The following is a 57,330-nucleotide window of genomic DNA, read 5'->3' as shown; positions in this document are numbered from 1 at the left end:
GATTACCCGGACGTCGAACTGAGCCACATGTACGTCGACAACGCCGCCATGCAACTGGTGCGTGCACCGAAGCAGTTCGACGTGATCGTCACCGACAACATGTTCGGCGACATCCTGTCCGACGAAGCGTCGATGCTCACCGGCTCTATCGGCATGCTGCCGTCGGCCTCGCTGGACGCCAACAACAAGGGCATGTACGAGCCTTGCCACGGTTCCGCGCCAGACATCGCGGGCAAAGGCATCGCCAACCCGCTGGCGACCATTCTGTCGGTGTCGATGATGCTGCGTTACAGCTTCAATCTGCACGAAGCGGCGGATGCCATCGAAAAAGCGGTCAGCGTAGTGCTGGATCAAGGCCTGCGCACCGGCGACATCTTTTCGACCGGTTGCACTAAAGTCGGTACGCAGGAAATGGGTGACGCAGTAGTCGCCGCGCTGCGGAATCTGTAATCTCTCGGGCCCGCTGCGAAATTCAATACAAAGCAGCGGCCCACTTTTCAAGAAGGTGTAGTTGCGATGAAACGTGTAGGTCTGATCGGTTGGCGCGGCATGGTCGGTTCCGTGCTCATGCAGCGGATGCTGGAAGAGCAGGATTTCGATCTTATCGAGCCGGTGTTTTTCACCACTTCCAATGTCGGTGGCCAAGGCCCGTCCGTGGGCAAGGACATTGCTCCGCTCAAGGACGCTTACAGCATTGAAGAGCTGAAGACCCTCGACGTGATCCTGACCTGCCAGGGCGGCGACTACACCAGCGAAGTGTTCCCGAAGCTGCGCGAAGCCGGCTGGCAGGGTTACTGGATCGACGCGGCCTCGAGCCTGCGGATGAACGACGACGCCGTCATCATCCTCGATCCGGTCAACCGCAAGGTCATCGACCAGCAGCTTGACGCGGGCACCAAGAACTACATCGGCGGCAACTGCACCGTCAGCCTGATGCTGATGGGCCTGGGCGGTCTGTTCGAAGCCGGTCTGGTCGAGTGGATGAGCGCCATGACCTATCAGGCGGCGTCCGGTGCCGGCGCGCAGAACATGCGTGAACTGATCAAGCAGATGGGCGCGACCCACGCCGCTGTCGCCGATCAACTGGCCGATCCTGCCAGCGCGATCCTCGACATCGATCGTCGTGTGGCCGAAGCCATGCGCAGCGACGCGTACCCGACCGAAAACTTCGGCGTACCGCTGGCCGGCAGCCTGATCCCGTGGATCGACAAGGAACTGCCGAATGGCCAGAGCCGCGAAGAGTGGAAGGCCCAGGCCGAGACCAACAAGATCCTCGGTCGCTTCAAGAGCCCGATCCCGGTCGACGGTATCTGCGTGCGCATCGGCGCCATGCGTTGCCACAGCCAGGCGCTGACCATCAAGCTGAACAAAGACGTGCCGATCGCCGACATCGAAGGGCTGATCAGTCAGCACAACCCTTGGGTCAAGCTGGTGCCGAACAATCGCGATATCAGTATGCAGGAGCTGAGTCCGACGAAAGTTACCGGCACCCTGAACGTACCGGTCGGTCGTCTGCGCAAGCTGAACATGGGGTCGCAGTTCGTCGGTGCCTTCACCGTCGGCGACCAACTGCTGTGGGGCGCGGCCGAACCGCTGCGTCGCATGCTGCGGATCCTGCTTGAGCGTTGATCGCTTGAAGCTGTGAAAAAAACCGTGCCTTGTGAGAGGTACGGTTTTTTTATGCCTGACTGTGCTCGGGTGCCTGGTCTGGCCCCATCGCTGACAAGCCAGCTCCCACAGTGTTTGGTGTCGGCCCCGGTTTTTATTGCACCATAGAAACCTGTGGGAGCTGGCTTGCCAGCGATGAGGTCGGTACAGGTGGCGCTAATCCCCGGCAGAAATTGCCTGTGCGCCAGTCTGCCGGTAAAGTGCCGCTCCCCCGTTTCGCCAGAGGTAGCAACATGACCCAGACCCTTGATATTGCCGTGATCGGCGCCACCGGTACTGTCGGCGAAACCCTCGTGCAGATTCTCGAGGAGCGCGACTTCCCGGTCGGCACCTTGCACCTGTTGGCCAGCAGCGAATCGGCCGGCAGCTCGGTGCTGTTTCGCAACAAGAACGTGCGCGTGCGTGAAGTCGACGAGTTCGATTTCAGCAAGGTCAAGCTGGCGTTCTTCGCCGCCGGCCCTGCCATCACCCTGAGTTACGCCGCCCGCGCTCACGCGGCGGGTTGCTCGCTGGTTGATCTGTCCGGCGCCTTGCCGGCGGATCAGGCGCCGCAAGTGGTGCCGGAAGCCAATGCCGAGGTGCTGGCCGGTTTGAAAGCACCGTTCCAGGTCAGCAGCCCGAGCCCGTCGGCCACCACATTGGCCGTGGTGCTGGCGCCGCTGCTCGATCTGATCGAGCTGCAATATGTGCACGTCACCGCCAATCTGGCGGTTTCCGCCCAGGGCCGCGAAGCCGTGACCGAACTGGCGCGCCAGACCGCCGAGCTGCTGAACATGCGTCCGCTGGAGCCGACATTCTTCGACCGGCAGATGGCTTTCAACCTGCTGGCCCAGGTCGGAACGCCCGACGCGCAAGGTCACACGCTGCTGGAAAAACGTCTGGTGCGCGAGCTGCGTCAGGTGCTGGCCAAGCCTTTATTAAAGATTTCCGCAACTTGCGTTCAAGCCCCGGTGTTTTTTGGCGATAGCTTTAGCGTGACCTTGCAGTCAGCGAGCGCGGTCGACCTGGAAAAGGTCAACGCCGCGCTTGAAGAGGCCGAGGGTATCGAGCTGGTCGAGGCCGGCGATTATCCGACCGCCGTCGGTGACGCGGTCGGGCAGGACGTGGTCTACGTCGGGCGGGTGCGCGCCGGTGTCGACGAGCCGTCGGAACTTAATCTGTGGCTGACGTCAGATAACGTACGCAAAGGTGCGGCCCTCAACGCCGTGCAGGTCGCCGAGTTGTTGATAAAAGACCTGCTGTAAAAGATACTTGGCAACAATTTGTCGACTGATTCTAGCCGGGCGCTATGCTTGGCCAGATCGCTTGATGACGCGACACCCTCCGGGACTTTCCGGGGCATCAAAGAAATGATCGCGCGCGGCATGCTGTCGTCGTCGCGCGCAATGCCTTACGGCAGCGACTATCAACATCTTCTCGCTGGCCGAGGAACGTTCAAACAAAGGAAGAGGCTATGGTTCAAGTTCGCAAACTGGTGTTAGCAATAGCGGCCGCCTCGGCGCTGTCCTCCGGTATGGCGCATGCCCTCGGGCTCGGGGAGCTGACCCTGAAGTCGACCCTGAACCAGCCGCTGGTGGCGGAAATCGAGCTGCTCGATGTCAAGGATCTGACCGCTGCCGAAGTGGTGCCGAGCCTGGCCTCGCCGGAAGATTTCGCCAAGGCTGGCGTCGATCGCCAGGCCTTCCTCAATGATCTGACCTTCACCCCGGTGCTCAACGCCAGCGGCAAAAGCGTGCTGCGTGTAACGTCGAGCAAGCCGCTGTCGGAACCGATGGTGAAATTCCTCGTGCAGGTGATGTGGCCCAACGGCCGTCTGCTGCGTGATTACAGCGTGCTGCTGGATCCATCGAAGTTCTCGCCGCAGACCGCTGATGCCGCCGCCCAGCCTGCGCCGGCGCAAACCATCACCGCTCCGACCACCGGCGCCACGCATTCAACCCACACCACCACGCCGCGCGACACCCTGTGGGAAATCGCCGCCAAGGCGCGCACCGGCGGTTCGGTGCAGCAGACCATGCTGGCGATCCAGGCCTTGAACCCGGACGCGTTCATCGGCGGCAACATCAACCGCCTGAAAACCGGTCAGGTGCTGCGTCTGCCGGATCAGGTGCAAAGCACCGCACTGCCGCAGTCCAAAGCGATTGCCGAAGTGGCGGCGCAGAACGAAGCCTGGCGGCAGGGTCGTCGTTATGTGGCCAAGCCGGGCACCGGTCAGCAGCAGCTCGATGCGACCAATCGTGGTCGCGCCAATACCGGTGCTGCGCAAAACGCCAAGGACAACCTGAGCCTGGTGTCAGCCGAAAGCGCCAAGGCGCGTGGCAAGGGTCCGGCCGGCGATGCCAAGGCCCTGAGCAACAAACTGGCGGTCACTCAGGAAAGTCTCGACACCACCCGTCGTGACAACGAAGAGCTGAAAAGCCGCATGGCCGATCTGCAAAGCCAGCTGGACAAGCTGCAACGCCTGATCGAGCTGAAGAACAATCAACTGGCGAAGATGCAGGCCGAAGGTTCGGGCTCGGCTCCGGCCACAACGGCCCCTGTTGTTCCTGCGATCACTGCGGAGCTGGCAACCACGCCACCGGCGACTCCAGCAGAGGTTGCGCCAGTCGCACCTGCGCCTGAGGCTGCTGCTCCGGCCCCGGTCGAGCCGGTTGTCGAGCCTGTGGTTGAAACCACGCCCGCCGTCAATGACGAGAAAACCTTCAACGAACTGCTGACCAATCCAATCCTGTTGGGTCTGGTCGGTGGCGGTGCAGTGGTCCTGCTGCTCCTGTTGTTGCTGCTGGCCCGTCGCCGCAAGGCGCAACAGGAAGCCGAAAAACACCTGCGTATGGCACGTGCGCTGGAGGAGCAGTCCTTCTCCCAGGATCTCGATCTGCCGGAAAGCAGCTTCGAAGGTCTGGAGGTGCCAGCCGCCAGCGTCAAGCTGACCCCGGCTCCAGCTCCAGCAGCGGCGCCTGCCGCCGCTGCTGTAGTTGCGCCCGTCGTGATGGCCGAGCCGATCGCCGCGCCGTTGGTGGCGCCGGCCGCCGAGCGTTCCGACGACGTGCTGGACAAGGCGCAGTCGCACATCGACGGCGGTCGTTTGAATCAAGCCGCCGCGTTGCTGGAGGAGGGCGTGAGCCTGGAGCCGCAGCGCAGCGATCTGCGTCTGAAGCTGATGGAGGTTTACGGTCGCCAGGGTGATCGCGATGCCTTCGTCGGTCAGGAGCGTCAACTGGTTGCCAATGGCGACAACTTCGCCAAGGTCGAAGAGCTGAAAAGCCGCTTCCCGGCCATGGCGGTCGTCGCGGCCAGCGGTCTGGCGGCAGCGGCGATTGCCGCCGAACTGGACGCGGAATACGTCAAGGAGCTGCTGCTCGACGAGCCTGAAGCGCCGGCTGCTTCTGCTGCGGCAGATGACGATCTGGACAGCGCTTTCGACCTGAGCCTCGACGATCTCGACAACATCACGCCAGTTGAACCTGTGGCGGCTGTCGAGCCGGAAACGCCGGTCGAGCTGGACGCATTCCCGACTGACGACGACCTGAGCTTCGAGTCGGTGCTGCAACAGCAGACCGACATCAAGGAAAACCTCGACGACCTGTCGGACTTCGACCTGGATCTGGACCTCGGTGCCGATCCTGCGCCTGCGCCGGTCGAGTTGGCAGACGATGACTTCCTGCTGGATCTGGACGAAGGCGTGAAGGATCTGCCGCTGGTCGAAACCCCGGCCGTGACCGACGTGCCGCAGGACGATCTGGAACTGCCAGCCGATTTCGACCTGTCCCTGGCTGACGAAATGGACGCTGCACCAGCCGAGCCGGACGCGTTCGCCGCCGAGCTGGACGACGTCAACGCTGAGCTGGATCGTCTGTCGAGCAGCATCAACGAGCCAAGCTTCACCGAAGCTGATGCTGCGTTGGGTGATGATCTGGGTGAGGATGACTTCGACTTCCTGTCCGGCACCGACGAAGCCGCGACCAAGCTCGATCTGGCGCAGGCCTACATCGACATGGGCGACAACGACGGTGCGCGCGACATCCTCAATGAAGTCATCAGCGAGGGCAACGACAAGCAGAAGAGCGAAGCGAGCGAAATGCTTTCGCATCTGGCCTGAGTCGGCATTCAGCGCTAAGCAAAACGGCAGCCCATGAGGCTGCCGTTTTTGTTTGGGTCTGGTTTCCCCGTCCCGCCGCCTTATAATGCCCGCCTTTGTAGATCAGCAGGCTGTACCGACTTGGCAAACATAGATAACCCGGCCGCCGAAATGGCACCCGAAGGCTTTTTCCGCGTCGCGCTGGGCGTTGAATACAAGGGCTCGCGCTACAGCGGCTGGCAGCGTCAGTCCACCGGTGTGCTCACCGTGCAGGAAACCCTGGAAAAAGCCCTGTCGAAGGTCGCCGACTCGCCGATCTCGCTGCAATGCGCGGGGCGCACCGACGCCGGTGTGCATGCGTGCGGGCAAGTGGTGCATTTCGATACCCAGGTCGACCGCTCGCTGAAAGCCTGGGTCATGGGCGCCAACATCAATCTGCCCCACGACATCAGCGTCAGTTGGGCGAAGGTCATGCCGGCGCATTTCCATGCGCGATTCAAGGCGATTGCCCGGCGCTATCGCTATGTGATCTACAACGATCAGATCCGCCCGGCGCATCTCAACGAAGAAATCACCTGGAATCACCGTCCGCTGGACGTCGAGCGCATGGCCGAGGCCGCGCAGTACCTGATCGGTACCCATGATTTCAGTGCCTTCCGTGCCGGCCAGTGCCAGGCCAAGTCGCCGATCAAGCAGATGCATCACCTGCGCGTGACCCGTCACGGCAAAATGATCGTTCTGGACATCCGCGCCAACGCGTTCCTGCACCACATGGTGCGCAACATCGCCGGCGTGCTGATGACCATCGGTGCCGGCGAGCGGCCGGTGGAGTGGATGAAAGAAGTGCTGGAGAGCCGTGAGCGGCGTTCCGGCGGGGTCACGGCGCATCCGTTCGGCCTGTATCTGGTGCAGGTCGAGTATCACGACGAGTTCCCGTTGCCCGAGCGTTTCATCGGGCCACATTTCCTTACGGGTTTCGCGGATCTTGACGGCTGACGCCCTCGAACGCATTTGTTACCATCCGGGACTTTCTCGGATTTGCCTTGGGGTTTTTATCGACATGTCAGCCGTTCGCAGCAAGATTTGCGGGATTACCCGCATGGAAGATGCGTTGGCAGCCGTCGAGGCCGGGGCCGATGCCATCGGTTTTGTGTTCTACGCTAAAAGTCCCCGGGCCGTGACCGTGCAGCAGGCGCGGGCGATCATCGCCGCATTGCCGCCGTTCGTGACCACGGTCGGGCTGTTCGTCAATGCCAGCCGCTGCGAGCTCGGGGAAATCCTCGATGCCGTGCCGCTGGATCTGTTGCAGTTCCACGGCGACGAAACCGCCGCCGAGTGTGAAGGCTGGCACCGGCCGTACATCAAGGCTTTGCGGGTCAAGGCGGGCGATGACATTGCCGCTGCCTGCGATGCCTACCCAAGTGCCAGCGGCGTGCTGCTCGACACTTATGTCGAAGGCGTGCCCGGCGGAACCGGCGAGGCGTTCGACTGGTCATTGATTCCGCAAGGCTTGAGCAAACCGTTGATTCTGGCCGGCGGCCTGACGCCGGAGAACGTCGCCGATGCGATCGCCCAAGTGCGGCCGTATGCCGTGGATGTCAGCGGCGGGGTAGAGGCGAGCAAGGGCATCAAGGATCACGCAAAGATTCGTGCATTCATCAACGCCGTACGCTGATGTGACGGCTGGCAGACTGCCGCCGTCCACAGCTCTGTAGAAAAGAGGCTGAGGGTCTTTTCGGGGTGTACGCAGGTCAGTTCCGCTGACCCGGCAGCCCGGCCGATCATCGCCACACATGAATTTAGCTGAAGGGCATACGCGGGGCCGCGAACCAGAGCGTTCGGGCCGCCGGTACTGGAGAAAGAAAGCATGAGCAACTGGTTGGTAGACAAGCTGATCCCTTCGATCATGCGTTCCGAGGTCAAAAAGAGCTCGGTCCCTGAAGGTCTGTGGCACAAATGCCCGTCCTGCGAGGCTGTGCTGTATCGTCCGGAGCTGGAAAAGACCCTGGACGTTTGCCCTAAGTGCAACCACCACATGCGCATCGGCGCACGTGCGCGCATCGACATCTTCCTGGACGCCGAAGGCCGTGCCGAACTGGGCGCCGATCTGGAGCCGGTTGACCGTCTGAAATTCCGTGACGGCAAGAAGTACAAGGACCGTCTGGTCGCTGCCCAGAAACAGACCGGCGAGAAAGACGCACTGGTGTCCATGAGCGGCACCCTGCTGGGCATGCCGGTCGTGGTTTCGGCGTTCGAATTCAGCTTCATGGGCGGTTCCATGGGCGCCATCGTTGGTGAGCGCTTCGTGCGCGCCGCCAACTACGCGCTGGAAAACCGTTGCCCGATGGTCTGCTTCTCCGCTTCCGGTGGCGCGCGGATGCAGGAAGCGCTGATCTCGCTGATGCAGATGGCCAAGACCTCGGCCGTGCTGGCGCGTTTGCGTGAAGAAGGCATTCCGTTCATCTCCGTGCTGACCGACCCGGTCTACGGCGGCGTTTCCGCCAGTCTGGCGATGCTGGGCGACGTGATCGTCGGCGAGCCTAAAGCCCTGATCGGCTTCGCCGGTCCGCGCGTGATCGAGCAGACCGTGCGTGAAAAACTGCCGGAAGGCTTCCAGCGCAGCGAGTTCCTGCTGGAGCACGGTGCAATCGACCTGATCATCGACCGTCGCGAACTGCGTCCGCGTCTGGGTAACCTGCTGGCGCAACTGACCGGCAAACCGACGCCTAAATTCGTTGCTGCGCCGATCGAGCCGATCGTCGTTCCGCCGGTGCCTGCCAACGTATGACCGAGCGCACCCTTGGCGAGTGGCTCGCCTACCTTGAACAGTTGCATCCATCGGCCATCGACATGGGGCTGGAGCGTTCGCAACAGGTAGCGTCCCGCATGGGACTGGGCCAGCCGGCGCCACGGGTGATTACGGTCACCGGCACCAACGGCAAGGGGTCGACCTGCGCTTTCGTGGCTTCATTGCTGCGGGCGCAGGGCCTGAGCGTTGGTGTCTACAATTCTCCGCACCTGCTGCGTTACAACGAGCGGGTGCAGCTCAATGGCGTCGAAGCCACTGACGCGCAGCTGTGCGAAGCCTTCGCGGCGGTCGAAGCGGGGCGCGGCGACACTTCCCTGACTTACTTCGAAATGGGCACCCTCGCGGCGTTCTGGCTGTTTCAACAGGCCGGGCTCGACGCGGTGGTGCTGGAAGTCGGGCTGGGCGGGCGTCTGGACACGGTCAACGTGGTCGATGCCGATATCGCGCTGGTCACCAGCATTGGTGTCGATCATGCCGATTACCTGGGCAATACCCGCGAATCCGTGGCCTTTGAAAAGGCCGGGATTTTCCGTCAGGGCAAACCTGCGCTGTGCGGCGATCTGAATCCTCCACAACCCCTGCTGGACAAGGCGCGCGAGCTGGCTTGTCCGTTCTTCCTGCGCGGGCGCGATTTCGATCTCGGCATCACTGATCAATTCTGGCAGTGGCGCGGTACCGATACTGACGGTCAGATTGTCGAGCTGCGCGATTTGCCGCTGCTTGATCTGCCGATGGAAAACGCTGCGCTGGCGTTGCAGGCTTATCTGCTGCTCGGTTTGCCGTGGGATGCCGGGCAGATTGCTGCGGCGTTGCAGGCGACTCGCGTGGTCGGTCGTCTTGATCGTCGTTCGTTCGAATGGAACGGCAAACGTCTGAACCTGCTGCTGGATGTTGGCCATAACCCGCATGCGGCGGAGTACCTGGCGCGGCGTCTGGCGGCTCGTCCACCGGTCGGCAAGCGTCTGGCGGTGTTCGGCCTGTTGGCGGACAAGGATCTGGACGGTGTCATCGGTGAGTTGAATGCCAGCGTCCAGCACTGGGCGGTGGCGCCGCTGGATTCGCCGCGTTCGCGTCCGGTGGATGAATTGAAACAGGCATTGCAGAACCTTGGCGCCTCGGTCACGTCTTATGACAGCGTGGCGGCCGCCCTGGAAGGGCAGTGTGCAGTGGCCACCAGCGACGACGAGATCTTGCTGTTCGGATCATTTTATTGTGTCGCCGAGGCCCTTGAATGGCTGTCTCGGCGCTCCACGGAGGAAGCGGCAAATGGCTTTGCTGGATAAAGCGTACAAGCAGCGCATGGTCGGTGCCCTGGTGCTGGTGGCGCTGGCGGTGATTTTCCTGCCGATGCTGTTTTCCCGTCAGGATGAACAGCGTCAGGTGACCGTCGAGGCGCCGGCTGCGCCGCAGGCGCCCGCCGTGGCGCAGATCCAGATGGAAACCGTTGCGGTGCCGGAGCCTCAGGTTCTGCCGCAAGAGCCAGTGCCGAGCGATGACGAAGTCGCCGAGCAGGCTGTGCCAACGGCGCCGATTGCTTCCGCCGCGCCAGCCCCGGCTCCGGCGCCGGTGGCCAAACCGGTTGCGCCGGCGCCTGCTCCGGCTCCAGCGGCCAAGCCAACCACGGCCCCGGCCCAGCCGATCGCTGCATTGTCTACCAAGCCGGATACCACCCAGAGCCGCATCGATGCCAATGGCCTGTCGGTGAGCTGGTCGGTGCAATTGGCCAGTCTGTCGAGCCGCGCCAGCGCCGAAAGTCTGCAGAAAACCCTGCGCAGCCAGGGTTACAACGCTTATATCCGTTCGGCCGATGGCAAGAACCGGGTATTTGTCGGCCCGCTGATCGAGCGCGCCGAAGCCGATCGTCTGCGCGATCTGTTGAGCCGCCAGCAGAACCTCAAGGGGTTTGTGGTGCGCTTCCAGCCCGAGCGCGGCTGATATCTATCACTTCGATAGAAATGCACTGAAAATCGCAGCTTACCGACAGCCATGCGCTCTGCTAAAATGCGCCGCCTTATCCGTCTGTAGGCTGCACTGTGCCATTTACCTGGGTTGACTGGGCGATCGTTGCAATCATCGCCATATCCGCTTTGATCAGTTTGAGCCGCGGCTTCGTCAAAGAAGCATTGTCGCTGGTGACCTGGATCATCGCAGGAGCCGTTGCCTGGATGTTCGGTGGTTCACTGTCCGAGTACCTCGCCGGATACATTCAAACACCGTCGGCTCGTGTGATCACGGGCTGTGCCATCATGTTTGTCGCCACACTGATCGTGGGCGCAATGATCAATTATCTTATCGGCGAGTTGGTTCGCGTCACCGGGTTGTCCGGGACCGATCGATTCCTCGGCATGGCCTTCGGCGCTGCGCGTGGCGTGTTGCTGGTGGTCGTGGCAGTCGGGCTGTTGAGCCTGGGGCCGGTACAGCAGGACGGGTGGTGGAAAGAATCACAGCTCGTGCCAAAGTTTCTATTGGTCGCAGACTGGTCCAAGAACCTGATTCTCGGGTGGAGCAGTCAGTGGCTTGCCAGCGGAATCAGCGTACCCGCTGATATTCCGTTCAAGGAGCAACTCTTGCCGTCGGCCAAAACGCCTCAGTGAGTGTTGTTCAGTTCAGATCCATTAAGTAGGGGTTGCGTCGCATGTGTGGCATCGTCGGTATCGTCGGTAAGTCGAACGTCAATCAGGCGCTGTATGACGCGCTAACCGTGCTCCAGCACCGCGGCCAGGACGCTGCCGGTATCGTGACCAGCCATGATGGCCGGTTGTTCTTGCGCAAGGACAATGGCCTGGTGCGTGACGTGTTTCAGCAGCGTCACATGCAGCGCCTGGTCGGCCACATGGGTATCGGCCACGTCCGTTACCCGACTGCCGGCAGCTCGACCTCGGCCGAGGCCCAGCCGTTCTACGTCAACTCGCCGTACGGCATCACCCTGGCGCATAACGGTAACCTGACCAACGTTGAACAGTTGGCCAAAGAGATCTACGAATCCGATCTGCGTCACGTCAACACCAGCTCCGACTCGGAAGTGTTGCTCAACGTGTTCGCCCACGAGCTGGCCCAGCGCGGCAAGCTGCAACCGACCGAAGAAGACGTGTTTGCCGCCGTGACCGACGTGCACAACCGTTGCGTCGGTGGTTACGCGGTCGTGGCAATGGTGACCGGTTACGGCATCGTCGGTTTCCGTGACCCCCACGGCATCCGCCCGATCGTGTTCGGCCAGCGTCACACTGACGAAGGCGTCGAGTACATGATCGCCTCCGAAAGCGTTTCGCTGGACGTACTCGGCTTCACCCTGATCCGCGACCTGGCACCGGGCGAAGCGGTCTATATCACTGAAGATGGCAAACTGCACACCCGTCAGTGCGCAACCAACCCGTCCCTGACTCCGTGCATCTTCGAACACGTCTATCTGGCGCGTCCGGACTCGATCATCGACGGCGTGTCGGTCTACAAGGCCCGTCTGCGCATGGGTGAGAAGCTGGCCGAGAAGATTCTGCGCGAGCGTCCAGAGCACGATATCGACGTGGTCATCCCGATTCCGGACACCAGCCGCACTGCCGCGCTGGAGCTGGCCAACCATCTGGGCGTGAAATTCCGCGAAGGCTTCGTCAAGAACCGCTACATCGGTCGTACCTTCATCATGCCCGGCCAGGCCGCACGCAAGAAATCGGTACGCCAGAAGCTCAACGCCATCGAGCTGGAATTCCGCGGCAAGAACGTGATGCTTGTCGACGACTCGATCGTTCGCGGCACCACCTGCAAGCAGATCATCCAGATGGCCCGCGAAGCTGGCGCGAAAAACGTCTACTTCTGCTCGGCGGCTCCGGCTGTTCGCTTCCCGAACGTGTACGGTATCGACATGCCGAGCGCTCACGAGCTGATCGCGCACAATCGTTCGACTCAGGATGTCGCTGATCTGATCGGCGCTGACTGGCTGATCTATCAGGACCTGCCTGACTTGATCGAAGCGGTCGGTGGCGGCAAGATCAAGATCGAAAACTTCGATTGCGCAGTATTTGACGGCAAGTACGTCACCGGCGATGTCGACGAGGCTTACCTGAACAAGATCGAACAGGCACGCAACGATGCCTCGAAGGTCAAGACCCAGGCGGTCAGTGCGATCATCGATCTGTACAACAACTGAGTTTCAACCGGCCCTTAGGGGCCGGTTTTGTATCTGGCAAAAGACTTTTATTTATCGAGAACAGGGCAAGGAGTGACAGCATGAGTCAGGAATGGGATGCCGGTCGGCTGGACAGCGACCTCGAAGGCGTAGCGTTCGACACCCTGGCCGTACGTGCCGGTCAGCACCGTACGCCGGAAGGCGAGCACGGTGATCCGATGTTCTTCACTTCCAGCTACGTGTTCCGTACCGCTGCTGACGCCGCCGCACGGTTTGCCGGGGAAGTGCCGGGCAACGTCTACTCGCGCTACACCAACCCGACCGTGCGCGCGTTCGAAGAGCGCATTGCCGCGCTGGAAAGCGCCGAGCAGGCGGTGGCCACGGCCACCGGCATGGCCGCGATCATGGCGGTGGTGATGAGCCTGTGCAGCGCCGGCGATCATGTGCTGGTGTCGCGCAGCGTGTTCGGTTCGACCATCAGCCTGTTCGAGAAGTATTTCAAGCGTTTTGGCGTGGAAGTCGATTACGTGCCGCTGGCCGATCTGTCGGCGTGGGACGCAGCGATCAAGTCCAACACCAAATTGCTGTTCGTCGAGTCGCCGTCCAATCCGTTGGCTGAACTGGTGGATATCACCGCGCTGGCGGAAATCGCGCACGCCAAGGGTGCGATGCTGGTAGTCGACAACTGCTTCTGCACGCCTGCCTTGCAGCAGCCGCTGAAGTTGGGCGCAGACATCGTTGTGCATTCGGCCACCAAGTTCATCGATGGCCAGGGCCGTTGCATGGGCGGCGTGGTTGCCGGTCGCAGTGAGCAGATGAAGGAAATCGTAGGCTTCCTGCGTACAGCCGGGCCGACCCTCAGCCCGTTCAATGCCTGGATCTTCCTCAAAGGCCTGGAAACCCTGAATCTGCGGATGAAGGCGCACTGCGCCAATGCTCAACAACTGGCTGAGTGGCTGGAGCAGCAGGACGGTATCGAGAAGGTGCATTACGCCGGTCTCAAGAGCCATCCGCAGCACGAACTGGCTCAGCGTCAGCAGAAGGGCTTCGGCGCGGTGGTGAGCTTTGAGGTCAAGGGCGGCAAAGAGGCTGCCTGGCGCTTTATCGATGCGACCCGTTTGATCTCGATCACCGCCAACCTGGGTGACAGCAAAACCACCATCACTCACCCGAGCACCACATCCCACGGCCGTCTGGCGCCGCAGGAGCGTGAAGCTGCCGGCATTCGTGACAGCCTGATCCGCATCGCGGTCGGTCTGGAAGACGTGGCTGACCTGCAAGCCGACCTGTCGCGCGGTCTGGCGGCGTTGTGATCGAGTTGTCTACGCCAAAGATCGGCACCCATGGCCGCGTTGCATTGGTCACGGGTGCCGCGCGCGGGATCGGCTTGGGCATCGCGGCATGGCTGATCAGCGAAGGCTGGCAGGTGGTGTTGACGGATCTGGATCGAGCGCGAGGTTCGAAAGTGGCGAAGGTGCTCGGCGAAAACGCCTGGTTCATCGCCATGGACGTCGCGGACGAAAGCCAGGTGGCGCTCGGTGTCGCTGAGGTGCTGGGGCGGTTTGGCCGCCTGGATGCGCTGGTGTGCAACGCTGCCGTGGCCGATCCGCACAACATCACACTGGAAAGCCTCGACCTGGCTTATTGGAATCGGGTGCTGGCGGTGAACCTAGGTGGGCCGATGTTGCTGGCCAAGCACTGCGCGCCGTATCTGCGTGCGCACAACGGGGCCATCGTCAATCTGGCCTCGACCCGTGCGGCGCAGTCGGAACCTGATACGGAAGCCTATGCGGCGAGCAAGGGTGGTTTACTGGCGCTGACCCACGCGCTGGCGATCAGTCTCGGGCCGGAGATTCGCGTCAATGCGGTCAGCCCGGGCTGGATCGATGCGCGGGATCCATCCGTGCGGCGCGCGGAACCGCTGACCGATACCGATCATGCCCAGCATCCGGCGGGCAGGGTAGGGACGGTCGAGGATGTGGCGGCGATGGTGGCTTGGTTGCTTTCGAAGAATGCAGGGTTTGTGACGGGGCAGGAATTCGTGGTCGATGGCGGCATGACCAAGAAGATGATTTATACGGAATGAAGCAATTTCGTCTTTTTTAGAAAAACTTCAATCCTGCTATTGACTTAGGTTCGCTACCTGCGTAAATTTCGCGGCCTCGGAGATGCAAACGGGTGATTAGCTCAGCTGGGAGAGCGTCTGCCTTACAAGCAGAATGTCGGCGGTTCGATCCCGTCATCACCCACCACTCCCGAGATACTTGCGTAAGCAAGAGCGTAGGCTGAAAGTGCCTGCACCGACGCGCAGCGGTAGTTCAGTCGGTTAGAATACCGGCCTGTCACGCCGGGGGTCGCGGGTTCGAGTCCCGTCCGCTGCGCCATATTTAACGAGTCAGACACTGTCTGGCTCGCGATTGAAAAGCACCGAAGCTTTCAGTCAAACGAGTTACTTGAGCGCAAGCTCAAAGCGATACGCAGCGGTAGTTCAGTCGGTTAGAATACCGGCCTGTCACGCCGGGGGTCGCGGGTTCGAGTCCCGTCCGCTGCGCCATATCTGTTTCAAGGACCACTGAACGCCTTGAAGCACCGAAAGCGACCTCTGGTTGATTCGGCATCGATAGCAAAGACCCTGGTCGAAAGACCGGGGTTTTTTGTGTCTGAAATTTGACCTTTCCCAAATTCCTCCCTTAAAGCCGGCGACGAACTTTAGCCGTGGCTCGTTCGATGCTGCCGGGCAATCTACCTGCGTCTCTGAGTCGCTGCGATGCAATGCCGCATTGATTTTTTGATTCTTTGGTCAAATTTTTGTAACTGGTTGTTTGCTGCGAGCTCAGAAACCTATAAAGTTAACCTTTCGGTCAGCTTTGCACTGTCATCACGCCCTTTGCTTCGTCAAAAAGGGCTTCTGCAAGACTCGAGATTCCCAGTAGATAACCAGAAGGGCGGATCCATAACCGCCCAGAGGATGATCCATGTCCAACCGTGAAATATCCCGGCGCTCGTTCCTCCAGGGCGGGCTGGTGGCGGGTGTGAGTGTCACGCTCACGCCGCTCAGCAGTCAGGCGCTGGCTGCCTTGATGGAAAACAGCGTGACTGTGCCGTCCGAGCAATGGCTCGGCAGCAACGGCAAGGCACGCCAGCGTAACGATGCCTTGTCCAAGGTCTGCGGCAGCAAAGTGTTTGCCCGCGACATCCGTTCCAAGGACATGCCGGGTTGGCCCCAGCAGCAAGGCCACGCCATGTTGCTGAAAACCATCAAGGCTGACCGCATCTACGACGGCTATGACCTGTCGTGGCTCGGCGCTGATCTGCAGCCTGATCGCATCGTCACCGCCGCCGACCTGGACAAGGACGGCATTGTGTTCCCTGAAGAGCACGCGCCGGATCCGCTGCTGCCGGAAGGCAAAGTGCCGATGTTCATCGGCCACCCGGTTGCGATCCTGATCTGGAACGACTTCGAGCGGTTCCGTCAGGCCAAGAACAAACTCAAATTCAATGACAAAGCGATTCGTTACGGTGCGCAAGTACCGTTCTACGAAGGCGATCCCTATGGCAGTTTCCGCTACGTGCGGGTCGGTGGCTCGACGTCGGCAGACGAAGACGAATTCGCCAGCCTCAAGGACTCGATCCTGTTCCCGATGCTGAAAAACCGTCGTCCGGTGTGGAATTCCCAGCCGAACCTGCACGGCAACCTGACCGAGCGCGGCCTGTTCTACGCCGACCGCATGAAGAAAGAGATCGATACCCCGCCGGACAACTGGCTGGTGTTCGACGAGCGCTACAAAACCCCGTCGATCGAACCGGCCGCGATGGAGCCGGACAACGGCAACGGCTGGTACGATCCGGCGACCAAGACCCTGCATTTCGTCGTCGCCACTCAATGCCCGCTGGAAACCGCCACCGAGACCGCGAAGATGATCGGGCCGTCGCGTTTCGGCCTGGCGAACCTGAACATGCACCCGGGCTACACCGTCGGTTACGGTTCCAAGGACCACAACATTTTCGTCTACTACGCAGCCCTGGCGGCGTTGTACGGTGCGGGTGTACCGATTCGCCTGGCCAACGACCGCTACGAGCAGTTCCAGAGCGGCATCAAGCGCCACCCGTTCGACATCCGCTACCAGTTGGCAGTGGACAAGACCGATCACAGCTTCAAGATTTTCCGTGCCGAGATGAGCGTCGACGGTGGCGGTCGGATCAACTACAGCCCGTCGGTGGCCGCCGTTGGCGCTACGGCGGCGCAGTCGATCTACTACATGCCGCAGAACGACCTGCAGGTCACCGCTTACCATTCCCGCGCCGTTGAAGCAGGTTCGATGCGCGGTTACGGCACCCTGCAGAGCATGGCTTCCACCGAGATGATGGTCGACGAAATCGCCGATCGCCTTGGTGTCGATGCCATTGATCTGCGCCGCAAGAACGCGCTGCGCTCGGGAATGAAAAACACTCAGGGCGCGATCCCGGCCGGTGCGTTGCGCCTGCACGAGATTCTCGACAAGGCTTCGCTGCACGAAGTCTGGAAAAACCGCGACGCGATCAAGAAACAGCGTGAAGCAGCGGATCCGGACAACTGGTATGGCGTGGGTTTCGCCATTTGCCAGAAAGACTTCGGCACCGGTTCCGAAGCGCCGATGGCCAGCATCGAGTTCACCGCTGACGGGCGCATTTCCCTGCGTCACATCGGCATCGAGATCGGCACCGGCATGTCCACCTCGCAAGCATTGGTGGTGGCTGATTTCCTCGGCAGCGCGGCTCACGACGTGAAGACTGGCGAAACCGAGTGGGATGAGATGCAACTGGTGACCGCCGGCAACCCTTACATCATGAGCCAGGCCGAGCAGGACAACTTCCTGCGTAACCCGCGCTGGGTCGGCAAACTGGCGTCGGCCTCGTCCGCGACCAACTCCGCCTATTACTTCAGTCACGCCACCCGTGAAGCGGCGCGCGTGCTGTTCAACCACGGTCTGTGGCCGGCAGCGCTGGAGATCTGGCGTCAGGGCCCGTACGGCGGTCAGGCCAACCCTTACGTGGTGCGTCGCGAAGATGCGCATTGGGTCGACGGCAAACTGACTGCCAACGGCATGCAGCCACTGACTTTCGAAGAGCTGGCCAAGCGTGCCCACGAGCGCGGTCTGGTCACTGGCGCCACGGTTCACGGTTTCAACCGCTGGAGCTGGGCTGAAGCCGAATACAGCATCGATGGCGTGCGCGAGCGTTTGCCGCTCGACGGTCTGGCGGTGAAGTACGGCGACGGCGCCCCGAAAGCGAAAAAGGCACAGATGACCAGTGCCGGTTTCCACCTGTTGGATCGGCAGAATGTTGCCTATCCGGTGGTTCAACTGAACAACGCCGCTGTGACCTACTACAGCCCGGTCGCAACGCTGGTGGAGTTGAAGGTCAACAAAGGTTCGGCAGAAGTCGAAGTGCTCAACCATCACTCGTGGCTGGAATGCGGTCGGGTGCTGGTCGAAGAACTGGTTCGTGGCCAGCTCGAAGGCGGGATCGCCATGGGCATCGGTCACGCCTTGATGGAAGAGATGCCGCTGTACGAAGGCGGGCCGGGGGAGGGTGACTGGAACTTCAACCGCTATCGCCTGCCGATGGCACGGCATGTGGCGGTGTGGAAGCAGACTTCGGAAATCCTGCCGCCGCTGTCCCCAAGCGACCCGTCCAAAGGCATTGCCGAAGTGGTGATGATCCCGGTGGTCGGTGCCATCGGTAACGCCGTGGCCCACGCCATCGGTAAACGTGTTCGCGATTTGCCAATCACTGCTGCGCGCATCAAGGAGGCCCTCAATGGCTAACCGTCCGCTTCAACTGACCCTCAACGGTCAATCCGTCGGCCCGGTGGACATCCCTGATGACCTGCCGATGATCGATTACCTGCACGAATACGAGAACCTCACCGGTTCGCGCCTGGGCTGCGGCCAGGGCATCTGCCACGCCTGCGTGGTGATCGTCGACAACCCGGACGGCACCAGCGAGGAAGTGCGCACCTGCATCACCGGCGCGCATTACTTCGAGGGCAAGAAAGTCCGCACCATCGAAGGCCACGCCAAGCGTGACGAGCAAGGCCAGGTGACCGAGCTGAACCCGATCCAGCAGCGCTTCGTCGACGAATTCGCCTTCCAGTGCAGCTACTGCGCACCGGGCTTCGTCAACGCCGCGACCGTGCTGGTGGAAAAGCTGCAACGCCAGCCGATCGTCAAAAGCAAACTGGAACAAGTCATCGAGGACAGCCTCGGCCATCACGTCTGCCGTTGCACTGGGTACGTGCGTTACTACAACGCCACCCGCAACGTGTTGACCGATCTCGGCCTGGTCAAGGAGGGTTAAGCATGAAGCAACTACTGACCCGCCTGGCCCTGGCGGTCGGGCTGGCTGCGCCTGTGTTGGCGGTGCACGCGGATGATCAGGTCAAGCGCGGCGAGTACCTTGCCCGCGCGGCCGACTGCATGGCCTGCCACACCGCACCGGGTGGCGCGCCATTTGCCGGCGGGCTGCCGATCGTGTCGCCGTTCGGCACGATCTACGGCACCAACATCACTCCAAGCAAAGAGCACGGCATCGGTCTCTACACCGATGACGAGTTCTTCGCTGCGCTCACCGAAGGCAAGCGTCGTGACGGCGCCAATCTGTACCCGGCGATGCCGTACACCTCGTATCACTTGATGCCGCGTGCGGATTCGGATGCGATTCACGCGTATCTGAAAACCATTGAGCCAATCGAGCGTGCCGCACCGGTGACCAGCCTGAGCTTCCCGTTCAACGTGCGTCCGGGCTTGATCGGCTGGAACATGATGTACGGCAAAGCCTTGAAGCTGGAGCTCGCCGAAGGCAAAAGCGACGCTTGGAAACGCGGCCAGTACATGGTCGAAGTGCTTGGCCACTGCGGTGAATGCCATACGCCACGCGGCCTGCCGGGCGCGATGCAGTTGGACAAGCGCCTGACCGGCGGCATCCTCAACGGGTATCTGGCACCGAGCCTGCTGGCCACTGATCTGGCGGCGCGCGGCTGGAATCATCAAGACCTGAGTACGTTCCTCAAGCACGGCATGAGCGCCCAGGGCACGATGTTCAACGAGATGTTTCCGGTGTTCCACAACAGCACTCAGGGCCTGAGTGATCCTGATCTGGCGGCGATGGCGACTTTCCTGCTGGGCGATCAGCCTCCGGCAGCGAAAGAACTGACCGACGTGCCGGTGGAAAAACTCAGTGCCAGCGCTCAACGCGGCCGTCAGGAATACTTGAACGTCTGCGCCGGCTGTCACGCGGCCGGTGGCGAGGGCAAGCCGCACATCGCGGTGGCCATGCGAGGCAACACCACGCTGCGTCTGGAAGACCCACGCAACCTGTTGCGCGTGATCGAGGATGGCATCGGCGAACAGAAATTCGCCGGGTTCGAACACATGCAGCCGATGCCGGGTTTTGCCGACAAGCTCAGTGCCGAACAACTGACCGATCTGCTGAACTACCTGCGTCAGGGCTGGGGTGGTCAGTCGGCCGAGTTGGCGGTCGGCGATGTGCAGAAGCTCCAGGCTGACGCTCCGTCCATCGAGCACAAGGCGCACTGATCATGCAGCATCTCGATCTGCAGGTTGTGCGTCGGGCGCTGGAGTGGTCGACGGCGGGGCAGCGCATCTGGCTCTGCACCGTGCTGACCACCTATGGTTCGGCGCCCCGCGCGCCGGGTTCACTGCTGGCGGTGAACGACGGCGGGCAGTGGATCGGGTCGTTGTCCGGTGGTTGCGTCGAGGAAGACTTTCTCGAGCGCGTCGCCGAAGGTGCGTTTCTCGATTCGATCAATGTCGTGCGTTATGGCGAAGGTGACGATCCGCGTTCGCGGGTCAGCCTGCCGTGCGGCGGCATTCTCGATGTGCTGGTAGAGAAATTTGACGCCGGCTGCGATGTGCAGGCGCACCTGCGTGAACTCGAATCGGCGTTGCTGGGGCAGCGCCGGTTGATTCGCGAGGTCGATCTGACCACCGGAGCGCGCAGCCTGTTTGCCGATCGCGAGCAGGGCGCGCGGATCGAGCGTGAAATCGACCGGGTACGGATCCGCATCGGGGCCGCCCAGCGTTTGCTGCTGGCCGGCTATTCCAGCGTGGCGCAGGCCTGTGCGGAGTTCGCGGTCGGTCTCGGCTTCGAAGTGATTCTCTGCGACCCGCGTGATGAAGTGCTGGAAGGCGTGGTGCTCAATGGCGTGGAGATTCGCCGACAATTGCCGTCGGTGTTCATCGCCGATGGCGGTTGCCACCGTGATACAGCGGTGGTGGCGTTGACCCACGATCCGCGCATCGACGATCTGGCGATGATGGAGGCCGTGCGCACCGAAGCGTTCTACATCGGCGTGATGGGCTCGCAGCAGACGTCGCAGAAGCGCTTCGAGCGTTTGCGGCGGATTGGCGGTCTGGGGGAGGGCGAGCTGGCGCGGATTCATGCGCCGATCGGTCTTAACCTTGGCAGCAAGACGCCGGCGGAAATTGCTTTGGCGGTGCTCGCAGATATCCTGCGGATTCGCAGCGGGATTGCACGGGATCAGTTGTGATTGATGCGCGAAAAAAAGGGCCGCTTTTCAGCGGCCCTTTTTTTCGCGCATCAGAAACCGAGCTTGTCGCGCAGTCCGTAGTACCACGCGCCCAGTGCGGCAAACGGTGTGCGCAGCAGTTGCCCGCCGGGGAACGGGTAGTGCGGCAGGTCGGCAAACGCATCGAAACGCTCGGCTTGTCCGCGCAGAGCCTCGGCCAGTACCTTGCCGGCCAGGTGTGTATAGGTCACGCCGTGGCCACTGCAGCCTTGAGAATAATAGATGTTGTCGCCCAGACGTCCGACCTGAGGCAGGCGCGACAGGGTCAGCAGGAAATTGCCGGTCCAGGCGTAGTCGATTTTCACGTCCTTGAGCTGCGGGAAGGCCTTGAGCATTTTCGGGCGGATGATCGCTTCGATGTTTGCCGGATCCCGCGCGCCATATACAACGCCGCCGCCGAAGATCAGGCGTTTGTCGCCGCTCAGGCGGTAGTAGTCGAGCAGGTAGTTGCAGTCTTCGACGCAGTAGTCCTGCGGCAGCAAGGATTTCGCCAGCTCATCGCCCAGAGGCTCGGTGGTGATGACCTGAGTGCCGCATGGCATCGATTTGGCCGCCAGCTCCGGCACCAGATTGCCGAGGTAGGCGTTGCCGGCCACGATGATGAATTTGGCCCTGACTCTGCCCTGCGGTGTGTGCACGACCGGGTTGGCGCCGCGTTCGATGCGCACGGCCGGCGACTGCTCATGGATGGTGCCGCCCAGGGACTCCACAGCGGCTGCTTCGCCCAGCGCCAGGTTAAGCGGGTGGATGTGGCCGCCGCTCATGTCGAGCATGCCACCGACATATTGATCACAAGCCACCACTTCGCGGATGCGGCGTTGATCGAGCAGTTCCAGTTGGGTATGGCCGAAGCGTTCCCACAAGCGCTTCTGCGATTCGAGGTGGTCCATTTGCTTGGCGGTGAGGGCGGCGAATACGCCACCGTCCTTCAAGTCGCACTGAATGTTGTACTTGCTGACGCGCTCACGAATGATCCGGCCGCCTTCGAACGCCATCTGCCCGAGCAGTTGCGCCTGCTTCGGGCCGACGCTGCGTTCGATCACATCAATGTCACGGCTGTAGCTGTTGACGATTTGCCCGCCATTACGCCCCGAAGCGCCGAAACCGACCTTGGCGGCTTCCAGCACGGTCACGCGAAAACCGTTCTCAAGCAGGAACAGGGCCGAGGAAAGTCCCGTATAGCCAGCGCCGATCACACAGACATCCGTCTCCACGTCATCCTGCAGAGCAGGGCGTGGTGGTACGGCGTTGGCCGACGCAGCGTAATAAGACTCTGGGTAAGGGGTGTTCGCCATCCTGCAGCCTCTGTTTAATATATTTTACGAGTGCAGCGATCCTACCCCAGTTGAAAAACCTCCGCCAGCTACGGGGAAATCTTCTTGCGCCGGGTCGAAATTAAATATTTTGCATATTCATAGGGTTAGGTGAAAAAAAGGTGTTGACACCCCTCCGGAATTCCGTAGAATGCCGCCTCACAGCAGGCACGTAGCTCAGTTGGTTAGAGCACCACCTTGACATGGTGGGGGTCGTTGGTTCGAGTCCAATCGCGCCTACCAAACAAAATCCGCTCTGCTGGGCGGTCTAAAGGGGTCACCGGAAACGGTGACCCCTTTTTGCATTTTGCGATTTGCAAAACCTTTGCAAAATCCGGCTTGGTCGACCGCAGCTACACTTCGCGCATTTGCAGGGATGTATTCATGAGTCGCCAGCTCAGGCGCGCCGGCCCGGGTGGTATCGAAAGTACTGATCGCAATGGATTTTGATCCATTCGTCCGCTGAATGTCATGGGCGACCTTTTAAATAGTGTGGATATTTAAGGGGTTACAGATTTTATTAACCATCCGGTTATCAAAAAATCGTTGTTACGAGGCAAATAAATCAGTAATATCCGCCCCGCGTTCACCACCACGGTTTATGCATTTTTAAATCCCAAGCTTCCATCAGCTGCTTGGGATTTTTTTTGCCCGCGATTTGCCTTCCCTGCACCTCTGTCCAGTCTCTCGCTTCGCCCGCTTCTGTTTTTCCGGGAGGAGTGACAAGCAGGCTCACAATTTTTCAACTACTACTGTCAGGCTGATTTCAACTCTGCCGGACGGAAGTTCATCGATGCTGGTTCATTGGTTTCTTGCAGCGATTCATTTACTGGCGTTTGCCATAGGTTTCTGGGCGGTGTTGACGCGTGGGGCCGCCTTCAGTCGTCTGGCGTCCGGCGCGGGTGAGGTCGGGCGCGTGTTGCTTGCCGACAATCTGTGGGGGCTTTCGGCGCTGGTGTTGCTTATCACCGGTGGCATGCGCGCTTTTGCCGGTTATGAGAAGGGAACCGACTACTACCTGCATCAGCCGCTGTTCCATCTGAAGATGACGCTGTTTGTGCTGATTCTGCTTTTGGAGCTGGTGCCGATGATCACCCTGATCAAATGGCGTTTGGCCAAGGCGCGCGGCGTTGTCCCTGATACAGGGCGTGCGAAGGTGTTCGCACGGATCAGTCATGCCGAAGCGCTGCTGTTGATATTGATGGTCGTGGCAGCCACCGGGATGGCCCGTGGCATTACATTCGGCTAGGCGGGCGAGATTCCCAACCGCTATTCGGAAATGTCCGACAGCCAGTCCATGGAATGACGGTTAGTATCGGTTGCGAGAAGGGTTGAGGCAGGAAGGGGCGTAGCACGCGCCGTCACCAAAGAGGTGGGGGAATGGCAATACGGCGCTTGAATCTTTAGCCAGTCATTGCGCGCAGGCAAACGAACTGGCTACTGACTGCGATAGGGCTCAGGGCGTTTGTGGCTTGTCCGGGGCGGTCAGGCCAGCCTGGATGCGCTGGTAGATTTCTTCCCGATGCACTGCAACGTTCTTCGGAGCATTGATGCCGATTCGAACTTGCTGGCCGCTGACGCCTAGAATGGTGATCGTGATGTCATCACCGATATTTATGCTTTCACCGACTTTGCGGGTGAGTATCAGCATGGTCTTCTCCTTGATTGCTTTGTAGGGCACCTGATTCAGACAGTGCAGAGGTCGGTGGTACGTATAGATTAGTGCGAAGTTTTACAGTTTGGGTGCCTCTTTCTGACGCGCAGCAGCGGCATTAATTCCCAGCGCGTAACTATACAGGGGCTGCCAGCATCAATCTCGTCCTTTTGTGCCCATTTTGCGGGGCTGCGAAAGTATTCTCGAATGTTAAGATCGCCGCTTTGAAAATTCAGAGGGAAGCGTTGTGCGCAAATTGGTCTGGGTAGTCGCGGCACTGGCATTGGCAGGATGTGGCGAAGGCAAGAGTGTGGATGCACAACAGCCGAAACCTGCTGTGGTAACAGCGCCTGCTGCGGTGGGTCCTCAATGGGATCTGGAAGTGCGCGGTGAAACCCCTCAAGCCGTGAGCGATCTCAGTGGTTGGCTGATCGAGCATGCTTTTGTGGCCAGTGTTGTCAAGGATGCCAGCGGCAAGACTCGGATTCTCCTCGGTCCTTTCAATTCGAAGGCTGACGCCGAGGCGCGTCAGGCGGATGTGAATGCAGCGCTGATCAAGGCGAAGAAGCAGAACATCGAGACGCTGGTGATCGAGCGCACGTCGGCGCAATAAGCGATCCATTCGGCGGAGCTGACTAAAGGGTGTCCCCCGTGATTCGTTTTTAAAGCAATCACCGAAGATACCCAGAAGGAGCTCCGCATGGCCTCCGCCAATCCTTACAAGTTGTTCGACGTTGTTTTGCGTCACAAGCAACATCTGAGCCCGCATCTGATGCGGATCACCCTCGCAAGCCCGGCGGTCACCGAGATGGCTACCTGGGCGCCGGATCAGCGAGTGAAGCTGTTTTTCCCGGCAGCAGACGGCTCACCCGCCAGGCTTTCTCAGGCGGAAGGATGGTACGCCCGTTTTCGCTCGATGCTGGTTGATCGTCGCCCGACGATGCGCACCTACACCATCCGCCACTTGCGTGCCGAAGTGGGCGAAGTGGATATCGATTTCGTCCTGCACGGCGAAACCGGCCCAGCCTCCCGATGGGCGTTGCGATCCCAGCCTGGCGAGTCGATGCAGATTCTGGCACCTGACAGCCAATTCTCGGCACAAGAGGCCGGGGGATTTGAATGGAAGCCACCGCAAACGCTCAAGCAACTTCTGCTGGTCGCCGATGCGACTGCCTTGCCGGCCGCCATGGGTATTCTGGAAGAGCTGGCGACTCTGGCTGAGCCGCCGCAGACCCAGGCGTTTTTTGAGGTCGACAGTCGTGAAGACAGGTTGGCCGTTCCTGAATGGCCCGGACTTTCGGTGCAATGGCTGATCCGCGATCATGCAGTTGCTGGCAGGTTGATGGTGGACGCCGTGCGGCAGGCAAAGCTGCCTGTGGATGCATCGCCTGTTGGGCAAGCGGTCGAACTGGCGGATGTCGACATCGAAGAGGAGATTCTCTGGGAGATCGCCGATACGGCTACCGAGGGATTCTATGGCTGGATCGCCGGAGAATCTGCAGCGGTCATGAGCCTGCGCAAATACCTGATCAAGGAGCGCGGCATCCCTCGAGAGTCACTCAATCTGATGGGCTACTGGCGTTACAACAAGTCCGGAGGTTGAGTACAAAAAAAAGGCCTTGAGTTTATCGCTCAAGGCCTTTTCTTTTGATCAAACAATCAACCGCAGGCTTTCAGGTTCACCGGGCCGACAAACTCGTTGCCGCGTCCCATCACGCATGCCACGCTCTGGTTGCGCTGACGCTCCCAGTCTTGCACCGGATAAGTCTTGTCCCAGGCTTCGTACAGCTGCCGATCCTGCTTCGACAGGCGCAAGCCGTACTGTTTGCTCATGTAAAAGTAGGTGCGGGCGATCATGCCGCGAATCGAAGGGCGGGGCATGACCTTCTTCGCCTTGAAGTCGACCTGAGTCAGGCATGAGCCGTACTGACCCTTTTCGACCGGCAGCCAACCATAGCTGAAGTTGCTGCGGTCGCCATTCACCTCGCCAATGCTCGGCACCAGGTTGTGCAGGTCGGCTTCGGCTTTCTGATAGCCAGGGTCGTAGCGGGTGCAATTCTTGCGACCGCCTTCCTGCCAGCATTGACGTTGATGGCCGAACTGCCATGCGGGAACGATGTGTTCCCATTCGATGCGGGAGGCCCGTTTGGCGTTCTTGCGTGGGACGTAGCCGCAGGCGGCCAGATCAACCTTGTTACCGGTGTATTTGCACCCGCAATAAAACTCGGTCGATTGTGGAGCGTACAGCTTCCAGGCGACCTTCTTGGCCTCGGTGAACGTACGCGGTGCGCCAGCTTGCGCACCCAGGGAAATGAACAGCAACAGCACAGCAGCAAAACGCAGAATCATTGAATCAATCTTCCTTCGGCACAACCCAGAAAATCTGTACGCCACCGTCGTCGCGGTAGGCGAGGGTGACGTTGTCGTTCTCGTCGATCTCTTCCAGTAAGCGCTCCCACTCGTCCGCCGGTTCGTCCGGAAGGCGGAAGATCAGTGCGGCTTTGGCTTTTTGTGCGGTGGGGGAGTTGATGATTTTTTGAACGCGCATGCCCATACGTTCGTAAGCGTCAGGAGCATCAGGGGAAGTGGCCACGAGGTTATCCTTATTAAGCTGTACGTGCATACAGTATTTAACTGTAGGCATTTTCGCAACTGCTTAAAATTCAAGAAAATCCTCTGACACCGGTTTTCCGGTTTTGGTGTCGCGCAGGTGTAATTTTTCTTTGGCGGATGTGGGAGCTCCACCCTCCGTCAAGTTGACGAAGGGTGAAGTCAGTGACCGATCAGGAAGGATCAGACGAAGACGAATCAGTATTCCCAGAACATCCGTTGCAGCTCTTTGCTGTCGTTGGTCTTGGTCAGCGCAACCATGGCCAGGATGCGGGCTTTCTGTGGGTTCAAGTCGTGAGCGACCACCCAGTCGTATTTGTCGTCAGGCTGTTCGGCGTTGCGCAGAACGAAACCGCCGGCATTGACGTGAGACGAGCGAATGATCTGCACGCCGTCCTTGCGCAGAGCCTGCAAGGCCGGAACCACGCGGGAGGAAACCGAGCCGTTGCCGGTGCCGGCATGGATGATCGCCTTGGCGCCGGACTGGGCGAAAGCCTTGTAGGCTGTATCGCTGACATTGCCGTAGGAATAGGCGATTTCTACATCAGGAAGGCTCTTGATGTTTTTGATGTCGAATTCCGAATCCATGGTGTGGCGCTTGGCTGGCAGGCGGAACCAGTAGGATTTGCCTTCGACTACCATGCCGAGCGGGCCCCAGGCGCTTTTGAACGCTTCGGTCTTGATGTTGATCATCTTGCTGACATCGCGACCCGACTGGATTTCATCGTTCAGGGTCACCAGTACGCCTTTGCCGCGCGCTTCTTTGCTGCTGGCGACGGCCACGGCGTTGTACAGGTTCAGCATTCCGTCCGCCGACATGGCGGTGCCCGGGCGCATGGAGCCGACGACGATGATCGGCTTGTCGGTTTTTTCCACCAGGTTCAGGAAGTACGCGGTCTCTTCCAGGGTGTCGGTGCCGTGGGTGATGACGATGCCATCGACGTCTTTGCTCTCGGCCAGTTCGGAAACACGACGACCCAGTTGCAGGAGGTTTTCGTTGGTGATGCTTTCCGAGGCGATTTGCATGACCTGTTCGCCACGCACATTGGCCAGCGTGCTCAGCTCGGGAATGCCGGCGATCAACTGTTCGATGCCCACTTTCGCAGCCTGATAGGTCGCACTGTTGGCTGCGCTGGCGCCGGCACCGGCAATAGTGCCGCCGGTGGCCAGTACCACCACGTTGGCCAGTTTGGCCTGGGTTTCAGCTTCTTTTGCCTGGAGGGCGGTTGGCAGGAGCAGGAGAAGGGCCAAAGCGCCCGGAACGAAACTCTTCAAAGCAGATGTCATTATTTTTCTCTCTAGTAGTGAGACGGTGCTGATGCAGGTTCATCTAGATGCGCCCCGGGCCGATCTGAATGCCAGGGGTGCAGGGAGGGAGCAGGATCTGTACCAGTCGCACTTTGCTTTGGCGAAGTATTTAACTTTTTGATTTATATCAGTATTTATCGGGTTGACGATTTTTTGCAGCAATCGTTTATCCGGTATTCCGAACAATGGAAGCTTTCATGTTCGGCTCTCCGAAAAGTACCACTGCATCTGTCGACGCAATCAGGTTGCCGGTTTCGAGTTTTCTGCTAAAGAAACCGTCAATCAGGCCGATGCGTGCTAAAGGACACTGAAACTTAGGGAGTTCACATGTCACTGACGATCGGTTTTTCAAATCCCGCTTCGGTCACGATCGGCGGCAAAACTGCAGCGACGATCAATGCAATGAGTGAAGCTGAGGCCGATGCGTCCGCCGAGGCGCTGGGTACGGAAAAGGTTGAAACCAATCAGGTCAGAACCGGTGGTCCTGCCCAGGAAGCAAGCGCAAGCGAGGCTGAAGGCGGTGACAATCTGAGCGTCACTATCAAGACGCTGCTCAAACGCATGCAGGAATTGCAGAAGCAGCTTCAGGAGCAGCAACAGCAACTGGCCGCCGCGCAGGCTGCGAGTTATCCAACCCCCGAAGCCAAGTCGCAAGCGGTGATGTCCATCCAGGGGCAGATCGCTCAAACCAGCGGTGCGCTGCTGGAAGTCTCGGCTGCGCTGGTCAAGGAAATGTCGAAGGGGTCTTCCGCCGGTAATGTGGTCAACACCACGGCTTGAGCACCCAATGGGCGGATCGATGGATTCGCCCTGTAACGCAATACCGATTTCTGATTGTTGACAAATGTCGGCCTGATTCGCATAGTTCGGTCTACGCAAACGTTTGCGCGGCCTTCGCGATGGATTGAATTGTCGTGGGGTGCAGCGAGCTTACGCCAGCGCAAGCGTTGCTCACAATAATCATAAGATCGGAGTGAACCCATGAAGCTGCCATTCGCTGGACGTCTTCTTGCTGTCGCCATGCTGGCTGCCGCATCCACTGCACTGCCTGTCTCTTCGGCTTTCGCCGAATCCCCTGAAAAACCCAAAGTTGCCCTGGTCATGAAATCCCTAGCCAACGAATTCTTCCTGACCATGGAAGACGGCGCCAAGGCCTACCAGAAAGAACATTCCGCCGATTTCGACTTGATCTCCAACGGCATCAAGGATGAAACCGATACGGCGGGGCAGACGCGCATCGTCGAGCAGATGATTCTGGCGAAGGTCAATGCACTGGTCATCGCACCGTCTGATTCCAAGGCGATGGTGCCGGTGATCAAGAAAGCCGTCGATGCCGGTATCACCGTGATCAACATCGACAACCAGCTGGATCCGGCTGTGATCAAAAGCAAGAACATCAGCGTTCCTTTCGTAGGCCCGGACAACCGCAAAGGCGCGCGTCTGGTGGGCGAATACCTGGCCAAGCAACTGAAGGCCGGTGACGAAGTGGGCATCATTGAAGGCGTCTCCACGACGACCAACGCCCAGCAGCGTACCGCAGGCTTCAAGGATGCGATGGAGGCCGCGCAGATCAAGGTTGTCTCCCTGCAGTCCGGCGATTGGGAAATCGACAAGGGCAATAAGGTCGCCGCTTCGATTCTCAGCGAGTACCCGGACGTGAAGGCGCTGCTGGCCGGCAACGACAGCATGGCCGTAGGTGCCGTTTCCGCCGTGCGCGCTGCCGGCAAGGCCGGTCAGGTGCAGGTTGTCGGTTACGACAATATCAACGCCATCAAGCCCATGCTGAAGGACGGTCGCGTCCTGGCGACGGCCGACCAGTACGCTGCGAAGCAGGCGGTGTTCGGCATCGAGACCGCGCTGAAAATCATCAAGGGCGAGAAAGTCGACAGTGGTGCCAATGGCGTGATCGAAACGCCGGTCGAGCTGGTCACCAAGTAAGTCCTTTGGCGACACGATGGCGCTCGTCCGTCCGGGCGAGCGCATGGAGATTTTTATGTCAGTTTCCGCTCCGAACGCTGTCCTCTCGGTCAGCGGTATCGGCAAGACCTATGCGCAACCGGTTCTGACCGGCATCGACCTGACGTTGATGCGCGGTGAAGTGCTGGCGCTGACCGGTGAGAACGGTGCCGGCAAAAGCACTCTGTCGAAGATCATCGGTGGACTGGTCACGCCTACCACCGGCCAGATGCAGTTCCAGGGCAAGGAATATCGCCCCGGCAGCCGCACGCAGGCTGAAGAGCTGGGTGTGCGCATGGTCATGCAAGAGCTCAATCTGCTGCCGACGCTTTCGGTGGCGGAGAACCTGTTCCTTGACAACCTGCCGAGCAACGGTGGCTGGATCAGCCGCAAGCAGCTGCGCAAGGCTGCGATCGAAGCCATGGCTCAGGTCGGCCTCGATGCCATCGACCCGGACACACTGGTCGGCGAGTTGGGCATCGGTCACCAGCAAATGGTCGAGATCGCCCGTAACCTGATCGGCGATTGTCACGTGCTGATCCTCGACGAACCGACCGCGATGCTGACCGCACGCGAAGTCGAGATGCTCTTTGAGCAGATCACCCGGCTGCAGGCGCGCGGTGTCTCGATCATCTACATCTCCCATCGCCTCGAAGAACTGGCCCGGGTCGCACAGCGCATTGCCGTGCTGCGTGACGGCAATCTGGTTTGTGTCGAACCGATGGCCAACTACAACAGCGAGCAACTGGTCACCCTGATGGTCGGTCGCGAGTTGGGCGAGCATATCGATCTGGGGACTCGCAACATCGGCGCGCCGGCCCTGACGGTCAAAGGCCTGACCCGCTCCGACAAGGTGCGCGACGTGTCCTTTGAGGTTCGCGCCGGTGAGATTTTTGGCATCTCGGGTCTGATCGGGGCAGGGCGTACCGAGCTTTTGCGGCTGATCTTCGGTGCCGATGTCGCGGACTGCGGCACTGTGGCACTCGGTTCACCGGCGAAAACGGTGAGCATTCGCTCGCCAGTCGATGCGGTGCGCAACGGCATCGCCCTGATCACCGAGGATCGCAAGGGCGAAGGCCTGCTGCTGAGCCAATCGATCAGCGCCAACATTGCTTTGGGCAACATGCCGGAGATTTCCAGTGGCGGGTTCGTCAACAACGGCGACGAAACGAAGCTCGCGCAACGGCAGATCGACGCCATGCGTATCCGCAGTTCCAGCCCGACGCAGCTGGTATCCGAGCTGTCCGGCGGCAATCAGCAAAAGGTGGTGATCGGTCGCTGGCTTGAGCGCGACTGCTCGGTGTTGCTGTTCGACGAGCCGACTCGTGGTATCGACGTCGGCGCCAAATTCGATATCTATGCCTTGCTCGGCGAACTGACCCGGCAGGGCAAGGCCTTGGTCGTGGTGTCCAGCGATTTGCGCGAGTTGATGCTGATCTGCGACCGCATCGGTGTGTTGTCGGCGGGGCGTCTGATCGATACGTTCGAACGCGACAGCTGGACCCAGGATGACTTGCTTGCCGCCGCATTCGCCGGCTACCAGAAACGTGATGCGTTGCTCAACGAAGCAGCGCCTAGGGATCTCCCATGAAAACTGCATCTTCCGCCGGCAAATCCAGTGGCAATTTCTACGGCCTTGGCACTTATCTGGGCCTCGCCGGCGCGTTGCTGGCAATGATTGCGCTGTTCTCGGTCATGAGCAGCCATTTCCTGTCGTACAACACCTTCAGCACCCTGGCCAACCAGATTCCCGACCTGATGGTGCTGGCAGTGGGCATGACCTTCGTCCTGATCATCGGCGGGATCGATCTGTCGGTGGGCTCGGTACTGGCACTCGCGGCCTCCACTGTCAGCGTGGCGATTCTTGGCTGGGGCTGGAGCGTACTGCCGGCGGCCTTGCTGGGTATGGCTGTCGCGGCGTTGGCTGGCACGGTTACTGGCTCGATTACCGTGGCGTGGCGAATTCCGTCGTTCATCGTGTCTCTGGGTGTTCTGGAGATGGCCCGTGGCCTGGCCTATCAGATGACCGGTTCGCGTACGGCCTACATCGGTGATTCCTTCGCCTGGCTGTCGAACCCGATCGCCTTCGGCATTTCGCCGTCGTTCATCATTGCCTTGCTGGTCATCTTTATTGCCCAGGCCGTTCTGACCCGTACTGTGTTCGGTCGCTACCTGATCGGCATTGGCACCAACGAAGAAGCGGTGCGTCTGGCGGGGATCAATCCAAAACCCTACAAGATCCTGGTCTTCAGTCTGATGGGGCTGCTCGCCGGCATTGCGGCGCTGTTCCAGATTTCCCGGCTGGAAGCGGCCGACCCGAATGCCGGTTCCGGCCTTGAGCTGCAAGTGATCGCTGCCGTGGTGATCGGCGGCACCAGCCTGATGGGCGGACGTGGTTCGGTAATCAGCACCTTTTTCGGCGTGTTGATCATCTCCGTCCTGGCGGCCGGTCTGGCGCAGATTGGCGCGACCGAGCCGACCAAGCGCATCATCACCGGCGCGGTGATCGTAATCGCCGTGGTGCTCGATACCTATCGCAGTCAACGCGCAAGCCGACGGGGCTGATAAATGGCAACGATCAAGGATGTGGCGGCACTCGCAGGAATTTCCTATACGACCGTGTCCCACGTAGTAAACAAGACCCGACCGGTGAGCGAAGAGGTGCGGGTCAAGGTCGAGGCGGCGATCAAGAGTCTCGACTATGTGCCGAGCGCCGTGGCCCGTTCGCTGAAGGCGAAAACCACTGCCACCATCGGTTTGCTGGTGCCCAACAGCCTTAACCCATACTTCGCCGAACTGGCGCGCGGGATCGAGGATTACTGCGAGCGTAACGGTTACTGCGTGATTCTCTGCAACTCCGACGACAACCCGGACAAGCAGCGCAGCTACCTGCGGGTCCTGTTGGAAAAACGCATCGACGGCTTGATCGTCGCCTCTGCGGGTGGCGACAGCGGTCTGGCGCAAGGGTTGGCGGGTGTGAAGACGCCGATGGTGATCGTCGACCGTGGACTCGAAGGCGTGGACGCCGACCTGGTGCGCATCGATCACGAATATGGCGCGTACCTTGCGACGCGGCATCTGCTTGGGCTCGGTCATCGCGATATCGCCACGATCGGTGGTCCGGCCAGTACCAGTGTTGCGCAAATGCGTCAGGCCGGTTTTTGTCGCGCGCTGAAAGAGGCCGGTGTTGAGGTGTCCCCGTCGCGCATGCTGGAAAGCGACTTCACCAGCACTGGCGGTTACAACGCGGCCTCGGTCCTGCTCGAGCGAAAACCGCCAAGCGCGATTTTTGCCGGTAACGACATGATCGGCATCGGTGTGCTGCGAGCGGCGGCGGAGCGCAACGTGCGCGTGCCTGCCGAGTTGTCGGTGATCGGCTTCGACGATATCCAGATGAGCCGCTACGTGTATCCAGCGCTGACGACTGTGGGCCAGTCGATCCTGCAACTGGGCGAGATGGCCGCGGAAGTCTTGTTACGAAGAATTGCCACCCCGGGTCTGGCGACGGATCAACGGATCGTGACGCCGAGTATTGTCTTGCGTGAATCGACTGCACCGCTGTCCGGCGTGTTCACCGAATACCGCTGAAACGAATTGAAGAGTAGTGATGTATGTCCACAAATGTAGTGGTAATAGGTAGCCTGAACATGGATCTGGTCACCCGGGCGCCTCGCTTGCCCCGGGGTGGTGAGACGCTGATCGGCCATTCCTTCGCGACCGTGTCCGGTGGCAAGGGCGCCAATCAGGCGGTGGCCGCTGCGCGTCTGGGTGCGAAAGTGTCGATGGTCGGCTGCGTCGGCAACGATGCTTATGGCGTGCAATTGCGCGAGGCGTTACTGGCCGAACAGATCGATTGCCAGGCTGTCAGCGTGGTCGAGGATTCCAGTGGCGTGGCGCTGATCGTGGTCGATGACAACAGTCAGAACGCGATTGTCATCGTTGCCGGTGCCAATGGTTCGATGACCCCGGCGGTCATCGACCGGTTCGACGCCGTGCTGCAAGCGGCCGACGTGATCATCTGCCAGCTGGAAATCCCTGATGCCACCGTAGGCCATGCCCTCAAGCGCGGACGTGAGCTGGGCAAGACAGTCATCCTCAACCCGGCGCCGGCCAGTCGTCCGCTGCCGGCAGACTGGTTTGCCGCCATCGATTACCTGATTCCCAACGAGAGCGAGGCCGCCGCCCTCAGCGGTTTGCCGGTGGACTCGCTGGCGACCGCTGAAAAAGCTGCGGCGCACCTGATGTCACTGGGCGCCGGCAAGGTCATCATCACGCTGGGGGCTCAAGGCTCTTTGTTCGCCAACGGTATGGGTTACCAGCATTTTCCTGCACCCAAAGTGAAGGCTGTCGATACCACTGCCGCCGGGGATACCTTTGTCGGCGGATTTGCCGCTGCACTGGCGGCCGGCAAAACGGAGGCCGAGGCCATTCGTTTTGGACAGATTGCTGCGGCCTTGTCGGTCACCCGGGCAGGTGCCCAGCCGTCCATTCCCACCACCTCCGACGTACAGGCATTCAAACCCGCATGAAAAAGACTCCTTTGCTCAATGTCGCCCTGTCGCGGCTGATTGCTTCCCTCGGCCACGGCGACATGGTCGTGATCGGTGATGCCGGCCTGCCGGTGCCGCCGGGTGTCGAGTTGATCGACCTGGCGTTGACGCACGGCGTACCGGACTTCGTCAGCACTCTGAAAGTCGTGCTCAGCGAGATGCAGGTGGAAAGCCACGCGCTGGCCAAGGAGATTTTCGACAGGCAACCGACCGCGCTGTCCACGCTGGACGAGCTGAATGACGAAGGCTCGCTGGGGCGGCGTGACCTGCTCAGTCACGAGCAATTCAAGGTACTCAGCCGACAGGCACGAGCGATTGTTCGTACGGGCGAATGCCAGCCGTACTGCAACATCGTGCTGGTGTCTGGAGTTACGTTCTAAACAGGGTTCGCCCCTTTTGATTTCATCTGCACAAGGAATGCGCCATGCACCGCTATGCTCAAAAAATGCATCAATTGATTCGGAGTCTGCTGCTTTTGTCCGTGATAACCGCGACCGGCGCCCAGGCGGCGGAAAAGATCGACCTGATCATCGACACCGATCCGGGTGCCGACGACGTGGTCGCCCTGTTGTTTGCCCTGGCCTCCCCGGAGGAGCTGAACATTCGCGCGTTGACCACCGTGGCCGGCAACGTGCGTCTGGACAAGACTTCGCGCAATGCCCGGTTGGCCCGTGAGTGGGCAGGGCGGGAAGATATTCCGGTTTACGCCGGCGCGCCGAAACCGCTGATGCGCACGCCGATCTACGCTGAAAACATCCATGGCAAGGAAGGCCTGTCGGGTGTCACCGTGCATGAGCCGAAGAAAGGCCTGGCCGAAGGCAATGCGGTCAACTATCTGATCGACACCCTGAAAAAAGCCAAGCCGCACAGCATCACCATCGCGATGCTCGGCCCGCAGACCAACCTGGCCCTGGCGCTGATCCAGGAGCCGGAGATCGTTCAGGGCATCAAGGAAGTCGTGATCATGGGTGGCGCTCACTTCAATGGCGGCAACATCACGCCAGTGGCCGAATTTAACTTGTACGCCGACCCGCAAGCCGCGGAAGTTGTGCTCAAAAGCGGTGTGAAACTGACTTATCTGCCGCTGGACGTGACCCACAAGATCCTGACCAGCGATGCGCGCCTGAAGCAGATTGCGGCGCTGAACAACAATGCGAGCAAGATTGTCGGCGGCATCCTCAACGAGTACATCAAAGGGGATATGGAGCACTACGGTATTCCGGGTGGCCCGGTGCATGACGCCACCGTCGTGGCTTACCTGCTCAAGCCCGAGCTGTTCACGGGTCGTTCGGTGAATGTGGTGGTCGATAGCCGTGAAGGCCCGACCTTCGGCCAGACCGTTGTCGACTGGTATGACGGCCTGAAGGCGCCGAAGAATGCGTTCTGGGTGGAGAACGGCGATGCCCAGGGCTTCTTCGATCTGCTGACCGAGCGTCTGAAGCGTCTGAAGTAAGCCATACGCCCGCAGGTGCCAGCTTGCGGGCTTCTACTCCCTCTCGGTGTCCGATGTTCCTTTGAAGTCATCGGGATACTTCTCGAACAGCTGGGCGATGAATGACTGCGCGCCTTGTGTTCCCAACGTCTTCACCAGCAAGTCAATGCTGATCAATGCCAATTCCTCGGGACTGCCCGGACTGTAAGAACTGTGCCCTTGTGGCCAGGTGGCCTTGATGTCGGCGGTAATGCTTACGGTGGTCATGGCAAGGCTCGGTCTCGGGATTGAAGTCTTGAGTTAACCATTTTGTCGGGCGGTTGGCACTGCGACTTAGGCATGAGCACAGCGCTATGCGACACTTGGTCGTTTCCGCAGAAAAACAAGGATTGCGCTGTGCAGATCGATTTGAATAGCCCCGACGGCCTGACCCTTGATGCTGTCCGCCAGATGCTTGCGTCGGCCAGTGATGACGAACATACCCAGCTGCGCGTAACCAAGGGCGGGATCGCCTATATATCTTCGGGTGTCACTGGTGGTCAGGACATTGATGGCCTGCTGTTTCGCTTGGAGACCTGGGCAAAAGGCTCAGGGTATGTGGGAAATGTCGCAGCCAGCGACGAAGTCTGGGTCATGCAGATTTTCAATGCGCTCAAGGACAACTGGCCGAATCCGCCCTACGACTACATTGATGTCTACTGAGCGTCATTAATATTCAGTGACGTTTTTCGGGGTGATGCTTCAGGTGTTGCTCAGGCACACTCGGTGTTTTTCCGATGGTGGGGCAGGGTGATGGCACTCATCGGGAAACCAATCGCCGTATTGGTGGTCGCACGATCTCTGGTAAAAATTGAATAAGGAGGCTTCATGCCTTGGAAGTTCGCGTCACTGGGTGCATTGATGGCCGTTGCTTTGTTGGCTGGTTGCACCACGACCTCCAGCGAATCGCAAAAGGATCCCGTGGCGACTGAGGCCGGACATGGTCGTTGTGAAGTATCGGCTGCGGAGTTCGCTCTCGGCAAGAAAGCTTCGCCAGAGCTGTTGGAGCAAGCACGCAAAAAAGCCGGTGCGCAGAACGCCCGGTTCCTCAAGCCGAATGACATGATTACTTTGGAGTACCGCTCCGATCGCCTCAATCTGAATACCGATCAGAACCTGGTGGTCACTCGCGTCAGCTGCGGCTGACTTTCGGGCATTTGTCTTACCCATAAAAAACCCCGTCACATGGACGGGGTTTTTTTAGTGCGCCGGGAAATTACTCTGGGCGAACTTGTGCAGCTTGCATACCCTTTTGGCCTTTCTCAGCCACGAAGGAGACGGTCTGGCCTTCTTTCAGGCTTTTGAAACCGTCAGTTTCGATAGCTTTGAAGTGTACGAACAGGTCGTCACCGCCACCTTGAGGAGTGATGAAGCCGAAGCCTTTTTCATCGTTGAACCATTTAACGGTGCCGGTTTGGCGATTAGACATGGTGTATCTCCAAGAAACATATATTTTCAGTAGTACTGTGCTGCTCAGGCCAACTGGGCACACCGGGGTATCATAGTCGAAATGTTCGCTTTGGTAGCCCCCCGGACGTGCTGTTTGCCAATCAGTCGTGTTTTCTTTACTGCCTGTTTCGGCTGGAGGCCCCGGTTTAAAAGGCTTTGAGCGAAAAATAAAGACAATAAAAAAACCTGTAAAACCTGCATAAATCGTACGAAATGGCCTGAATCAGATGCTTTTCAGCGGTGCTGGAGGCAGTGAAAAGGCCTGTTTCATCATTTTTTCGCCGGGGTATTGGCCTTGCATTTGGCAATTTGCCCCAAGGCTTTCTGTTGCAGTTCAGGCGTGGCCTTGTTGTCCATCAATGCCTGAATGTCGCTGGCCGGGTAGGACTTGATGGCATCGGCACCGCACGCGCAGTGGGATTTTGCGGCAGCGGCACCGATTTGCGGAGTGGCCGCCTGGGTGCACTGAGCCATGTATTTCTCACGCTCGCCCTTTGGCCAGTCGGCGTGGGCGCTCAGCGGCAGCAGCAAAACGAGGGGGGCGACTGCAGCAAGCAGGGTGTTAAGGCGCATGCGAGGATGCTCCTTGTGGGTCAATGTCTTGTTATCTGAGGGCCCAAAGGCCGATCAAGTTCAGCACTCTGGCATAAAACAGACGATTTGCCTCTCGCTAAAACCTGAGTGCATCGGTGACCGTTCATCTGTGCTAGCATGCCTGGCTAGGGCGTTCGCAGGCTCCGGATGACCTTCAGTCCCGGTAGCGGCAGCGCACGAATTTTCCGATTTGAATCCCAGTCACTCTGGTTCGGTTTTCCGGTTGGCCGCAAGGCTCCTGCCGCTGTAAGGCAGGCGTTCGTCATTGAATGGCCTGGATCGGATCTTGTACTGGCTCATCCCAACCCACGTGACCTTTGGTAGGGGTCACCACTAGGAGAGGAGGCGCCATGCCAACTATTACTCTTCCCGACGGCAGTCAACGTTCATTCGATCACCCGGTTTCCGTAGCCGAGGTCGCCGCCTCCATCGGTGCAGGTCTGGCCAAGGCCACCGTAGCCGGCAAGGTCAATGGCAAGCTGGTCGACGCCTGCGACATCATCGACAGCGATGCGACGCTGCAAATCATCACGCCAAAGGATGAAGAGGGGCTGGAGATCATTCGCCACTCTTGCGCCCACCTGGTCGGCCATGCGGTCAAGCAGCTGTACCCGACTGCAAAAATGGTCATCGGGCCGGTTATCGACGAAGGTTTCTATTACGACATTGCCTTCGAGCGTCCTTTTACTCCGGACGACATGGCGGCCATCGAACAGCGCATGCACCAGCTGATCGATACAGAATATGACGTCATCAAGAAAGTCACTCCGCGTGCCGAAGTGATCGAAGTGTTCAAGGCTCGTGGCGAAGACTACAAGCTGCGCCTGGTCGAAGATATGCCGAACGAGCAGGCCATGGGCCTGTACTATCACGAAGAATACGTCGACATGTGCCGCGGTCCGCACGTGCCGAACACTCGCTTCCTGAAATCCTTCAAGCTGACCAAGCTGTCCGGCGCCTACTGGCGCGGTGATGCCAAAAACGAGCAATTGCAGCGCGTTTATGGCACCGCGTGGGCTGACAAGAAGCAACTGGCTGCTTACATCCAGCGTATTGAAGAAGCTGAAAAGCGCGATCACCGCAAGATCGGCAAGCGCCTGGGCCTGTTTCATACCCAGGAAGAAGCGCCGGGCATGGTGTTCTGGCACCCGAACGGCTGGACGCTGTACCAGGTACTCGAGCAGTACATGCGCAAAGTGCAGCGCGACAACGGCTATCTCGAGATCAAGACGCCGCAAGTCGTTGACCGCAGCCTGTGGGAGAAATCCGGGCACTGGGCAAACTACGCCGACAACATGTTCACCACTGAGTCGGAAAGCCGCGACTACGCCATCAAGCCGATGAACTGCCCTTGCCATGTGCAGGTGTTCAACCAGGGCCTGAAGAGCTACCGCGAGCTGCCGATGCGTCTGGCCGAGTTCGGCGCCTGCCACCGTAACGAGCCATCGGGTGCGCTGCACGGCATCATGCGTGTGCGTGCGTTCACTCAGGACGATGCTCACATTTTCTGCACCGAAGAGCAGATGCAGGCTGAATCCGCTGCGTTCATCAAGCTGACCATGGATGTTTACCGCGACTTCGGCTTTACCGACGTCGAGATGAAGCTGTCCACTCGTCCGGAAAAACGCGTCGGTTCCGACGAGTTGTGGGATCGCGCCGAGGCAGCACTGGCTGCAGCCCTTGACAGCGCGGGTCTGCCGTACGATCTGCAGCCGGGTGAGGGGGCGTTCTACGGTCCGAAAATCGAATTCTCGCTGAAAGATTGCCTCGGCCGCGTGTGGCAGTGTGGTACCTTGCAGCTCGATTTCAACCTGCCTGTGCGTCTGGGAGCCGAATACGTTTCCGAAGACAACAGCCGCAAGCATCCGGTGATGTTGCACCGTGCGATCCTCGGTTCGTTCGAGCGTTTCGTCGGGATTCTGATCGAGCACTACGAAGGTGCGTTCCCTGCGTGGCTGGCGCCAACCCAGGCAGTGATCATGAATATCACTGATAAACAGGCAGATTTCGTCGCTCAGGTCGAAAAAACTCTCAACGAAAGCGGGTTTCGTGCCAAGTCCGACTTGAGAAATGAAAAGATCGGCTTTAAAATCCGCGAGCATACTTTGCTCAAGGTTCCATATCTCTTGGTTATTGGGGATAAGGAAGTCGAGATGCAGACTGTCGCTGTGCGTACTCGTGAAGGTGCTGACCTGGGCTCGATGCCCGTCGCCCAGTTCGCTGAGTTTCTCGCGCAAGCGGTTTCCCGGCGTGGTCGCCCAGATTCGGAGTAATTATTATTAAGCGTGAAATGAGACAAGATAAACGAGCTGCACCGAAAGCCCCGATCAACGAGAATATCTCGGCACGCGAGGTTCGGTTAATTGGCGCTGATGGCGAGCAGATTGGCATCGTCTCGATTGATGAAGCGCTTCGTATTGCTGAAGAAGCAAAGCTTGATCTGGTAGAAATTTCTGCCGACGCAGTCCCACCGGTTTGCCGTGTGATGGACTACGGCAAATCGATCTTCGAAAAGAAGAAGCAGATTGCTGCGGCGAAGAAAAACCAGAAGCAGATTCAGGTAAAAGAAATCAAGTTTCGTCCAGGGACGGAGGAAGGGGATTACCAGGTAAAACTGCGCAACCTGGTACGTTTCCTGAGTGACGGGGACAGGGCCAAGGTATCCTTGCGATTCCGCGGCCGTGAGATGGCCCACCAGGAGCTGGGGATGGAACTCCTCAAGCGGGTTGAACAAGACCTGCTCGAGTACGGTTCGGTCGAACAGCATCCTAAGATGGAAGGACGCCAGCTGATCATGGTCATCGCCCCGAAAAAGAAGAAGTAATCAACAGGGCACGGCAGGCCTTCTGATTATGTTTATCAACTGAATGCGGAGTATCCGAACATGCCAAAGATGAAAACCAAAAGTGGTGCTGCTAAGCGGTTTCTGAAAACTGCTAACGGTATCAAGCACAAGCACGCTTTCAAGAGCCACATCCTGACCAAAATGTCGACCAAGCGTAAGCGTCAACTGCGCGGTAGCAGCTTGCTGCATCCGTCTGACGTGGCAAAAGTCGAGCGCATGCTGCGCCTTCGTTAATTTTTGGATCAAGAATAGAGGAAGTAACTCATGGCTCGTGTAAAGCGTGGCGTCATTGCCCGTAAACGTCACAAAAAAATTCTGAAACTTGCTAAAGGCTACTACGGCGCACGCTCCCGCGTATTCCGTGTTGCCAAGCAAGCGGTAATCAAGGCAGGCCAATACGCCTACCGTGACCGTCGTCAGAAAAAACGTCAGTTCCGCGCTCTGTGGATCGCTCGTATCAACGCTGGTGCTCGTGTTAACGGTCTGTCCTACAGCCGTTTCATCGCTGGCCTGAAAAAAGCGTCCATCGAGATCGACCGTAAGGTTCTGGCTGATCTGGCAGTGAACGAAAAAGCGGCGTTTGCTGCGATTGTCGAGAAAGCTAAAGCCACCTTGGCTTAAGTACCCCCGACAGTCACCCGGCCTCACCTCTGTGGGGCCAGGTGTTAAACGTCATAAATAGGGGAAGAGCCTTCAAGCTCTTCCCCTATTTTGTATCTGGAGTCTGTACATGGAAAACCTGGATGCGCTGGTCTCTCAAGCACTAGAGGCTGTGCAAAGCGCTGAAGATATCAATGCCCTGGAGCAAATCCGGGTTCAATACCTTGGCAAAAAGGGTGAATTGACTCAGGTGATGAAGACCCTGGGGAATTTGCCGGCAGAAGAGCGTCCGCAGGTCGGCGCCCTGATCAACGTTGCCAAGGAACGTGTCACAGGCGTTCTCAATGCGCGCATGGCTTTGTTTGAGGAAGCCGAACTGGCTGCCAAACTGTCTGCTGAATCCATTGACGTGACCCTGCCGGGCCGCGGTCAGACCTCCGGTGGTCTGCATCCGGTAACCCGGACTCTGGAACGTATCGAACAGTTCTTCACTCATATCGGCTACGGCATTGCCGAAGGCCCGGAGGTCGAAGACGACTATCACAACTTCGAGGCGCTCAACATCCCAGGCCACCACCCGGCCCGGTCGATGCATGACACCTTCTATTTCAACGCCAACATGTTGCTGCGCACCCATACCTCGCCGGTACAGGTCCGCACCATGGAATCGAAAAAGCCGCCGATCCGCATCGTCTGCCCAGGCCGTGTGTACCGCAGCGACTCCGATATCACCCACTCGCCGATGTTCCACCAGGTCGAAGGTCTGCTGGTCGATCGCGATATCAACTTCGCCGACCTAAAAGGCACGATCGAAGAGTTCCTGCGGGTGTTCTTCGAGAAAGAACTGGCCGTGCGTTTCCGTCCTTCGTACTTCCCGTTCACCGAGCCTTCCGCCGAAGTCGACATGGAATGCGTGATGTGCAGCGGTAAAGGCTGCCGCGTCTGCAAGCAGACCGGCTGGCTGGAAGTGATGGGCTGCGGCATGGTTCATCCGAACGTGCTGCGCATGTCCGGAATCGATCCGGAAGAGTTCTCGGGCTTCGCCTTCGGCATGGGCGTTGAGCGTCTGGCCATGCTGCGTTACGGCGTGAACGACTTGCGTCTGTTCTTCGACAACGACTTGCGGTTCCTCGCGCAATTTCGCTAGTCGTAACGAATTCTTAGGAGAGCAGGATGAAATTCAGTGAACAATGGCTGCGTGGCTGGGTCAGCCCGCAGGTAGATCGCGACGCGCTGGTTGCCCGTCTGTCGATGGCCGGTCTTGAGGTCGATAGCGTTACGCCGGCCGCCGGTGTTTTCAGTGGCGTCGTGGTGGGCGAGGTGCTGAGCACCGAGCAGCACCCCGATGCCGACAAATTGCGCGTTTGCCAGGTCAGCAATGGCGCGGAAACTTTCCAGGTTGTGTGTGGTGCGCCAAACGTGCGTCCGGGCCTGAAAATTCCGTTCGCGATGATCGGTGCCGAGCTGCCGGGCGACTTCAAGATCAAGAAGGCCAAGCTGCGCGGCGTCGAGTCCAACGGCATGCTGTGCTCGCAAGCCGAACTTCAGATCGGCGAAGGCAATGACGGTCTGATGGAGCTGCCGGCTGATGCGCCGGTGGGCGAAGATTTTCGTGTTTATCTGGACCTGGAAGACGCCAGCATCGAAGTCGATCTGACTCCGAACCGCGGCGACTGCCTGTCCCTGGCCGGTCTGGCCCGTGAAGTCGGCGCGTTGTACGACGCTCCGGTCACTCGCCCGGTGGTGAAGGCCGTTCCTGCAGTGCACGACGAAGTGCGCTCCGTCGAAGTCCTGGCACCTGCTGCCTGCCCGCGTTATCTGGGCCGTGTCATCCGTAACGTTGACCTGTCCAAACCGACGCCACTGTGGATGGTTGAGCGCCTGCGTCGCGCCGAAGTCCGCAGTATCGACCCCGCCGTCGACATCACCAACTACGTGATGCTCGAGCTGGGCCAGCCGCTGCACGCTTTCGATCTCGCCGAAATCAATGGCGGCATCCGTGTGCGCATGGCAGAAGAGGGCGAGAAGCTTGTGCTGCTCGACGGTCAGGAAGTCAGCCTGCGTAGCGATACGCTGGTGATCGCCGACCACACTCGCGCTCTGGCCATTGCCGGCGTGATGGGTGGCGAGCACAGCGGTGTATCTGCGACCACTCGCGACGTATTCCTTGAAAGTGCGTTCTTCGACCAGATCGCGGTGGCGGGCAAGGCTCGTTCCTACGGTCTGCACACCGACGCTTCGCACCGCTACGAGCGCGGTGTGGACTGGCAACTGGCCCGTGAAGCCATGGAGCGCGCCACTGGCCTGCTGCTGGAAATCACCGGTGGCGAAGCCGGCCCGATCATCGAAACCGTCAACGAGCAGCACTTGCCGTCGATCGCGCCGATCACCCTGCGTGCGCAGCGCATCACCCAGATGCTGGGCATGCAAATGGATTCGGCCGAAGTCGAGCGCCTGCTCAATGCTTTGGGTCTGAAGGTTTCCGTCGACGGAGCAGGGCAGTGGCGCGTAGAAGTGCCGAGCCATCGCTTCGATATCAGCCTGGAAGTCGATCTGATCGAAGAGCTGGCGCGTCTGTACGGTTACAACCGCCTGCCGGTTCGGTACCCGCAAGCTCGTCTGGCGCCACAGGCCAAGGCCGAAGCGCGCAGCGATCTGCCGGAGCTGCGTCGGCTGCTGGTCGCTCGCGGGTATCAGGAAGCGATCACTTACAGTTTCATCGATCCGAAGCAGTTCGAGCTGTTCAACCCGGGCGTTGAGCCGCTGCTGTTGGCGAACCCGATCTCCAACGACATGGCTGCGATGCGTTCGTCGCTGTGGCCGGGTCTGGTCAAGGCGCTGCAGCACAACCTCAACCGTCAGCAGGATCGTGTTCGTCTGTTCGAGAGCGGTCTGCGCTTTGTCGGTCAGCTGGAAGGTCTGAAGCAAGAACCGATGATCGCCGGTGTGGTGTGCGGCAGCCGTCTGCCGGAAGGCTGGGCGCAAGGCCGCGATACCGTCGACTTCTTCGACGTCAAGGCTGACGTCGAAGCGGTGCTGGGCTTTGCCGGTGCGCTGGATCAGTTCACTTTTGCACCGGGCAAGCATCCTGCACTGCATCCAGGCCAGACCGCACGCATCGAGCGGGAAGGGCGTGAAGTCGGCTTTATCGGCGCGATTCACCCTGAGCTGTCGAAATCCCTGGGTCTCGACCGTCCAGTGTTCGTCTTCGAGCTGGTTCTGGCTGAAGTCGCTCTGGGGAAAATGCCGAAATTCCACGAGTTGTCGCGCTTTCCTGAAGTGCGTCGTGACCTGGCACTGATTGCGCACAAAGACGTTGCAGCCTCGGCTGTACTGGACGTAATCCGTGAAAATGCAGGCGAATGGCTGACAGACCTCAGGCTATTTGACGTGTATCAGGGTAAAGGCATTGATCCTGATAGAAAAAGCCTCGCAGTCGGCTTGACCTGGCAGCATCCATCGCGCACTCTTAATGACGATGAGGTGAATTCGACGACGCAAGATATCCTCACCTCGCTCGAACAAAGGTTGAACGCCACGTTAAGGAAGTGACGTATGGGGGCTTTGACGAAAGCTGAGATGGCGGAACGTCTGTATGAAGAGCTGGGCCTGAACAAGCGGGAAGCCAAGGAGTTGGTGGAACTGTTTTTCGAGGAAATCAGGCACGCTCTTGAAGACAACGAGCAGGTCAAATTGTCGGGTTTCGGCAATTTCGACCTTCGGGACAAACGCCAGCGGCCTGGCCGCAACCCGAAAACGGGGGAAGAAATCCCGATCACGGCTCGCCGTGTGGTCACCTTTCGTCCAGGGCAGAAATTGAAGGCCCGAGTTGAGGCTTATGCTGGAACCAAGTCATAACGACGAACTACCCGTCATCCCGGGCAAACGCTACTTCACCATTGGTGAAGTCAGCGAGCTGTGTGCGGTAAAACCACACGTGCTGCGCTACTGGGAGCAGGAGTTTCCTCAGCTCAACCCCGTCAAACGCCGCGGAAACCGCCGGTATTATCAGCGCCAGGACGTGCTGATGATCCGGCAGATCCGTGCGCTCCTTTACGATCAGGGGTTCACCATCGGCGGTGCGCGTCTGCGACTGTCCGGCGATGAGGCCAAAGACGACACCACCCAATACAAGCAAATGATCCGCCAGATGATCGCCGAGCTCGAAGATGTTCTGGTGGTTCTCAAGAAATAATTTCCTGCTTTTAAATACTTCCAGTTTTCAAAAGCTTGCGATATATTCTTGAGCGTTCTTCGAGACGGAGAACGAGTTTCACGCCTAGTCGGGGCGTAGCGCAGTCCGGTAGCGCACTAGCATGGGGTGCTAGGGGTCGAGTGTTCGAATCACTCCGTCCCGACCATATAATTCAAAGGGTTGCGAGATTTTATCTCGCGACCCTTTTTATTTGTCCGCGTTTTTACCCCCACAAAACGGCTGGCTCTGAGTGGGTTTTTCGGATGTGTTACCAATATCGGATTTTGTCCTAGGGGTTTCTGGCAGGGGGATTGCTCTGGTCTACCTAGTGGCCATTCGATGATGGGATGAGAAATCAGTAACGACCAAAGGCACGTTACGGCTCTCACTAGAAAAGCTATCATCCTGCCATCAGCTCAAGAGGGGCTCCCTGGCCGGTCAATTCCGGCACTCCCTTGGGCATACCGACAAGGATTGTTGCGCATGGACGACATCGTTCAGCCTCTCACGCCTCAAGACGACGTTCAGCCTAAAGAAGTAAAAATCCTTGCCACCTTGGTGGCAAAGCTGAACCTTGCAGATTTTCAGAACGCTATCCCTGTGATTCGCGAGCTTCGCATCTCAAATGAGACAAGCGATCGTTTCGTCAATGCCACTCTTACCCTTAGCTCGGCACCTGAGGTATTTAAGTCCAGAATCTGGCGGATTGACGAGATCGCTGCAGATAGCTTCCGAGTCATACCTGGTCTTGATCTTGTCTTGGACGGCCCGTTATTGAGTCGCCTGACAGAAGCAGAGATGTCGACATTTACGTTCGTCCTTGAAGCCGATGACAAGGAGGCGGAGAGCGGTCGCAAGGAAGTTGCTCGGTTTGAACAGATCGTAGACCTTCTGCCCAGAAACCAGTGGGGCGGATTGCGTCATATACCAGATATGACGGCGGCTTTTGTTCAGCCGAATGATGCGGCGGTAGAAAGGTTGCTCAAACAGGCGGCCGAGTTGCTTCGTCTAAGCGAGAAACCATCCGCACTTGATGGATATGAAGGTGGCCCCAAAAGAGCTTGGCAGTTGGCGTCGGCAGTATGGGGCGCGGTGGCGCGCATGAAGCTCGACTATGCGTTGCCGCCTGCTAGCTTCGAACAATCAGGACAGAAGATTCGTAGCCCCAGTCAGATTGCTGACTCCGGGTTGGCTACCTGTCTCGACCTTACTCTGCTTTTCTGTGCGGCATTGGAGCAGATCGGTCTTAACCCTGTGATCGTATTCACCCATGGTCATGCTTTTGCTGGTTTGTGGCTCAAGCCCGAAGAGTTTACGACTGCCCTGGTGGATGATGTCACTGCAGTACGTAAGCGGGTGAAGCTTCAGGAACTCGTGCTATTCGAGACCACCCTCATTACCCACAACTCAATACCGCCATTCTCTTATGCGGTTGAGATGGGCACGAAACAGGTAGCCGAAGACGCTGAAAGTGTTTTCGAGATGCTGCTGGATATCCGTCGCGCCCGTCTGCAACGTATCAAGCCACTCGCCAGCTCAGAGGCTCAGATCGCGCGTGTTGCCGTTGCTGAATCTGATGAAGCCCCCTCGCTTCTGGTGGAAGAAGGGATAGGCATCGCTGATGACAACATTGAGGTGCAGGTTGAGGATCTCTCCAAGCTCGATCCAGCAGATCGCCTCGGCCGTTGGCAGCGTAAGCTTTTGGATCTGTCGCTTCGAAATAACTTACTCAATTTCAAAATGGGTAAGCGTTCGCTGAAGCTTGAATCTCCTGATCCCGGTGCGCTCGAGGACATTCTTGCAAGTGGACAGTCTCTGAAGTTGCTTACCAGGCCTGACCTGATGGATGGTGCAGATCCGCGTGAGCGAGCACTCTACGAGCAGCGTGAGCGAGAAGATGTTCGCCGTCGTCATGCTGAAGATGCTCTTAAGCGCAGGGAAATATTCGTTGCGCTGACGTCCGCTGAAATGGATGTCCGGTTAACTGAGTTGTATCGAAGCGCTCGTACTGCTTTGCAGGAAGGTGGCTCCAACACTCTGTTCCTGGCCATCGGTTTTCTTAGCTGGACGCGTGAGGATAGGGCGGGGCAGAAGTACAAAGCGCCGCTGGTGTTGGTACCAGTTACGTTGGAACGTAAGAGCGCCCGCTCCGGATTCACCATGGTGCTGCACGATGATGAACCTCGTTTTAACCCGACTCTGATCGAGATGCTGCGTCAAGACTTTGAGTTGGGCTTGGGTTCGCTGGAGCAGGAGCTGCCTCGGGACGACTCCGGTCTGGATATCGCAGGTATTTGGAACAAGGTTGGTCATGCGATCAAGGACATCGCTGGTTGGGAGCTGAATGAGGACGTTGTACTCTCGATGTTCTCGTTTGCTAAGTATCTCATGTGGAAGGATCTTGCCGAGAATGCAGAGCACCTTCGACAGAGTCCAGTAGTCCAGCACCTTCTGGATACGCCACGCGATTCGTTCATCTCCGATACCCCGTTTCCGGAGGCTAAGTCTCTGGACCGTGATTACGGCCCAACTGATGTGTTCTGCCCACTGCCATCTGATTCATCTCAGCTTGCGGCTGTGATGGCGGCAGCCAAGGGCAAAGACTTCGTTCTCATCGGCCCACCCGGCACGGGTAAAAGCCAAACGATTTCCAACATGATTGCCCAGTCGATTGCTCAAGGGCGTCGGGTTCTGTTCGTATCTGAGAAAATTGCTGCCCTAGACGTCGTGTACCGGCGCTTGCGTGAAATCGGTCTGGGTGAGTTCTGCCTTGAACTTCACTCCAGCAAAGCTCGGAAAACGGATGTCCTTGCTCAGTTGCAGTCGGCTTGGGAGGCGAAAGGGCAGGTAGACGCTGCCGCATGGGAGGTGGAAGCGCAGCGGCTCGCTTCCCTGCGTGACAGCCTCAATATTTATGTCGAGCGTCTGCATCGCCGGCACCGCAACGGTTACACCATCTACGATGCCATCGGGACGGTGACATCGGGTGTTGATGAGGTAGTAGCTTCACTTGGTTGGCCATCTCCGGAAACGCACGATCAGAAGGCCATTCTTGAGCTTCGAGAGCTGGGCGACCGCCTTGAAGTGAACGCACAGGCTGTGGGCTACAGTCAGTTGGTAGGCAACGCTTTGTCCGCGGTAGGCCAAGCAGAGTGGTCGCCTCATTGGCAGCAACAATTCGTGCAGGCTGCTCGTGACGTGCTTCCCGCTGTGCTTGAAGTCCAGCAAGCTGCTGATCGCTTTGTTGAGCTGTCCGGGCTTCCTGTTACGCACTACTCCCCTACAGCGCTTGAAGGGCTATCGATCCTTTCTCAAGCACTTCCGGCTGCCGCTGGGCATGATTGGCGTTTCGCACTGCGACCTGATGCTCGCTCAATTGCTCAGCGCCTGAGTGACGGTTGTACCGGGATCGAGCAGCACCGTGACATCAACTCTAGGCTCTCAACTTTCTGGCCGTCTCGTGTTGTTGCTGACGCTAAACAAGGCATTGATCTGCTGCAGCAACGCCGCGCAACTTTCGCAGAACTGGGCCAAGCCTGGCCACAAAGTGTCTGCGACGTCCTTGGGCAAGCTGTCACATTACTGGATCAGATAGACGACCTTAAGCAGCAGCTAACCGCGTCCTACAGTGACGCCATTGAAGCGGTTGATACCGAGCTCCTGCTGCGCGAGTGGAAAGACGCGGAGGAGTCTTTCTGGCCTAAGTCTTGGTTCGGAAAACGCCGCATCGCTGGCCTATTGGCTCCGATGCAGACGTCAACAGGTGAAGTCGACAATGGCAAGGATCTCGCTACTTGGATAGAGATTCGGTCGGTGCGTCGAGCAATCGATGAGCTGGAGCCAGGTCATGAGTGTGTTGCTGTTTGGCAGGGTGCCAAATCCGAAGCAATGCATCTCGCGACAGCGATCAAGCTGCAAGAGGCCGTTAGACTCCAGAAAAATGACTCTGCCTGGATCGATGACGGCTTGCAGTTGGTTGAGCAGGGCCAGCTTGGCGATGAATTGAAGGAGGAACTCCGCCGGCTGCGTGCGCTGACTCGCCTCGACGCTGGGTTAGGTGAGCTGGTTGATCTCAGCTCAGCAACTAGCGCTCTCTGGAGCGGTTTGACCACTGATATTGACGTGCTGACTGCAGCGCTGCGCTTCCAGGCTGAACGACGTGACATCGAAGAACGCGGTCGGCTTGTCGATGACCATCCTCATGTAGAGGAGGGGCGTTGTGGCTCGTCGTTAAAAGCTGACTTTGAGCTGCTCAAGAAAAGGGCAGCAGTTGAACGAGAGTTGGAGGATCTAGCCGATCTGCGAGAAATCGTTCCAGTCTGGAATGACCTGAAAACGAAGGTTGACGTTGCACGAAGGGCGGTAGCGTTCCAGGGGGAGATGGCTACCGCGGTGGCGAGGCTAGCACTCAATCCTGAGCAGGTCGCGGCTTACAAGGCACCGCTTCAAACTTTGCTGGGGGATGGTAACGCACTGCTTGAGCCGGAGGCTGCTATAGCCATTGCCGGTGTTACCCTTCGCGAAAAGCTTGAGCTGCTCCGAGAGCGATCGGCGCACCTGACTGCCGTCGGTCATTTCACCGAAGTGGGTGTCATCGAAACTGCCCATCTGGCGCTAAGTGATATCAAGAAAAACTGCGAAACTGTTGTCTCGTCTGAATCGCGCCTCAAGGCATGGTGCGCTTGGCGGAAGGTTCGCGATGAGGCCTACGCTGTTGGCCTGGCTCCGATTGTTCAAGCGATGGAAACAGGAGCCATCACCTCCGGAAAAGTCCGTCGTGTATTGGAAGTAAATTATGCCCGCTGGTGGCTGAACACGACGGTGGACAACGAGGAGGTGATCCGGACGTTCGTCAGCGTGGAGCATGAGCAGCGCATTCGTGATTTCCGGGCTTTGGATGACAAGTTCACCGAGTTGACCAAGGACTGGCTCCGAGCTCGGTTGTGTTCCGACCTACCAAGCCAAGACAGCGTAAGTCGCTCTTCAGAATGGGGAGTCCTGCGCCATGAGATGAGCAAGAAGACCAAGCATATTCCATTGCGGGAGCTGATGAGTCGTGCGCCAGAAGCGCTAACCAAGCTGACTCCATGCTTGCTCATGAGCCCTCTTTCCATTGCTCAGTATCTGCCGCCTGCCTCAACACCGTTCGATCTCGTTATCTTCGATGAGGCATCTCAAATACCTGTCTGGGATGCCATCGGCGCCATGGCCCGAGGGAAGCAGGTGGTGATGGTGGGCGACCCCAAACAGCTCCCTCCAACTTCGTTCTTTAACCGAGCTGAGTCGACTGCTGAAGATGAGGATGTAGAGGCTGATCTTGAGAGTATTCTGGACGAGTGCATTAGTGCCAACCTACCGATGCGTAACCTGAACTGGCACTACCGTAGCCGCCACGAGAGTCTGATCGCTTTCTCGAACCGGCGTTACTACCAGTCGAAGCTGGTGACCTTCCCATCACCGTTTACGGCCGATAAAGCAGTACGGCTGTGCCCTGTTCCGGGTGTATATGACAAGGGTGGGGCGCGAACCAACTTAATTGAAGCAAGATGTTTAGTTGCTGATTTGGTTGCTCGCCTACAGTCTCCTGCCTTCCGAGCAAATAGGCGAACCGTGGGAGTCGTAACCTTCAACGGCGAGCAGCAGAAGCTCATCATGGACATGCTGGATGAGGCTTGCCGGAAAGACCCATCACTCGATTCGTATTTCGCTGAGTCCGAGCTGGAGCCTGTGTTCGTCAAGAACCTTGAGAGCGTTCAAGGCGATGAGCGAGACATCATCTATTTCTCGACCACCTACGGGAAAGACGCTGCCGGTGTGCTGTCCATGAACTTCGGCCCGATGAACCGCCCTGGTGGTGAGCGCCGACTGAACGTGGCTATAACCCGTGCTCGCCAGGAGCTTGTGGTGTTCTCGACCTTGCGACCAGAGCACATTGATTTGGCTCGTACGCAAGCGATTGGGGTGCGAGATCTCAAGCACTTCCTCGAGTTTGCAGAGCGTGGCCCGCGGGCTCTCGCAGAGGCTGACTTTGGTAGCGTGGGTGGTTTCGACAGCCCATTCGAAGAAGCGGTTGCGGCGGCCTTGGCTAAAAAGGGGTGGCAGATACAAACCCAGATTGGCGTTTCTTCCTTTCGAGTAGACCTTGGGGTTGTTCACCCTGATGCTCCTGGACGGTACCTGGCCGGCGTTGAATGCGACGGTGCTACCTATCACCGCAGCGCGACCGCTCGCGATCGTGACAAACTCCGTGAATTTGTACTGCGTGGACTTGGCTGGGAGATCGTTAGGATATGGTCGACGGATTGGTGGGTTGATGCAGTTGGAACTGCCGAGAAGGTACATCAACGTCTGAACGAGATCCTTGCTGAGTCCCGAGCCAAGCAGGCTGTCATCGATGCAGCTCAAGAGGCAGAACGACTGAAAATCGATGCAGCTATGGCTGAGGTCATTGAGGTAGTGGATCAGGTGGCTGTGGTCGTCGCAGCGGATGGCGTGGCCGAAGCCAATGATCCCTCAGTCGCTTTGGCTGAGTTGAAGTACGCCAAGGCAGCATCTATCACGCCAGTTGAGGATGTCCGAGCTTTTGCTTGTCCCCTTGAACGTTTGGTTTATAAGGAATCCGATCCTCGTCAAGCGGTGGGGTTGGTCGATCCAGATCTGTTCTTTGAGCCGAGTTACACAGAAACGTTGGAGCAGATGATTGCTCATGTGGTAGAGAAAGAGGGACCGGTTCTGGACACAGCGCTCGCAAGGCGCATTGCCCGGGCTCATGGCTGGGTGCGAACCGGCTCGCGGATTCGTGATCGCGTTGACCAAATTGCCCGGGAACGATTCCGTTCATATGAAGAGGAGCAGATAGGAACCTTCTTTTGGCCTACTCATATCGAGTCGGACACCAGTGTCGTCTTCCGTCAGCCCGGCGACGAAGATTCCACGAGAGGGCTATCTGAAATCTGTCTGCCAGAACTGCGTGCTTTGGTTGATGAGATGGTGCAGCGGGGCCACGAAGGGGAGTCCTTGATATACGCGGTCGCGAAGGAAGCTGGTGTAAGCAAGCTTACTCATACGGGACGTCAGCGAATTGAGAAGGCTATCCGTCAAACGGCGGAGTAGCGAGAAGGAAGGGGTGCCGTGGAGGTACCCTTTTTTTTGTGGATATTTGGCGCTGCCCTCGCACTGTGGGGGGGGATGGCGCTCCTTCTGGGTTCCCTTGTATTTTCAATTTCCAGGAGCTCATGTGATTCAGGCAGAGCTACGGGCTATGCTAATGTGCCACCACATTAACGGTATGGAGAGTCGTGATGGGCTGGAAAGGGACTGTACGTTCGCTGCAAGCGTCTGCGCGGAGAGCAGAGCGCAACGCTCATCGCCGGCAGCGTGAGCTCGAGAAGCAACAGAAAGAGTACGCAAAGATGGAAGCGCTGGAGCAAGCAGCGTATGAAGTCGATGTGTACGAAAATCACATAGATATCCTCCTTTCGATGCACAAGGAGTGTGCCGAGCCTGTGAAATGGAAGCGGCTTCTCTCCAACCCCGAACCTAGACAGCCACTGAAGAGCGGTACACTTGAGCAAGAAGCCACACATGCGGTCGCTACATATCGCGCCAATTTCTGGGCTCGGCTCTTCAAGCTAGAGGCTCGTCAACGCGCAGTCCTGTTCGGCAAGATTGGTGCCGCACAGGCGGAGGATGAAAGGCAGTATCAGGCTAAGCTTGATGAATGGAAGACTGCCCATGCCGAGTGGGCAGATGAGCGGGACATTGCGATCCGTATCCTTGATGGTGACCGTCAGGCCAAGCTAGATGCCATCGAAGCTTTCGAGTCGTTTGCAGAAATCTCACACCTCGGCTCAGCCATTCAGATGATTGTTCATGAAGGTGGCGCCCTAGAAGCCAGGCTCGCTATCCATGGCTCCGACGTGATTCCGACCGAAGTCAAATCTCTACTCAAAAGCGGCAAGCTGTCGACCAAAGCTATGCCTATTGGGCTGTTCAACGAGCTCCACCAGGACTACGTGTGCAGCTGCGCCCTGCGAGTAGGTCGAGAGTTGTTGGCAATCCTGCCGGATGATCTGGTCATCGTCACCGCTCTGGACAATGTGCTCAACAGCTCGACAGGTCATATGGAGGAGCAGCCAATTTTGAGTGCGGCGTTCTCTAGGCCAACCGTTGACGGACTTAGCCTTGAAACCATCGACCCATCTGATGCGATGAAGAATTTCGTCCATAACATGAGCTTCAAGAAGGGCGCCGGATTCTCGGCCGTTGCCGCCCTTGATGCTCAGCGCTTCGTCGTAACCGCATAACTGAATCATCTGAGAATCCAGGGAATGAAATGGCAAGCATGAAACAAATTGGCTTGTACACAGGCATATTGGGAGCCTTGGCATCAGTGGCGGCGCTCGTCCTGCCGACCCAGGCGGTTTCGCACAGCTCTAGCGGTAACAACAGCCCGGTCATTTCTGGCAACGGCAACAACGTCAGCTATCAATCCGGTTTTCCCGATCTTGAAACGATAAGAGCCCAGCGTCCCAACATCAGTGATCAACAATACGCTGCAATTAAGCCCGGCATGACATATGAACAGGTGCTGGACATCGTCAAGATTCCCGGTAAAGAGGCGGGCAGTGGCGGCAACGTGCAAGTTTATACATGGGGGACGGAGGTTTACGTATATATGGTGGTGACCTTGGTGAACGGCAAGGTTCAATCCAAATCTCACTGATGCGGTGACCGCAGATCCGGCCTCTACTGTCGGCGGTGCTTCTTCAAGCTGGGGATTAGGAAAGCGTTTCAGGTAAAGGCTTTGCAGTAGCTTGAACTTGCTTGGTAGCGCGGTCACTACAGATGGTGATTTGGACATGAAATGGCTCCCCCTACTTTTCCTCCCACTAAACCGTCGGCTCTTGATGGACGTTACTGGACTCTCGTAGAGCAGAACACCGCTGGAGCTCAAGCAAATACTGGCTCAGGAAAATCCATAGTAGAATTCTGGAAGCTTTCAAGAAGTATAAAAAAGGAGATGGGGTGCTAGGGGTCGAGTGTTCGAATCACTCCGTCCCGACCATAATTCCTGAGTAAAATCAGACACTTGAGCCGATCAGCTAGATCGGCTTTTTTGTGCCTGCGCAAAACTACTGATGCAGCAATACCGTTCAAAGTTTCTTTTCTTTAACCCTATCATTCGATCCGCTGGATGTTTGCGCATCCTTCTCGGTTTCATGGGACTCTGCACCGGAGTTCGACCCCGACGCTTCTTCACCCTTTTTGTCGGCCTTGTCTTCCTTGGATTCGGTGCCTCCCTGGTTGACTCCTGGAATACCCGTAGGCGGAACGGTGCTTCCCGCCATCGCCAGCGGTGCGGTGGCAGATAAAAGACTTCCAAGCATGAGGGCTGCAATGGTTCTGTTCATCGTCGGGCTTCCGCGTCAGGTGGATAGACGTTGGAAGTTCTGACGCGAGGTAAAGTGCCGGTCAACTGACGGGCGGGAACTCGTATCTATTCGTTCACGGACGCCCGCTATAGATGTGGTTCAGCAAGAACAGCTCGATGATCGCCACAAAGACGCACGTCACGACAAATCCGCGGGTGAAGCCTCTGCGAGGCTTTTGGCCGGACGTCTCGAAGCTGCACAGTGATAGCAGGTCTGAGAAAAACTCCAGTAAGCTCATCCGTGTCTGTCCTTCGCTCGATGTTTGTATTGCGGTGTGGCGCAGTTTATCTCAACGGCTTAGTTGATTGCGGCCGCGCTTCACTGCTCTCGCAACTGGCTCCATTCAATGCCGAACCGTCCGAGGTACTTCCTCAATCGGTCCGCATCGTTGGGCTGCGCCTTGGCCTGTCGCGACACGCCGAACAGTCGCCTGCCGGCATCCGACAAGCTGTCTGCCTGTTTGCAAACCTCCAGTACCGCCTTCAATTGCAATCGATCGAACAGATCCAGCGTGTCGGCATCGCCTGGCAGGTCAGTCGTCGCACTGGCCGGTTGCGCCAGCCCCCACGCATACCGCAGCCGGTCAATTTCCTCTTCCACTTGCGCTTCATCGATTCGCCCGCTGTCGGCCAGCGTCGCCATGCGCGTGATCGAGGCCGAGAGTTCGCGGAAGTTGCCCAGCCACGCAGCCTCCCGTGAGCTGGCGAAACTCAGGTAGCGCCGTCGGGCTTCAAGATTGAAACGCACCAGTTGGCCGTATTCGCGTGCGTGACGTTCAAGCTCGAAATCGATATTGGGTTCGATGTCTTCGCGGCGTCCGGCCAAGCCTGGCAGGTCGAACGTCCAGAGGTTGATCCGTGCGTAGAGATCTTCCCGGAACAGACCTTCGGCGACGCGACTGCGCAGGTCGCGGTGGGTGCCGGCGATGATCAGGAAGTCGCTGTCGACTTCCTTGTCCGAGCCCAGCGGGAAGAAGCGCTTCTCTTCGATGGCCTTGAGCAGCATCGCTTGTTCATCTGCCCCCAGTTCGCCGATCTCGTCGAGAAACAACATGCCGCCGTCAGCGGCCCGCAGCAGGCCGTCGCGGGCGTTTTGTGCGCCGGTAAAGGCGCCTTTGACGTGGCCGAACAGCGCGGACATTGCCCCGTCGCCACGCAGGGTGGCGCAGTTGACTTCAACGAAACGTCCCTGCATTTGATGGCGACTGCGTTTGAGCTCGTAAATGCGTCGGGCGAGAAAGGACTTGCCGGCGCCGGTCGGGCCGATCAGCAGCATCGGCGCTTTGGAGCGCACGGCCACGCGTTCGATCTGCTCGATGGAACGGTTGAACGCGGTGTTGCGAGTGGCGATGCCGGACTTGAGAAACTCCAGGCCTTCCAGACGTTTGTGGGTGAAGCGCGAGGCAATCCGGTCGTAGCGCGACAGATCAAGGTCGATCAGGGCGTGGGTGCCGCTGGCCGGTTCTTCTTCGTTTTTGCGGCGGGCGGGCGACGTCTGGATCAGGCGTGCCGGTAAATAGCGCGCCTCGGTCAGCAAGAACCAGCAGATCTGCGCGACGTGGGTCCCCGTGGTGATGTGTACCAGATAGTCCTCACGCTCTGTATCGAAGGTGTATTCGGAGGTGAAGTCGTGAAGTGCGCCGTAGACCTCTTCGAAATCCCAGGGGTTGCGCAACGCCATCGGGTGCAGGCGTACCTCTGTGTCCGGCGATACCTGACGGATGTCCTCGCGAATGCGTTCGGCCAGGCTCGCGTCCCGGGCGTCCGTGCCGTGTATCAGTTCCAGTCGATGGATCAAGACATCCGGCTGCTGGCACAGGCCCACGCTAGGCCGCCAATGGTTCCAGCGGTTGGCGCCTTTGCCTACTCGATCGAGGGTGGCGCCTATGAAACCGATGGCGACAGTGCGCTTGTTGGACATTGATTATCCTGAAAGATAAATGACGATAACCAATGATAGTGTTCGAGGTCGTTATTTGTCGTGGCGAAAATTCAGAGATGCTCGGCTGTAAAATAAAATCCTTTAAAATCAGATAGATACAAATAATTAACGAACGCTTTCAAAAACTGGCACAGCGGCTGCAATA

General features: G+C 58.6%; 51 protein-coding genes and 5 tRNA genes (1 of these 56 running past the window's edge). 46 read left to right on the top strand and 10 right to left on the bottom strand.

Annotated elements, in window-relative coordinates; all coding sequences use genetic code 11:
• The 20 genes from leuB to CAF77_RS15995 form a co-directional block, all read left to right on the top strand.
• Positions 1-450 carry the final stretch of a 3-isopropylmalate dehydrogenase gene (leuB, locus tag CAF77_RS16090; protein WP_085655206.1) on the top strand. It extends 633 nt beyond the left edge of the window, so 450 of the gene's 1,083 nt are visible here — the last part of the coding sequence; its start codon lies beyond the left edge, outside the window; its stop codon occupies positions 448-450.
• 66 nt (positions 451-516) lie between these two features.
• Complete coding sequence (gene asd / locus CAF77_RS16085; RefSeq protein WP_003226428.1) at positions 517-1,629, top strand: aspartate-semialdehyde dehydrogenase; 1,113 nt, start codon at positions 517-519, stop codon at positions 1,627-1,629.
• A 272-nt stretch (positions 1,630-1,901) separates the two neighbouring features.
• Positions 1,902-2,912, top strand: coding sequence for an aspartate-semialdehyde dehydrogenase (locus tag CAF77_RS16080; protein ID WP_064378836.1), 1,011 nt, complete (start codon positions 1,902-1,904; stop codon positions 2,910-2,912).
• 209 nt (positions 2,913-3,121) lie between these two features.
• The gene (locus tag CAF77_RS16075; RefSeq protein ID WP_064378837.1) at positions 3,122-5,767 is read left to right on the top strand and encodes a FimV/HubP family polar landmark protein; all 2,646 of its coding nucleotides are present in this window, start codon (positions 3,122-3,124) and stop codon (positions 5,765-5,767) included.
• A 150-nt stretch (positions 5,768-5,917) separates the two neighbouring features.
• A complete protein-coding gene (gene truA / locus CAF77_RS16070) occupies positions 5,918-6,742 on the top strand; it encodes a tRNA pseudouridine(38-40) synthase TruA (RefSeq protein WP_064378838.1) in 825 nt (274 codons plus the stop codon).
• Between the two features lie 64 nt (positions 6,743-6,806).
• Complete coding sequence (locus CAF77_RS16065; RefSeq protein ID WP_064378839.1) at positions 6,807-7,421, top strand: phosphoribosylanthranilate isomerase; 615 nt, start codon at positions 6,807-6,809, stop codon at positions 7,419-7,421.
• Positions 7,422-7,613: 192 nt separating this feature from the next.
• Positions 7,614-8,534: an acetyl-CoA carboxylase, carboxyltransferase subunit beta gene (gene accD, locus CAF77_RS16060; protein WP_064378840.1), complete on the top strand. Its 921-nt coding sequence runs from the start codon at positions 7,614-7,616 to the stop codon at positions 8,532-8,534.
• Complete coding sequence (folC, locus tag CAF77_RS16055) at positions 8,531-9,838, top strand: bifunctional tetrahydrofolate synthase/dihydrofolate synthase (protein WP_064378841.1); 1,308 nt, start codon at positions 8,531-8,533, stop codon at positions 9,836-9,838. The genes accD and folC overlap by 4 nt, the downstream gene beginning before the upstream one ends.
• On the top strand, positions 9,822-10,490 hold the full coding sequence (locus tag CAF77_RS16050) for an SPOR domain-containing protein (protein ID WP_064378842.1): 669 nt from the start codon (positions 9,822-9,824) through the stop codon (positions 10,488-10,490). The genes folC and CAF77_RS16050 overlap by 17 nt, the downstream gene beginning before the upstream one ends.
• A 98-nt stretch (positions 10,491-10,588) precedes the next feature.
• The gene (locus tag CAF77_RS16045; RefSeq protein WP_007956464.1) at positions 10,589-11,149 is read left to right on the top strand and encodes a CvpA family protein; all 561 of its coding nucleotides are present in this window, start codon (positions 10,589-10,591) and stop codon (positions 11,147-11,149) included.
• 41 nt (positions 11,150-11,190) lie between these two features.
• Positions 11,191-12,696: an amidophosphoribosyltransferase gene (gene purF / locus CAF77_RS16040; protein ID WP_007956466.1), complete on the top strand. Its 1,506-nt coding sequence runs from the start codon at positions 11,191-11,193 to the stop codon at positions 12,694-12,696.
• 80 nt (positions 12,697-12,776) lie between these two features.
• Positions 12,777-13,988 carry an O-succinylhomoserine sulfhydrylase gene (locus CAF77_RS16035; protein ID WP_064378843.1) on the top strand — a complete coding sequence of 404 codons (1,212 nt, stop codon included), beginning with the start codon at positions 12,777-12,779 and terminating at the stop codon, positions 13,986-13,988.
• Positions 13,985-14,761 (top strand): SDR family oxidoreductase, encoded by a 777-nt coding sequence (locus tag CAF77_RS16030; RefSeq protein WP_064378844.1) that lies wholly within the window; start codon positions 13,985-13,987, stop codon positions 14,759-14,761. The genes CAF77_RS16035 and CAF77_RS16030 overlap by 4 nt, the downstream gene beginning before the upstream one ends.
• Positions 14,762-14,851: 90 nt before the next feature.
• Positions 14,852-14,927: transfer RNA gene (locus tag CAF77_RS16025), tRNA-Val, on the top strand.
• Positions 14,928-14,982: 55 nt separating this feature from the next.
• Positions 14,983-15,059: transfer RNA gene (locus tag CAF77_RS16020), tRNA-Asp, on the top strand.
• A 93-nt stretch (positions 15,060-15,152) separates the two neighbouring features.
• Positions 15,153-15,229: transfer RNA gene (locus tag CAF77_RS16015), tRNA-Asp, on the top strand.
• 421 nt (positions 15,230-15,650) lie between these two features.
• Positions 15,651-18,482: a xanthine dehydrogenase family protein molybdopterin-binding subunit gene (locus CAF77_RS16010; RefSeq protein ID WP_085655205.1), complete on the top strand. Its 2,832-nt coding sequence runs from the start codon at positions 15,651-15,653 to the stop codon at positions 18,480-18,482.
• Positions 18,475-19,014 carry a (2Fe-2S)-binding protein gene (locus CAF77_RS16005; protein WP_064378846.1) on the top strand — a complete coding sequence of 180 codons (540 nt, stop codon included), beginning with the start codon at positions 18,475-18,477 and terminating at the stop codon, positions 19,012-19,014. Before CAF77_RS16010 ends, CAF77_RS16005 begins: the two co-directional genes overlap by 8 nt.
• 2 nt (positions 19,015-19,016) lie before the next feature.
• On the top strand, positions 19,017-20,252 hold the full coding sequence (locus tag CAF77_RS16000) for a cytochrome c (RefSeq protein WP_064378847.1): 1,236 nt from the start codon (positions 19,017-19,019) through the stop codon (positions 20,250-20,252).
• 2 nt (positions 20,253-20,254) lie between these two features.
• Entirely contained in the window at positions 20,255-21,226 is a 972-nt protein-coding gene (locus tag CAF77_RS15995; protein WP_064378848.1) for an XdhC family protein, read from the top strand.
• A gap of 50 nt (positions 21,227-21,276) precedes the next feature.
• Here the strand turns inward: CAF77_RS15995 and CAF77_RS15990 are convergent, their stop codons facing one another.
• Positions 21,277-22,560 (bottom strand): FAD-binding oxidoreductase, encoded by a 1,284-nt coding sequence (locus CAF77_RS15990; RefSeq protein ID WP_064378849.1) that lies wholly within the window; start codon positions 22,558-22,560, stop codon positions 21,277-21,279.
• A gap of 184 nt (positions 22,561-22,744) precedes the next feature.
• Between CAF77_RS15990 and CAF77_RS15985 the strand changes: the two genes are divergently transcribed.
• Both CAF77_RS15985 and CAF77_RS15980 read left to right on the top strand, forming a co-directional pair.
• Positions 22,745-22,821 (top strand) — tRNA-Val (locus CAF77_RS15985).
• A 550-nt stretch (positions 22,822-23,371) separates the two neighbouring features.
• Positions 23,372-23,827, top strand: a complete 456-nt coding sequence (locus CAF77_RS15980; RefSeq protein WP_064378857.1) for a DUF2214 family protein — start codon at positions 23,372-23,374, stop codon at positions 23,825-23,827.
• Between the two features lie 207 nt (positions 23,828-24,034).
• Here the strand turns inward: CAF77_RS15980 and csrA are convergent, their stop codons facing one another.
• A complete protein-coding gene (gene csrA / locus CAF77_RS15975; RefSeq protein ID WP_003179932.1) occupies positions 24,035-24,229 on the bottom strand; it encodes a carbon storage regulator CsrA in 195 nt (64 codons plus the stop codon).
• 250 nt (positions 24,230-24,479) lie between these two features.
• Here csrA and CAF77_RS15970 point away from each other — a divergent pair, with 250 nt between their 5' ends.
• Both CAF77_RS15970 and CAF77_RS15965 read left to right on the top strand, forming a co-directional pair.
• Positions 24,480-24,845: a hypothetical protein gene (locus CAF77_RS15970; protein ID WP_064378858.1), complete on the top strand. Its 366-nt coding sequence runs from the start codon at positions 24,480-24,482 to the stop codon at positions 24,843-24,845.
• Positions 24,846-24,932: 87 nt separating this feature from the next.
• On the top strand, positions 24,933-25,835 hold the full coding sequence (locus CAF77_RS15965) for a siderophore-interacting protein (protein WP_064378859.1): 903 nt from the start codon (positions 24,933-24,935) through the stop codon (positions 25,833-25,835).
• A 56-nt stretch (positions 25,836-25,891) separates the two neighbouring features.
• Here CAF77_RS15965 and CAF77_RS15960 read toward each other — a convergent pair whose 3' ends face one another.
• The 3 genes from CAF77_RS15960 to CAF77_RS15950 all read right to left on the bottom strand — a co-directional run bounded on the left by CAF77_RS15960 (position 25,892) and on the right by CAF77_RS15950 (position 28,129).
• The gene (locus CAF77_RS15960) at positions 25,892-26,581 is read right to left on the bottom strand and encodes an endonuclease (protein ID WP_064378860.1); all 690 of its coding nucleotides are present in this window, start codon (positions 26,579-26,581) and stop codon (positions 25,892-25,894) included.
• Between the two features lie 4 nt (positions 26,582-26,585).
• Positions 26,586-26,855, bottom strand: a complete 270-nt coding sequence (locus tag CAF77_RS15955) for a DUF1654 domain-containing protein (protein ID WP_371855269.1) — start codon at positions 26,853-26,855, stop codon at positions 26,586-26,588.
• Between the two features lie 185 nt (positions 26,856-27,040).
• Entirely contained in the window at positions 27,041-28,129 is a 1,089-nt protein-coding gene (locus CAF77_RS15950) for an asparaginase (protein WP_064378861.1), read from the bottom strand.
• A gap of 348 nt (positions 28,130-28,477) precedes the next feature.
• Between CAF77_RS15950 and CAF77_RS15945 the strand changes: the two genes are divergently transcribed.
• From CAF77_RS15945 to CAF77_RS15910, 8 genes are all read left to right on the top strand, one after another.
• A complete protein-coding gene (locus CAF77_RS15945) occupies positions 28,478-28,930 on the top strand; it encodes a hypothetical protein (protein ID WP_064378862.1) in 453 nt (150 codons plus the stop codon).
• A gap of 201 nt (positions 28,931-29,131) precedes the next feature.
• Complete coding sequence (locus tag CAF77_RS15940) at positions 29,132-30,088, top strand: sugar ABC transporter substrate-binding protein (protein WP_064378863.1); 957 nt, start codon at positions 29,132-29,134, stop codon at positions 30,086-30,088.
• 55 nt (positions 30,089-30,143) lie between these two features.
• A complete protein-coding gene (locus tag CAF77_RS15935; protein ID WP_064378864.1) occupies positions 30,144-31,697 on the top strand; it encodes a sugar ABC transporter ATP-binding protein in 1,554 nt (517 codons plus the stop codon).
• The gene (locus CAF77_RS15930; RefSeq protein WP_007956013.1) at positions 31,694-32,671 is read left to right on the top strand and encodes an ABC transporter permease; all 978 of its coding nucleotides are present in this window, start codon (positions 31,694-31,696) and stop codon (positions 32,669-32,671) included. Before CAF77_RS15935 ends, CAF77_RS15930 begins: the two co-directional genes overlap by 4 nt.
• 3 nt (positions 32,672-32,674) lie before the next feature.
• The gene (locus CAF77_RS15925; RefSeq protein WP_085655204.1) at positions 32,675-33,694 is read left to right on the top strand and encodes a LacI family DNA-binding transcriptional regulator; all 1,020 of its coding nucleotides are present in this window, start codon (positions 32,675-32,677) and stop codon (positions 33,692-33,694) included.
• 23 nt (positions 33,695-33,717) lie between these two features.
• Positions 33,718-34,635: a ribokinase gene (gene rbsK / locus CAF77_RS15920; protein WP_085655203.1), complete on the top strand. Its 918-nt coding sequence runs from the start codon at positions 33,718-33,720 to the stop codon at positions 34,633-34,635.
• Positions 34,632-35,036, top strand: a complete 405-nt coding sequence (gene rbsD / locus CAF77_RS15915; protein WP_085655202.1) for a D-ribose pyranase — start codon at positions 34,632-34,634, stop codon at positions 35,034-35,036. Before rbsK ends, rbsD begins: the two co-directional genes overlap by 4 nt.
• A gap of 44 nt (positions 35,037-35,080) precedes the next feature.
• Complete coding sequence (locus tag CAF77_RS15910; protein WP_085655201.1) at positions 35,081-36,109, top strand: nucleoside hydrolase; 1,029 nt, start codon at positions 35,081-35,083, stop codon at positions 36,107-36,109.
• A gap of 33 nt (positions 36,110-36,142) precedes the next feature.
• Here CAF77_RS15910 and CAF77_RS15905 read toward each other — a convergent pair whose 3' ends face one another.
• Positions 36,143-36,355, bottom strand: coding sequence for a hypothetical protein (locus tag CAF77_RS15905; protein ID WP_007956023.1), 213 nt, complete (start codon positions 36,353-36,355; stop codon positions 36,143-36,145).
• Positions 36,356-36,484: 129 nt separating this feature from the next.
• Here CAF77_RS15905 and CAF77_RS15900 point away from each other — a divergent pair, with 129 nt between their 5' ends.
• Positions 36,485-36,790 carry a hypothetical protein gene (locus CAF77_RS15900; protein WP_064378869.1) on the top strand — a complete coding sequence of 102 codons (306 nt, stop codon included), beginning with the start codon at positions 36,485-36,487 and terminating at the stop codon, positions 36,788-36,790.
• A 165-nt stretch (positions 36,791-36,955) separates the two neighbouring features.
• Entirely contained in the window at positions 36,956-37,273 is a 318-nt protein-coding gene (locus CAF77_RS15895) for an I78 family peptidase inhibitor (RefSeq protein WP_085655200.1), read from the top strand.
• Between the two features lie 70 nt (positions 37,274-37,343).
• Here the strand turns inward: CAF77_RS15895 and CAF77_RS15890 are convergent, their stop codons facing one another.
• Together CAF77_RS15890 and CAF77_RS15885 are read right to left on the bottom strand one after the other, a co-directional pair.
• Positions 37,344-37,556, bottom strand: coding sequence for a cold-shock protein (locus CAF77_RS15890; protein ID WP_007956027.1), 213 nt, complete (start codon positions 37,554-37,556; stop codon positions 37,344-37,346).
• A gap of 290 nt (positions 37,557-37,846) precedes the next feature.
• On the bottom strand, positions 37,847-38,149 hold the full coding sequence (locus CAF77_RS15885; RefSeq protein ID WP_011333385.1) for a hypothetical protein: 303 nt from the start codon (positions 38,147-38,149) through the stop codon (positions 37,847-37,849).
• Between the two features lie 371 nt (positions 38,150-38,520).
• Here CAF77_RS15885 and thrS point away from each other — a divergent pair, with 371 nt between their 5' ends.
• From thrS to CAF77_RS15825, 12 genes are all read left to right on the top strand, one after another.
• The gene (thrS, locus tag CAF77_RS15880; protein WP_064378870.1) at positions 38,521-40,443 is read left to right on the top strand and encodes a threonine--tRNA ligase; all 1,923 of its coding nucleotides are present in this window, start codon (positions 38,521-38,523) and stop codon (positions 40,441-40,443) included.
• Complete coding sequence (infC, locus tag CAF77_RS15875; RefSeq protein WP_169432615.1) at positions 40,443-40,994, top strand: translation initiation factor IF-3; 552 nt, start codon at positions 40,443-40,445, stop codon at positions 40,992-40,994. The genes thrS and infC overlap by 1 nt, the downstream gene beginning before the upstream one ends.
• A 60-nt stretch (positions 40,995-41,054) precedes the next feature.
• On the top strand, positions 41,055-41,249 hold the full coding sequence (gene rpmI, locus CAF77_RS15870; RefSeq protein WP_002553160.1) for a 50S ribosomal protein L35: 195 nt from the start codon (positions 41,055-41,057) through the stop codon (positions 41,247-41,249).
• Between the two features lie 30 nt (positions 41,250-41,279).
• Positions 41,280-41,636 (top strand): 50S ribosomal protein L20, encoded by a 357-nt coding sequence (gene rplT / locus CAF77_RS15865; RefSeq protein WP_002553161.1) that lies wholly within the window; start codon positions 41,280-41,282, stop codon positions 41,634-41,636.
• Positions 41,637-41,745: 109 nt separating this feature from the next.
• Positions 41,746-42,762, top strand: coding sequence for a phenylalanine--tRNA ligase subunit alpha (gene pheS / locus CAF77_RS15860; protein ID WP_011333387.1), 1,017 nt, complete (start codon positions 41,746-41,748; stop codon positions 42,760-42,762).
• A 26-nt stretch (positions 42,763-42,788) separates the two neighbouring features.
• Positions 42,789-45,167: a phenylalanine--tRNA ligase subunit beta gene (gene pheT, locus CAF77_RS15855; RefSeq protein WP_085655199.1), complete on the top strand. Its 2,379-nt coding sequence runs from the start codon at positions 42,789-42,791 to the stop codon at positions 45,165-45,167.
• A 3-nt stretch (positions 45,168-45,170) separates the two neighbouring features.
• Positions 45,171-45,473: an integration host factor subunit alpha gene (ihfA, locus tag CAF77_RS15850; protein ID WP_002553164.1), complete on the top strand. Its 303-nt coding sequence runs from the start codon at positions 45,171-45,173 to the stop codon at positions 45,471-45,473.
• The gene (locus CAF77_RS15845; RefSeq protein WP_003179985.1) at positions 45,454-45,810 is read left to right on the top strand and encodes a MerR family transcriptional regulator; all 357 of its coding nucleotides are present in this window, start codon (positions 45,454-45,456) and stop codon (positions 45,808-45,810) included. The genes ihfA and CAF77_RS15845 overlap by 20 nt, the downstream gene beginning before the upstream one ends.
• Positions 45,811-45,899: 89 nt before the next feature.
• Positions 45,900-45,976, top strand: a tRNA-Pro gene (locus CAF77_RS15840).
• 317 nt (positions 45,977-46,293) lie between these two features.
• A complete protein-coding gene (locus tag CAF77_RS15835; protein ID WP_085655198.1) occupies positions 46,294-52,923 on the top strand; it encodes a DUF3320 domain-containing protein in 6,630 nt (2,209 codons plus the stop codon).
• Between the two features lie 188 nt (positions 52,924-53,111).
• Complete coding sequence (locus CAF77_RS15830) at positions 53,112-54,116, top strand: hypothetical protein (protein ID WP_085655197.1); 1,005 nt, start codon at positions 53,112-53,114, stop codon at positions 54,114-54,116.
• Between the two features lie 38 nt (positions 54,117-54,154).
• Positions 54,155-54,535, top strand: coding sequence for a hypothetical protein (locus CAF77_RS15825; protein WP_085655196.1), 381 nt, complete (start codon positions 54,155-54,157; stop codon positions 54,533-54,535).
• A gap of 430 nt (positions 54,536-54,965) precedes the next feature.
• Here CAF77_RS15825 and CAF77_RS15820 read toward each other — a convergent pair whose 3' ends face one another.
• Complete coding sequence (locus CAF77_RS15820) at positions 54,966-55,223, bottom strand: hypothetical protein (RefSeq protein ID WP_085655195.1); 258 nt, start codon at positions 55,221-55,223, stop codon at positions 54,966-54,968.
• Positions 55,224-55,562: 339 nt separating this feature from the next.
• Positions 55,563-57,164 (bottom strand): RNA repair transcriptional activator RtcR, encoded by a 1,602-nt coding sequence (gene rtcR / locus CAF77_RS15815; protein WP_064378875.1) that lies wholly within the window; start codon positions 57,162-57,164, stop codon positions 55,563-55,565.
• Between the last annotated feature and the right edge of the window lie 166 nt (positions 57,165-57,330).

Source organism: Pseudomonas sp. R15(2017) (assembly GCF_002112685.1).
GTDB classification, from domain to species: Bacteria; Pseudomonadota; Gammaproteobacteria; order Pseudomonadales; family Pseudomonadaceae; genus Aquipseudomonas; species Aquipseudomonas glycinae.
The sequence above is the reverse complement of the archived record's forward strand: the minus strand, read 5'-3'. Positions and strand labels throughout refer to the sequence as shown.

What these genes read in the sequence shown, in the direction of transcription:
- rbsD (WP_085655202.1), top strand. Translation starts at nt 34,632, where the DNA reads ATGAAAAAGACTCCTTTGCTCAATGTCGCCCTGTCGCGGCTGATTGCT.
- CAF77_RS15950 (WP_064378861.1), bottom strand. Translation starts at nt 28,129, where the DNA reads ATGACATCTGCTTTGAAGAGTTTCGTTCCGGGCGCTTTGGCCCTTCTC.
- CAF77_RS16000 (WP_064378847.1), top strand. Translation starts at nt 19,017, where the DNA reads ATGAAGCAACTACTGACCCGCCTGGCCCTGGCGGTCGGGCTGGCTGCG.
- CAF77_RS15965 (WP_064378859.1), top strand. Translation starts at nt 24,933, where the DNA reads ATGGCCTCCGCCAATCCTTACAAGTTGTTCGACGTTGTTTTGCGTCAC.
- CAF77_RS15935 (WP_064378864.1), top strand. Translation starts at nt 30,144, where the DNA reads ATGTCAGTTTCCGCTCCGAACGCTGTCCTCTCGGTCAGCGGTATCGGC.
- rplT (WP_002553161.1), top strand. Translation starts at nt 41,280, where the DNA reads ATGGCTCGTGTAAAGCGTGGCGTCATTGCCCGTAAACGTCACAAAAAA.
- pheT (WP_085655199.1), top strand. Translation starts at nt 42,789, where the DNA reads ATGAAATTCAGTGAACAATGGCTGCGTGGCTGGGTCAGCCCGCAGGTA.
- CAF77_RS15905 (WP_007956023.1), bottom strand. Translation starts at nt 36,355, where the DNA reads ATGACCACCGTAAGCATTACCGCCGACATCAAGGCCACCTGGCCACAA.
- folC (WP_064378841.1), top strand. Translation starts at nt 8,531, where the DNA reads ATGACCGAGCGCACCCTTGGCGAGTGGCTCGCCTACCTTGAACAGTTG.
- CAF77_RS15960 (WP_064378860.1), bottom strand. Translation starts at nt 26,581, where the DNA reads ATGATTCTGCGTTTTGCTGCTGTGCTGTTGCTGTTCATTTCCCTGGGT.
- ihfA (WP_002553164.1), top strand. Translation starts at nt 45,171, where the DNA reads ATGGGGGCTTTGACGAAAGCTGAGATGGCGGAACGTCTGTATGAAGAG.
- CAF77_RS15885 (WP_011333385.1), bottom strand. Translation starts at nt 38,149, where the DNA reads ATGCGCCTTAACACCCTGCTTGCTGCAGTCGCCCCCCTCGTTTTGCTG.
- CAF77_RS15930 (WP_007956013.1), top strand. Translation starts at nt 31,694, where the DNA reads ATGAAAACTGCATCTTCCGCCGGCAAATCCAGTGGCAATTTCTACGGC.
- CAF77_RS15925 (WP_085655204.1), top strand. Translation starts at nt 32,675, where the DNA reads ATGGCAACGATCAAGGATGTGGCGGCACTCGCAGGAATTTCCTATACG.
- truA (WP_064378838.1), top strand. Translation starts at nt 5,918, where the DNA reads ATGGCACCCGAAGGCTTTTTCCGCGTCGCGCTGGGCGTTGAATACAAG.
- CAF77_RS16050 (WP_064378842.1), top strand. Translation starts at nt 9,822, where the DNA reads ATGGCTTTGCTGGATAAAGCGTACAAGCAGCGCATGGTCGGTGCCCTG.
- CAF77_RS15845 (WP_003179985.1), top strand. Translation starts at nt 45,454, where the DNA reads ATGCTGGAACCAAGTCATAACGACGAACTACCCGTCATCCCGGGCAAA.
- CAF77_RS15890 (WP_007956027.1), bottom strand. Translation starts at nt 37,556, where the DNA reads ATGTCTAATCGCCAAACCGGCACCGTTAAATGGTTCAACGATGAAAAA.
- rtcR (WP_064378875.1), bottom strand. Translation starts at nt 57,164, where the DNA reads ATGTCCAACAAGCGCACTGTCGCCATCGGTTTCATAGGCGCCACCCTC.
- accD (WP_064378840.1), top strand. Translation starts at nt 7,614, where the DNA reads ATGAGCAACTGGTTGGTAGACAAGCTGATCCCTTCGATCATGCGTTCC.
- CAF77_RS16035 (WP_064378843.1), top strand. Translation starts at nt 12,777, where the DNA reads ATGAGTCAGGAATGGGATGCCGGTCGGCTGGACAGCGACCTCGAAGGC.
- CAF77_RS15895 (WP_085655200.1), top strand. Translation starts at nt 36,956, where the DNA reads ATGCCTTGGAAGTTCGCGTCACTGGGTGCATTGATGGCCGTTGCTTTG.
- rbsK (WP_085655203.1), top strand. Translation starts at nt 33,718, where the DNA reads ATGTCCACAAATGTAGTGGTAATAGGTAGCCTGAACATGGATCTGGTC.
- CAF77_RS15990 (WP_064378849.1), bottom strand. Translation starts at nt 22,560, where the DNA reads ATGGCGAACACCCCTTACCCAGAGTCTTATTACGCTGCGTCGGCCAAC.
- CAF77_RS15980 (WP_064378857.1), top strand. Translation starts at nt 23,372, where the DNA reads ATGCTGGTTCATTGGTTTCTTGCAGCGATTCATTTACTGGCGTTTGCC.
- CAF77_RS16010 (WP_085655205.1), top strand. Translation starts at nt 15,651, where the DNA reads ATGTCCAACCGTGAAATATCCCGGCGCTCGTTCCTCCAGGGCGGGCTG.
- CAF77_RS15940 (WP_064378863.1), top strand. Translation starts at nt 29,132, where the DNA reads ATGAAGCTGCCATTCGCTGGACGTCTTCTTGCTGTCGCCATGCTGGCT.
- pheS (WP_011333387.1), top strand. Translation starts at nt 41,746, where the DNA reads ATGGAAAACCTGGATGCGCTGGTCTCTCAAGCACTAGAGGCTGTGCAA.
- asd (WP_003226428.1), top strand. Translation starts at nt 517, where the DNA reads ATGAAACGTGTAGGTCTGATCGGTTGGCGCGGCATGGTCGGTTCCGTG.
- CAF77_RS16005 (WP_064378846.1), top strand. Translation starts at nt 18,475, where the DNA reads ATGGCTAACCGTCCGCTTCAACTGACCCTCAACGGTCAATCCGTCGGC.
- CAF77_RS16080 (WP_064378836.1), top strand. Translation starts at nt 1,902, where the DNA reads ATGACCCAGACCCTTGATATTGCCGTGATCGGCGCCACCGGTACTGTC.
- CAF77_RS16065 (WP_064378839.1), top strand. Translation starts at nt 6,807, where the DNA reads ATGTCAGCCGTTCGCAGCAAGATTTGCGGGATTACCCGCATGGAAGAT.
- CAF77_RS15955 (WP_371855269.1), bottom strand. Translation starts at nt 26,855, where the DNA reads ATGCACGTACAGCTTAATAAGGATAACCTCGTGGCCACTTCCCCTGAT.
- CAF77_RS16075 (WP_064378837.1), top strand. Translation starts at nt 3,122, where the DNA reads ATGGTTCAAGTTCGCAAACTGGTGTTAGCAATAGCGGCCGCCTCGGCG.
- purF (WP_007956466.1), top strand. Translation starts at nt 11,191, where the DNA reads ATGTGTGGCATCGTCGGTATCGTCGGTAAGTCGAACGTCAATCAGGCG.
- CAF77_RS15830 (WP_085655197.1), top strand. Translation starts at nt 53,112, where the DNA reads ATGGGCTGGAAAGGGACTGTACGTTCGCTGCAAGCGTCTGCGCGGAGA.
- csrA (WP_003179932.1), bottom strand. Translation starts at nt 24,229, where the DNA reads ATGCTGATACTCACCCGCAAAGTCGGTGAAAGCATAAATATCGGTGAT.
- CAF77_RS15820 (WP_085655195.1), bottom strand. Translation starts at nt 55,223, where the DNA reads ATGAACAGAACCATTGCAGCCCTCATGCTTGGAAGTCTTTTATCTGCC.
- CAF77_RS15835 (WP_085655198.1), top strand. Translation starts at nt 46,294, where the DNA reads ATGGACGACATCGTTCAGCCTCTCACGCCTCAAGACGACGTTCAGCCT.
- thrS (WP_064378870.1), top strand. Translation starts at nt 38,521, where the DNA reads ATGCCAACTATTACTCTTCCCGACGGCAGTCAACGTTCATTCGATCAC.
- CAF77_RS15910 (WP_085655201.1), top strand. Translation starts at nt 35,081, where the DNA reads ATGCACCGCTATGCTCAAAAAATGCATCAATTGATTCGGAGTCTGCTG.
- rpmI (WP_002553160.1), top strand. Translation starts at nt 41,055, where the DNA reads ATGCCAAAGATGAAAACCAAAAGTGGTGCTGCTAAGCGGTTTCTGAAA.
- CAF77_RS15825 (WP_085655196.1), top strand. Translation starts at nt 54,155, where the DNA reads ATGAAACAAATTGGCTTGTACACAGGCATATTGGGAGCCTTGGCATCA.
- CAF77_RS15945 (WP_064378862.1), top strand. Translation starts at nt 28,478, where the DNA reads ATGTCACTGACGATCGGTTTTTCAAATCCCGCTTCGGTCACGATCGGC.
- CAF77_RS15995 (WP_064378848.1), top strand. Translation starts at nt 20,255, where the DNA reads ATGCAGCATCTCGATCTGCAGGTTGTGCGTCGGGCGCTGGAGTGGTCG.